The organism is Gammaproteobacteria bacterium CG11_big_fil_rev_8_21_14_0_20_46_22 (genome assembly GCA_002796245.1).
GTDB lineage: Bacteria > Pseudomonadota > Gammaproteobacteria > UBA12402 > UBA12402 > 1-14-0-20-46-22.
The window spans coordinates 524-58,194 of record PCWT01000048.1 but is presented as its reverse complement, the minus strand read 5'-3'; the positions used below and the strand labels follow the sequence as shown (position 1 = coordinate 58,194).

54 protein-coding genes (1 of these 54 cut by a window edge) are annotated in these 57,671 nt (G+C 45.9%); 41 read left to right on the top strand and 13 right to left on the bottom strand.

Annotation, left to right across the window (positions count from 1 at the left end):
- Together COV52_05635 and COV52_05630 are read left to right on the top strand one after the other, a co-directional pair.
- Positions 1-598, top strand: partial view of a DNA polymerase III subunit beta gene (locus COV52_05635; protein PIR10986.1) — the 3' portion only. 512 nt of this gene lie to the left of the window's left edge; the window shows 598 of its 1,110 coding nt (coding positions 513-1,110); its start codon lies beyond the left edge, outside the window; its stop codon occupies positions 596-598.
- 21 nt (positions 599-619) lie between these two features.
- Positions 620-1,696, top strand: a complete 1,077-nt coding sequence (locus COV52_05630) for a DNA replication/repair protein RecF (protein PIR10985.1) — start codon at positions 620-622, stop codon at positions 1,694-1,696.
- Here COV52_05630 and COV52_05625 read toward each other — a convergent pair.
- Positions 1,693-2,406, bottom strand: a complete 714-nt coding sequence (locus COV52_05625; protein ID PIR11145.1) for a hypothetical protein — start codon at positions 2,404-2,406, stop codon at positions 1,693-1,695. The two genes, COV52_05630 and COV52_05625, sit on opposite strands and share 4 nt — an antisense overlap.
- Here COV52_05625 and gyrB point away from each other — a divergent pair.
- Both gyrB and COV52_05615 read left to right on the top strand, forming a co-directional pair.
- Positions 2,324-4,714: a DNA topoisomerase (ATP-hydrolyzing) subunit B gene (gene gyrB / locus COV52_05620; protein PIR10984.1), complete on the top strand. Its 2,391-nt coding sequence runs from the start codon at positions 2,324-2,326 to the stop codon at positions 4,712-4,714. The genes COV52_05625 and gyrB overlap by 83 nt on opposite strands.
- A 135-nt stretch (positions 4,715-4,849) precedes the next feature.
- Positions 4,850-5,173 carry a hypothetical protein gene (locus tag COV52_05615; protein ID PIR10983.1) on the top strand — a complete coding sequence of 108 codons (324 nt, stop codon included), beginning with the start codon at positions 4,850-4,852 and terminating at the stop codon, positions 5,171-5,173.
- A gap of 12 nt (positions 5,174-5,185) precedes the next feature.
- Here COV52_05615 and COV52_05610 read toward each other — a convergent pair whose 3' ends face one another.
- Positions 5,186-6,220 (bottom strand): nitrogen regulation protein, encoded by a 1,035-nt coding sequence (locus COV52_05610; GenBank protein ID PIR10982.1) that lies wholly within the window; start codon positions 6,218-6,220, stop codon positions 5,186-5,188.
- Positions 6,156-7,202 (bottom strand): multifunctional CCA tRNA nucleotidyl transferase/2'3'-cyclic phosphodiesterase/2'nucleotidase/phosphatase, encoded by a 1,047-nt coding sequence (locus tag COV52_05605; protein PIR10981.1) that lies wholly within the window; start codon positions 7,200-7,202, stop codon positions 6,156-6,158. The genes COV52_05610 and COV52_05605 overlap by 65 nt, the downstream gene beginning before the upstream one ends.
- 51 nt (positions 7,203-7,253) lie before the next feature.
- Between COV52_05605 and rsgA the strand changes: the two genes are divergently transcribed.
- From rsgA to COV52_05590, 3 genes are all read left to right on the top strand, one after another.
- Positions 7,254-8,195, top strand: coding sequence for a ribosome small subunit-dependent GTPase A (rsgA, locus tag COV52_05600; GenBank protein PIR10980.1), 942 nt, complete (start codon positions 7,254-7,256; stop codon positions 8,193-8,195).
- Positions 8,192-9,028, top strand: coding sequence for a phosphatidylserine decarboxylase (gene psd, locus COV52_05595; GenBank protein ID PIR10979.1), 837 nt, complete (start codon positions 8,192-8,194; stop codon positions 9,026-9,028). Before rsgA ends, psd begins: the two co-directional genes overlap by 4 nt.
- Positions 9,029-9,140: 112 nt before the next feature.
- Positions 9,141-9,446, top strand: coding sequence for a hypothetical protein (locus COV52_05590; GenBank protein ID PIR10978.1), 306 nt, complete (start codon positions 9,141-9,143; stop codon positions 9,444-9,446).
- A 207-nt stretch (positions 9,447-9,653) separates the two neighbouring features.
- Here COV52_05590 and COV52_05585 read toward each other — a convergent pair whose 3' ends face one another.
- Both COV52_05585 and COV52_05580 read right to left on the bottom strand, forming a co-directional pair.
- Positions 9,654-10,133, bottom strand: coding sequence for a hypothetical protein (locus COV52_05585; GenBank protein ID PIR10977.1), 480 nt, complete (start codon positions 10,131-10,133; stop codon positions 9,654-9,656).
- 67 nt (positions 10,134-10,200) lie between these two features.
- A complete protein-coding gene (locus tag COV52_05580) occupies positions 10,201-10,623 on the bottom strand; it encodes a Holliday junction resolvase RuvX (GenBank protein PIR10976.1) in 423 nt (140 codons plus the stop codon).
- A gap of 63 nt (positions 10,624-10,686) precedes the next feature.
- Between COV52_05580 and COV52_05575 the strand changes: the two genes are divergently transcribed.
- The 6 genes from COV52_05575 to COV52_05550 all read left to right on the top strand — a co-directional run bounded on the left by COV52_05575 (position 10,687) and on the right by COV52_05550 (position 16,305).
- Positions 10,687-11,565 carry a hypothetical protein gene (locus tag COV52_05575; protein PIR10975.1) on the top strand — a complete coding sequence of 293 codons (879 nt, stop codon included), beginning with the start codon at positions 10,687-10,689 and terminating at the stop codon, positions 11,563-11,565.
- Positions 11,566-11,739: 174 nt separating this feature from the next.
- Positions 11,740-13,299, top strand: coding sequence for a phosphoenolpyruvate carboxykinase (ATP) (gene pckA, locus COV52_05570; protein PIR10974.1), 1,560 nt, complete (start codon positions 11,740-11,742; stop codon positions 13,297-13,299).
- Positions 13,300-13,307: 8 nt separating this feature from the next.
- Entirely contained in the window at positions 13,308-14,135 is an 828-nt protein-coding gene (locus tag COV52_05565) for a pyrroline-5-carboxylate reductase (protein PIR10973.1), read from the top strand.
- A 21-nt stretch (positions 14,136-14,156) separates the two neighbouring features.
- Positions 14,157-14,678 (top strand): hypothetical protein, encoded by a 522-nt coding sequence (locus tag COV52_05560; protein PIR10972.1) that lies wholly within the window; start codon positions 14,157-14,159, stop codon positions 14,676-14,678.
- 12 nt (positions 14,679-14,690) lie between these two features.
- Positions 14,691-15,311, top strand: a complete 621-nt coding sequence (gene rdgB / locus COV52_05555; GenBank protein PIR10971.1) for a non-canonical purine NTP pyrophosphatase, RdgB/HAM1 family — start codon at positions 14,691-14,693, stop codon at positions 15,309-15,311.
- A 454-nt stretch (positions 15,312-15,765) separates the two neighbouring features.
- Positions 15,766-16,305 (top strand): hypothetical protein, encoded by a 540-nt coding sequence (locus COV52_05550; protein PIR10970.1) that lies wholly within the window; start codon positions 15,766-15,768, stop codon positions 16,303-16,305.
- Here the strand turns inward: COV52_05550 and COV52_05545 are convergent.
- The 4 genes from COV52_05545 to COV52_05530 are packed head-to-tail and all read right to left on the bottom strand — an operon-like array spanning position 16,302 to position 20,532.
- On the bottom strand, positions 16,302-17,120 hold the full coding sequence (locus COV52_05545; protein PIR10969.1) for a hypothetical protein: 819 nt from the start codon (positions 17,118-17,120) through the stop codon (positions 16,302-16,304). The genes COV52_05550 and COV52_05545 overlap by 4 nt on opposite strands.
- 54 nt (positions 17,121-17,174) lie before the next feature.
- Positions 17,175-18,659 (bottom strand): hypothetical protein, encoded by a 1,485-nt coding sequence (locus COV52_05540; GenBank protein PIR10968.1) that lies wholly within the window; start codon positions 18,657-18,659, stop codon positions 17,175-17,177.
- Entirely contained in the window at positions 18,659-19,384 is a 726-nt protein-coding gene (locus tag COV52_05535; protein PIR10967.1) for a 16S rRNA (uracil(1498)-N(3))-methyltransferase, read from the bottom strand. Before COV52_05535 ends, COV52_05540 begins: the two co-directional genes overlap by 1 nt.
- Entirely contained in the window at positions 19,381-20,532 is a 1,152-nt protein-coding gene (locus COV52_05530) for a methionine adenosyltransferase (protein PIR10966.1), read from the bottom strand. Before COV52_05530 ends, COV52_05535 begins: the two co-directional genes overlap by 4 nt.
- Positions 20,533-20,709: 177 nt before the next feature.
- Here COV52_05530 and tkt point away from each other — a divergent pair, with 177 nt between their 5' ends.
- From tkt to COV52_05440, 18 genes are all read left to right on the top strand, one after another.
- On the top strand, positions 20,710-22,701 hold the full coding sequence (gene tkt, locus COV52_05525) for a transketolase (GenBank protein ID PIR10965.1): 1,992 nt from the start codon (positions 20,710-20,712) through the stop codon (positions 22,699-22,701).
- Positions 22,702-22,715: 14 nt separating this feature from the next.
- Complete coding sequence (gene gap, locus COV52_05520) at positions 22,716-23,723, top strand: type I glyceraldehyde-3-phosphate dehydrogenase (GenBank protein ID PIR10964.1); 1,008 nt, start codon at positions 22,716-22,718, stop codon at positions 23,721-23,723.
- Between the two features lie 78 nt (positions 23,724-23,801).
- Positions 23,802-24,971, top strand: coding sequence for a phosphoglycerate kinase (gene pgk, locus COV52_05515; GenBank protein ID PIR10963.1), 1,170 nt, complete (start codon positions 23,802-23,804; stop codon positions 24,969-24,971).
- A 25-nt stretch (positions 24,972-24,996) separates the two neighbouring features.
- Positions 24,997-26,418 (top strand): pyruvate kinase, encoded by a 1,422-nt coding sequence (gene pyk, locus COV52_05510; protein ID PIR10962.1) that lies wholly within the window; start codon positions 24,997-24,999, stop codon positions 26,416-26,418.
- Between the two features lie 120 nt (positions 26,419-26,538).
- Positions 26,539-27,885 (top strand): hypothetical protein, encoded by a 1,347-nt coding sequence (locus COV52_05505; GenBank protein PIR10961.1) that lies wholly within the window; start codon positions 26,539-26,541, stop codon positions 27,883-27,885.
- Positions 27,886-28,073: 188 nt separating this feature from the next.
- Positions 28,074-29,201 (top strand): hypothetical protein, encoded by a 1,128-nt coding sequence (locus tag COV52_05500; GenBank protein PIR10960.1) that lies wholly within the window; start codon positions 28,074-28,076, stop codon positions 29,199-29,201.
- 2 nt (positions 29,202-29,203) lie between these two features.
- Positions 29,204-30,565, top strand: coding sequence for a hypothetical protein (locus COV52_05495; protein PIR10959.1), 1,362 nt, complete (start codon positions 29,204-29,206; stop codon positions 30,563-30,565).
- A gap of 22 nt (positions 30,566-30,587) precedes the next feature.
- Complete coding sequence (locus tag COV52_05490; GenBank protein PIR10958.1) at positions 30,588-31,304, top strand: hypothetical protein; 717 nt, start codon at positions 30,588-30,590, stop codon at positions 31,302-31,304.
- The gene (locus COV52_05485) at positions 31,304-32,812 is read left to right on the top strand and encodes a hypothetical protein (protein ID PIR10957.1); all 1,509 of its coding nucleotides are present in this window, start codon (positions 31,304-31,306) and stop codon (positions 32,810-32,812) included. The genes COV52_05490 and COV52_05485 overlap by 1 nt, the downstream gene beginning before the upstream one ends.
- Before the next feature lie 89 nt (positions 32,813-32,901).
- Complete coding sequence (locus COV52_05480; GenBank protein PIR10956.1) at positions 32,902-33,186, top strand: co-chaperone GroES; 285 nt, start codon at positions 32,902-32,904, stop codon at positions 33,184-33,186.
- Positions 33,187-33,200: 14 nt separating this feature from the next.
- Entirely contained in the window at positions 33,201-34,847 is a 1,647-nt protein-coding gene (gene groL, locus COV52_05475; protein ID PIR10955.1) for a chaperonin GroEL, read from the top strand.
- A 171-nt stretch (positions 34,848-35,018) separates the two neighbouring features.
- A complete protein-coding gene (locus COV52_05470) occupies positions 35,019-35,678 on the top strand; it encodes a hypothetical protein (protein PIR10954.1) in 660 nt (219 codons plus the stop codon).
- Between the two features lie 39 nt (positions 35,679-35,717).
- Positions 35,718-36,449, top strand: a complete 732-nt coding sequence (gene kdsB / locus COV52_05465; GenBank protein ID PIR10953.1) for a 3-deoxy-manno-octulosonate cytidylyltransferase — start codon at positions 35,718-35,720, stop codon at positions 36,447-36,449.
- On the top strand, positions 36,449-37,240 hold the full coding sequence (locus COV52_05460; protein ID PIR10952.1) for a 16S rRNA (adenine(1518)-N(6)/adenine(1519)-N(6))-dimethyltransferase: 792 nt from the start codon (positions 36,449-36,451) through the stop codon (positions 37,238-37,240). The genes kdsB and COV52_05460 overlap by 1 nt, the downstream gene beginning before the upstream one ends.
- Positions 37,230-37,613: a Co2+/Mg2+ efflux protein ApaG gene (locus tag COV52_05455; protein ID PIR10951.1), complete on the top strand. Its 384-nt coding sequence runs from the start codon at positions 37,230-37,232 to the stop codon at positions 37,611-37,613. Before COV52_05460 ends, COV52_05455 begins: the two co-directional genes overlap by 11 nt.
- 65 nt (positions 37,614-37,678) lie before the next feature.
- Positions 37,679-38,506 (top strand): symmetrical bis(5'-nucleosyl)-tetraphosphatase, encoded by an 828-nt coding sequence (locus tag COV52_05450; protein ID PIR10950.1) that lies wholly within the window; start codon positions 37,679-37,681, stop codon positions 38,504-38,506.
- Positions 38,478-38,990, top strand: a complete 513-nt coding sequence (locus COV52_05445; GenBank protein PIR10949.1) for a hypothetical protein — start codon at positions 38,478-38,480, stop codon at positions 38,988-38,990. The genes COV52_05450 and COV52_05445 overlap by 29 nt, the downstream gene beginning before the upstream one ends.
- 8 nt (positions 38,991-38,998) lie before the next feature.
- Positions 38,999-41,026 carry an oligopeptide transporter, OPT family gene (locus tag COV52_05440; protein ID PIR10948.1) on the top strand — a complete coding sequence of 676 codons (2,028 nt, stop codon included), beginning with the start codon at positions 38,999-39,001 and terminating at the stop codon, positions 41,024-41,026.
- 37 nt (positions 41,027-41,063) lie between these two features.
- Here COV52_05440 and COV52_05435 read toward each other — a convergent pair whose 3' ends face one another.
- Positions 41,064-43,052 carry an oligopeptidase A gene (locus tag COV52_05435; GenBank protein PIR10947.1) on the bottom strand — a complete coding sequence of 663 codons (1,989 nt, stop codon included), beginning with the start codon at positions 43,050-43,052 and terminating at the stop codon, positions 41,064-41,066.
- A gap of 82 nt (positions 43,053-43,134) precedes the next feature.
- Here COV52_05435 and COV52_05430 point away from each other — a divergent pair, with 82 nt between their 5' ends.
- From COV52_05430 to COV52_05395, 8 genes are read left to right on the top strand one after another with little or no spacing between them, the layout of a single operon-like run.
- Positions 43,135-43,803, top strand: coding sequence for an SAM-dependent methyltransferase (locus COV52_05430; GenBank protein PIR10946.1), 669 nt, complete (start codon positions 43,135-43,137; stop codon positions 43,801-43,803).
- The gene (locus tag COV52_05425; protein PIR10945.1) at positions 43,804-44,067 is read left to right on the top strand and encodes a hypothetical protein; all 264 of its coding nucleotides are present in this window, start codon (positions 43,804-43,806) and stop codon (positions 44,065-44,067) included.
- On the top strand, positions 44,067-45,173 hold the full coding sequence (locus COV52_05420) for a molybdenum cofactor biosynthesis protein MoeB (protein PIR10944.1): 1,107 nt from the start codon (positions 44,067-44,069) through the stop codon (positions 45,171-45,173). Before COV52_05425 ends, COV52_05420 begins: the two co-directional genes overlap by 1 nt.
- Positions 45,173-46,273 carry a hypothetical protein gene (locus COV52_05415; GenBank protein PIR10943.1) on the top strand — a complete coding sequence of 367 codons (1,101 nt, stop codon included), beginning with the start codon at positions 45,173-45,175 and terminating at the stop codon, positions 46,271-46,273. The genes COV52_05420 and COV52_05415 overlap by 1 nt, the downstream gene beginning before the upstream one ends.
- The gene (locus COV52_05410) at positions 46,270-47,514 is read left to right on the top strand and encodes a hypothetical protein (protein PIR10942.1); all 1,245 of its coding nucleotides are present in this window, start codon (positions 46,270-46,272) and stop codon (positions 47,512-47,514) included. Before COV52_05415 ends, COV52_05410 begins: the two co-directional genes overlap by 4 nt.
- On the top strand, positions 47,507-48,697 hold the full coding sequence (locus COV52_05405; protein ID PIR10941.1) for a glycine C-acetyltransferase: 1,191 nt from the start codon (positions 47,507-47,509) through the stop codon (positions 48,695-48,697). Before COV52_05410 ends, COV52_05405 begins: the two co-directional genes overlap by 8 nt.
- A 1-nt stretch (position 48,698) precedes the next feature.
- Complete coding sequence (locus COV52_05400; GenBank protein PIR10940.1) at positions 48,699-49,724, top strand: L-threonine 3-dehydrogenase; 1,026 nt, start codon at positions 48,699-48,701, stop codon at positions 49,722-49,724.
- A gap of 1 nt (position 49,725) precedes the next feature.
- The gene (locus COV52_05395) at positions 49,726-50,256 is read left to right on the top strand and encodes a gamma carbonic anhydrase family protein (protein PIR10939.1); all 531 of its coding nucleotides are present in this window, start codon (positions 49,726-49,728) and stop codon (positions 50,254-50,256) included.
- A 73-nt stretch (positions 50,257-50,329) separates the two neighbouring features.
- On the opposite strand, the gene COV52_05390 is transcribed toward COV52_05395, so the two are convergent.
- On the bottom strand, positions 50,330-52,477 hold the full coding sequence (locus COV52_05390) for a primosomal protein N' (GenBank protein ID PIR10938.1): 2,148 nt from the start codon (positions 52,475-52,477) through the stop codon (positions 50,330-50,332).
- 480 nt (positions 52,478-52,957) lie between these two features.
- On the opposite strand from COV52_05390, the gene COV52_05385 reads away from it, so the two are divergent.
- Together COV52_05385 and COV52_05380 are read left to right on the top strand one after the other, a co-directional pair.
- Positions 52,958-53,434 (top strand): hypothetical protein, encoded by a 477-nt coding sequence (locus tag COV52_05385; GenBank protein ID PIR10937.1) that lies wholly within the window; start codon positions 52,958-52,960, stop codon positions 53,432-53,434.
- 198 nt (positions 53,435-53,632) lie between these two features.
- A complete protein-coding gene (locus COV52_05380; protein ID PIR10936.1) occupies positions 53,633-55,879 on the top strand; it encodes an RNA-binding transcriptional accessory protein in 2,247 nt (748 codons plus the stop codon).
- Between the two features lie 22 nt (positions 55,880-55,901).
- Here the strand turns inward: COV52_05380 and COV52_05375 are convergent, their stop codons facing one another.
- A complete protein-coding gene (locus tag COV52_05375; GenBank protein PIR10935.1) occupies positions 55,902-57,416 on the bottom strand; it encodes a hypothetical protein in 1,515 nt (504 codons plus the stop codon).
- A complete protein-coding gene (locus COV52_05370) occupies positions 57,374-57,667 on the bottom strand; it encodes a hypothetical protein (protein ID PIR10934.1) in 294 nt (97 codons plus the stop codon). Before COV52_05370 ends, COV52_05375 begins: the two co-directional genes overlap by 43 nt.
- Positions 57,668-57,671 lie beyond the last annotated feature (4 nt).

Sequence of the window (57,671 nt, the reverse complement as noted above, 5' to 3'; positions counted from 1 at the left end):
AACTGACGGTCATCGTTTGGCTTTGTCTGATTTTGCCGAAAAAACGTCCGTTAAAGAGGCGATGTCTGTGATTGTGCCTCGCAAGGGGGTGATGGAACTCTCTAGACTGCTAAACAGCCAGGAAGATCATAGGCTTCAGGTCCATTTGAATATTAACCATATTCATATTGCCCATGAGCGTTTTCAATTCACTTCGAAGCTTATTGACGGCAAATTTCCGGACTACAAACGTGTTCTACCTAAGGGCGCCGATAAATTTGCTTATCTGGACCGCGATCAGTTTAAACAGGCTTTGGTTCGCGCCTCAATTCTGTGTAATGAGAAATTTCATGGAGTTCGTCTCACGTTCAAGGCAAATTTACTGCAAATCGAAGCAAATAATCCAGAACAAGAACAAGCTCATGATGAAATTCCCGCTCGTTACGACGGCCCTGAGTTGCAGTTTGGTGTGAATGTGAATTATGTTTTAGATGTTTTAAATGCCTTGCCAGCAGGTGAGCTTAAAATTTCGATGAGCAATGCCAATAGCAGTCTGTTGTTTGAATCTGAAGACGACAGCTCGACAAGCTTGTATGTTGTCATGCCGATGCGTTTGTAAAAATTCGGTCATGAGCGCGGAATGACACTAAAAAGGTTAACTATTAATCATTTTAGAAACCTGACTCACGTTTCATTAAATTTTTGCCCAAATTTTAATCTATTTTACGGTGATAATGGCTCCGGTAAAACGAGCTTGTTTGAAGCTATTTACTATTTAAGTACCAGTCGTTCTTTTCGAAATCATATTAATCAACGGGTTATCGCTTTTGATCAGCCTGCGTTTACTTTATTTGCTGAATGTGACGATTCAACCACGCTAGGGATTCAAAAATCGCTGACCGAACCCGCTGTTATTAAGCTTTCGGGTGAAAAACCGGACTCTGTTTCCCAGCTCGCTCGGGTTCTGCCTATGGTGCTGTTGAATTATGATTCTTTCGATGTGTTTATGGGCGGGTCGCAAAAACGACGTCATTTATTGGATTGGCTATTGTTCCACGTGGAACCTCAATTCTTTGCGTATTGGAGTCGTTACCAAAAAGCGTTGAAGCAGCGCAATAAGGCGCTGAAAATGCGTCTTTCTGAAGACCAGGTGACGGCTTGGGACGACGAGCTTGTCGCGATGGCCGAGAATATCGACCATTTCCGCCAAAAATACTGGGACGGCTTTGTTTCTGAGATAACGAGGCTTGCTTCAGCGTTTTTGCCTGGATTATCCATTGTTGTCACGTATAAATCAGGTGCAAAAGCCGGATGTGACTTCAAAAACTCTCTGGCGATGAGTTTAGCTGAGGATTATCAACGCGGCTTTACTTATTATGGTGCTCACCGCGCGGATTTGTTATTTAAAACTGAAAACGGTTTGGTAAAAGATGTGTTTTCCAGGGGGCAGCAAAAAGCCTTATTGCTAGCGGTTTCATTGGCACAGTTTGCCATGTACTCAGCTGAGGCTCGGTCTCAAAACAGACCGCTGGTGTTAGTTGATGATATTGCAGCAGAGCTGGACCAAGCGGTATTGCGCCGAATGCTGTCCTGTTTGCGGGCCATAAATGCTCAGGTATTTATTTCAGTGATCGAGCAAGGCGACGTAGAGCTTGAGTTGCTGGGTAAAATGCCCGCCGTGTTCCACGTGGAACGCGGCGAGGTTAAATCCGTTTAACGATCAGCAGCCGATTGTGCGGGGACATAGTGAGCTTGTAGCCACTTCAAAGTGCGTGTCTCGTGTTCTATCAGCGGCTTTCTATTAATATGAGCTGGGGTTTTAGAGGCAATACCGACGATAGTGTGTTTTGGTAGGTTGGCATGAAAAAGAAAAAGCGCTCTTTCAAGATGAAAATCCGAGGTCAATAAGTTAATTTGATCAAAATTTAAGCAGTCAGGCCGCTTTGCTGAAAGCTCAGCATCTTCGATTGTGTTACTAGATAAAACAAGATCTCTACAAATAGCGTCATTTTCGACACCTTTTTTAAGAAGATAGCCTCTTAATAATTCGGCGTGAGGGCTTGTTGTGCGGTTAAAATGATCACCAAAACCACCGGTAAGTAAAACAGAAGAGCTTCGCCTAAGTTGCGGCTTGGATTTGATGATCTCGATGGCTTTATCAAGGCGTGAAATAGCTAGCGGAGATAACTGTCCTTCATCATCATTGGTTGCACCCAAAATAATTAAGCATTCATTTTTCATCAACGCCAGTGAGCCCAATTTAAAAGGTGATAATAACGCGATTGTATAGCTAAAAAAACCACAAATTGCTATACTGGCGAGCTGATTTTTAAAGGGTTTTTCCATGTCACAACAAGAGTATGGCGCTTCCAGTATTAAAGTCTTAAAGGGTTTGGATGCTGTTCGAAAACGCCCAGGGATGTACATTGGTGACACCGATGATGGTACAGGCTTGCACCACATGGTGTTTGAGGTCGTGGATAACTCAATTGACGAAGCACTCGCCGGTCATTGTGACACAATCAAAGTTAGCATTCACAGCGACAATAGCATTACTGTTGAAGATAATGGTCGCGGTATTCCAGTTGAAATGCACCCTGAAGAAGGTCACTCTGCCGCTGAGGTCATTATGACAGTGCTGCATGCTGGCGGTAAATTTGACGATAACTCGTATAAAGTGTCAGGCGGTTTGCACGGCGTGGGCGTGTCTGTGGTTAACGCATTATCCGATGAGCTGCGCTTAACGATTTTTAAACACGGAAAAATTCATCGTCAAACCTATTGCTTGGGTGAACCACAAGCACCATTGGAGACAGGTGAAGCCACTGAAAAAAACGGGACACAAGTTTATTTTAAACCGTCGCCTAAAATTTTTGCTCAAACAGAATTTCATTACGATATTTTAGCCAAGCGTTTGCGCGAACTTTCGTTTTTGAATTCTGGCGTGCGCATTGAGTTAAGTGACGAGCGCAATGGGAAGGGCGATGTATTCGAATACAAAGGCGGTATTCAGTCATTCGTGGATTACCTTAATGCGAATAAAACACCGTTAAATAAAGCCATATTTGCATTTACCGCTGAAAGAAATAATATACAGGTCGAAATTGCGATGCAGTGGAACGACGGATTTCAGGAAAATGTGTTTTGTTTCACGAACAATATTCCACAGCGTGATGGCGGTGCTCACTTAGCCGGTTTTCGTGGCGCGCTTACACGCACATTAAATAGCTACTTAGAAAATGAAGGCCTTGTTAAAAAATACAAATTAAATTTATCGGGTGACGATTCTAGGGAAGGGCTGACTGCGGTGTTGTCAGTCAAGGTACCGGATCCGAAATTTTCATCGCAAACAAAAGATAAATTAGTGTCATCAGAAGTTCGCCCTGTGGTTGAAAGCTTGATGGCAGAAAAACTGCAAGATTATTTATTAGAAAACCCACAAGAAGCCAAAATCATCGCCGGTAAAATCATCGACGCAGCCCGCGCACGTGAAGCTGCTCGTAAAGCTCGCGAAATGACGCGTCGAAAAGGTGCCTTGGATATCGCAGGTCTGCCAGGCAAATTGGCTGACTGCCAAGAACGCGATCCTGCGTTGTCTGAATTATTTATCGTAGAGGGTGATTCAGCGGGTGGTTCGGCTAAACAAGGTCGAAACAGAAAAAACCAAGCGATTTTGCCTTTGCGCGGTAAAATTCTAAACGTTGAAAAAGCCCGTTTTGATAAAATGCTTTCATCACAAGAAATTGGCACCTTAGTCACGGCGCTAGGTTGTGGTATTGGCCGAGATGAATATAACCCAGACAAATTGCGTTATCACCGTGTTATCATTATGACCGATGCTGATGTTGATGGCGCGCACATTCGTACCTTGCTGCTTACCTTTTTCTACCGACAAATGCCAGAGCTTGTACAGCGTGGCCATATTCATATTGCTCAGCCACCTTTGTATAAAGCTAAAAAAGGCAAGCAAGAACGCTATTTAAAAGATGATGTCGCCTTGGATGCCTATTTGTTGCAAATAGCATTGGATGATGCGAGCTTGCATCCGAGTGCGCAAGCGCCCGGTATCAGCGGTCAAGCGCTCGAAAAATTGGCACAAACCTATTTCACTCTGAAGCGTATGATTGATCGTTTATCGCGTCGTTATCCGCGCGCTTTACTGGATGCTTTATCCAAAATGCCAAATTTAAATAGGGTAAATTTGGCAGAAGATGTTAGCTTTATTTCAATACTGCAAAACCACTTGAACGGCGCGAAAACGCCGAGTTACCAATTGCAGGTTGATGCACACGAAAATGGTCAAACCTTGGTGGTCACAGAAGTTGAACATAGCCAAGAGCGCTTATTCAATTTAGACCCTGCTTTTGTGGCAACCACAGACTACCAATTGATCGCTGAAAGTGGTCACGCGTTGATGAGCGTGGTCGAGGAAGGCGCCTACGTTCAAAAAGACGGTCGAAAGTTTGAAGTGGTCAGCTTTATCAGTGCCTTGGAATGGTTACTGGAGGATGCGAAAAAAGGCCAGGGAATTCAGCGCTATAAAGGTTTGGGTGAAATGAACCCTGGTCAGCTTTGGGAAACGACGATGGACCCTGAAAATCGTCGTCTACTTCAGGTTACAGTGGAAGATGCGGTTGCCGCTGACCAATTGTTCACGACGCTTATGGGCGATCACGTGGAGCCGCGTCGTGAGTTTATCGAACAGTTTGCCTTGGACGCTGTTTTGGATACTTAAGCGCCGCTGTTTTCGAGAAAAATCATTGATTTATAAGGCAAAAAGTAAATTTTTACCTTTTTTTGTGCAAAAAATACATCAGTAGTCTAAACTACCCAGTCCTATCTAGTGGTGTTCAAAAAGGAGGTTGTCACCATGAGTGTTATTGATAATCTCAAATCGATGTTAGCCGAAGGTCAAGATAATGCCTTGATACGTTTTGGTCTGGCTAATGCCTATATTCAAGAACGAAACCCCGAAGAAGCTTTGTTGCATTATGAGACGGCGTTGGACCAGGATTCGCGCTATACGGCAGCCTGGAAAATGTATGGCCAAACCCTAGAGCTTTTGATGCAGTACGAAGCAGCCAAGCGCGCGTACCAAAAGGGTTTGGAGGTGGCGCAAGATAAGGGCGATTACCAGGCTATGAAAACGATGCGTGAAGCGATCCGTGCTTTGCGGGAAGCTCACAACGTTTAAAGTCATCGCGCCTTAATCGCTAAAAAATCTTGAAATGACCGTACGCAAAGCCTCAAGATTTTCGCATTGATAGACCTCGGATAAAAATGCCTTTTGCCAAGGTTGCTCACGAGAATAGTACTTACTGAGTTTTCGCATTTGAAGTACGGCGGGTTTTTCTGCGTTTAATAATGTGGCCAAACCTTCTGCATGTTGAACGAGTCGTTGAGCAATAGAAGCGTTGGGTGGGCGATGAAACTCATGTCCTTGAAGCTCGTTAACAATTTGTTGAAATAGCCAGGGTTGTCCCACACTAGCTCTACCAATCATTACGCCGTCACAGCCCGTTTTTTCCAGGCAATGCTTAACCGACGCTGAATCTTTTACGTCCCCATTGGCAATGACCGGGATTTTACAGTTGGCTTTGAATGTAGCAAGGCGATCTAAGTCAACCGCTTTGTCATAGTCATCTTTCCAGCTGCGCGCATGAACGACAATAAAGTCGAGAGCCTCTTCGTGAATGATGCTAAGCAATTCTGGCAAGTAGTCCAAGCTGTTTTCAGCAGGCAAACGAATTTTTATGGATAAAGGCAGCGCAGTGGCTTGGCGCATTGCACGTATGATCATGCGTAAACTATCTGGGGTCTCCAAGAGTTTCGAGCCACAACCTTTTTTACGAATTTTTAGTTTTGGACAGCCACAGTTTAAATCGATTAGGTCAGCGCCATGGGCTTCTACGATTTTACAGGCATGAGCTAGTTCAGTTGGGTTTGTGCCTGAGAGCTGATAGCACAATAAACCTTCTTGGGGTGATTTATACAAAAAGCGACCTTGTAAATGCAACGGCTGGGTACAGAGCGCTTTGGCTGACATCATCTCTGTACAAGCATAGGCGGGTGGTAAAAAAGCTTGTGGTAATTCACGAAAAGGCGCAGAGCTCACCCCGGCTAAAGGTGCTTGAATCAGATTGTGAGGTAAGTGTAAGTTGCCGAGCGTAATCGGTTTAATGACGGAGGGCATCGTGTATTTTCTGTAGACGTATCGAATGGATAAACGCGCTGATGTCATCAGGCTTTTCTTGTTCGATCAGTGTTTTTAGGCTGTCAGTTTTTGCGGCTAAAAATGCCCTGTTTAGCGTCGTTGCTTCGCGGCTTAAATCACAGCTTTTTAAATATCTGATGTAGAGATCTAGGCGTTCAGGCCGTCGAAAAGCGTCGAGTTTTTCAAGGGCTGTTAAGTAAGCTTCTGGTGAATTTAAGTGATGTTTATCAATGCCGTTGAAAGACTTGGCAAGCTCAGAGTATTGTTTGGGAACACGTAAGCGTTTGCACAAGCTCGTCAACTGTAATGGCAGCATATCCGCACACAAAAGAGTGAAGCGAATGAGTGGCTCGTTAGGTTTGTCGATTAAAGGATTAATTAAGGTAAGCTCTGAAAAAATGACGGCCATGGCTCCGCACTGCTTAAGTACGTTAAAAAATAAAGACGGTTTTTCTGCCACAAGTGCTTTAAGGGTTTCTTGCCAAACACGTTCTGCCACTAGGGCGTTAACTTCGCCATTGCTGACCATGGTTTTCATCAAGGCTAGAGTTTCTTCAGCAATAGAAAATTCTGGAAAGCGCGCGTTAAAACGCGCAATGCGCAGAATACGAACAGGGTCTTCGATAAAAGCGTCAGAAACATGGCGTAGCATTTTTTGTTTAAGGTCGTCAAGGCCATGGTGGGGGTCGATGATTTGACCATCGTTATCTTTGGCCATCGCATTAATGGTTAAATCACGGCGTTTTAAATCTTCTTCAAGAGAAACCTCCAGGCCTGTGTGAAACACAAACCCGTGATAGCCTTTTCCGGTTTTTTTCTCAGAGCGTGCTAGAGCGTATTCTTCTTGCGTGCTGGGATGTAAGAAAACAGGGAAGTCTTTGCCTACAGGTTTGTAGCCTTGTGAAAGCATATCTTCAGGGGTGGCGCCTACCACAACCCAATCGTGCTCTTTAGGAATGAGGCCTAAGCATTCATCGCGGACCGCGCCGCCAACCAGGTAAATTTTCAATACTTTTGACCTTCACTTTTGTATACTGCAAATTTTACCAGAAAAAATACCATGACTAAACGACGATTAACAGGCCAACAACAAGCCAGGATTCGGGCTAACCAGGATGCTGAGCTGTTATCTTATGATGCTAAAGCCATCGTTTTGAAGCGCTACCGTGATGAAGCCCTTGTTTGGCTTGAACAAGGCGAAGAAGTCACAGCGTCTATTCGCCGAACACTTGATCACCTTGTGCCCGGCGATGAAGTGGCTTTAAGCAAAGATAAAGGGTGGGTTGTTACGGCTAGGTTTCCAAGAAAAACCGTGTTATCCCGGGATAGCCGCTTGGGTAAAACTAAATGGATAGCGGCGAACATCACCCAAATGATCATTGTTCTGGCGGTGGTACCTGAAACCAGCGCTAGCTTAATCGATAACTATTTACTGGCAGCCGCTAATTTAGGCGTTAAGCCGATTTTGCTGGTGAATAAAGTTGATCTGGCAGAATCTCTGGAAGCGGGGCTTGAACCGTATAAGCTTTATCAAGATTTGGGCTTTGAGTTATATGTTTGTAGCGTAAACCAACCAGAAACACTGGTAGCATTAAAGCAGGCCTTACTGGATGAAACCTCTATTTTTGTCGGCCAGTCTGGTGTGGGTAAATCAAGCTTATTACAGACCTTATTACCCCATAAGGCGCTAGAGGTCGGTGAAATTTCTGAAAAGCAGCAGTTAGGCCGCCATACAACCAGTCTGAGTGAGTATTTTCTTTTACCCGAAGGCGGTGGCGTGATTGACTCGCCCGGTGTGCGGGAATTTGTGCTTAATGAGTTTAGCGCATCAGATTTATTCACGGCTTTTCCAGAGCTCATGCGGACCGGTTCTTGTCAATTTAGAAACTGCCAACATGAAGCAGAACCAGGTTGCGCCTTGACAGGCCTGGTGAAAGGTGGCCTGATGAGCGCCGAACGTTTTGAACACTTCATGACATTATTTAAACGAGCAAGCCGATGAGAAAACCTTTATTTGTTCTTACTCAATACTTATTTCCGCATCATCTTTTTTCACGCTTTCTCGCAAGCTTGATGTTGTGTCGCTTCAAGCCACTCAAAAATGGCTTGATCCGTTGGTTCATAAAGCGCTTTGGTGTGAATATGAATGAAGCTTTGCGTGAAAAACCAGAAGACTATACCGACTTTAACGATTTTTTTACACGCGCGCTTAAGCCTGGTTTAAGACCGTTTGAAAAAAATGCCAACGCTTTGATTTCTCCTGCTGATGGCTTTATTAGCGAATCGGGAGATGTTTGGCAGGGACAATTGTTTCAAGCCAAAGGGGTGAATTATTCTTTGAAAAGCTTGCTAGCCAACGATAATGAGTTAGAAAAGCAGCTTTCTCAGGGGAGTTATTTTACGATTTATTTGTCACCCAGGGACTATCATTGTGTGCATATGCCCATCGATGGTCGATTGAAGAAAACCATGTATGTGCCTGGCCGCTTATTTTCGGTGAACTTAATGACAGCGAATCATGTACCAGGACTGTTTGCGCGTAATGAGCGTTTGGTTTGTGAGTTTGATACAGAACAAGGTAACATGACGCTGATTTTTGTCGGTGCCATGATTGTTTCTGGTATTGTGACCCAGTGGTCAGGCAAGGTGACGCCGCGCTCGCCTAAGCAAATTGAAGCCAAGGTGTATGATGATGGCCCGCGCTTTTCCTGTGGTGATAAAATAGGGCACTTTAATGTGGGCTCAACGGTGATTGTGTTAACAGAAAAGCGGTTTGAAATGTTGCACCACCAGGGCAATATAAAATTGGGTCAATCGATAGCACAATTCAGCTAACTAGGGACACGCTCTAGGGTCCACCCCTTCTTGGGCTCAGCAAAAAATAGTTTCGATGCGTAATTTTACCTTAAGCTTTGCCTATTACACTGCGCGGCCGAGGATAAACCGTATGTTGATCATGAGTCGTACACAGTATCAATCTTCCGGGCGCCTAGGTGGCGTCATCGGGTTTTTGCTGAGCTTGAGCTTAGTGTATGGCGTCTTGCTATTTCCGATCGACGACGGGGTGTCGATTACTAACTGGATAGATTGGTTTAATTCGACAGACGGAAAACTTCAAGGCCTGATTGTGGCTTTGATTCCCGCCTATATTGCGTTGATTTTATTCGGTGGCTCAGCTTTGGGCTGGTATTTTGGATCGAAAATACAGAGCTATTTTCAGAAAAAATCGAAAAAACGGCCAAAAAAGCTCTGATTTTTGTAGGATATCGGCCATTTTTCCTGTAAGCATGGTTTTATTTAATGTTTTCTTAAGGTTTTGTCCTTGTTTTATGCACTTTCTGTAATAGAATGAACGGGTACAAAGGATTGTATGTAAGCAGGAAAGTTAGTAGACATGGATTGTCTCGCACGGATGCTTGAAGGGTGGCAAAAAAGGAGTGGACGATGTTCACTCCTTTTTTCATTTAGACCGTTTAAACGCCAAAAGTGTCATTATCAACAAGACAACAAACCCCAGCAGCGACCATTCAGATAAGCTTAGAAAAATGATTCTTTCGTGAACAACGCCACAATCTGGCGTGCCTTGAAAAGCCATTTTAACCAGAGAAGGTAATGGCACATGCTTTACCAAATAAGCTGTATCTGGCAAGCAGCTGATCACTTGAGACGGGGGCTGGTGTTGTAGCCAAATCTGGCGAATGGCGAACACGCTACCGAGCAACGCTGTGAAGACATTAATGATTAGAAAAATTCGCCGTAGCAAAAAAGGGGTAAAAAGAGCAAAAATGGCCAGGACGGCAAATAAAATCAACAGCCAGCGTTGAAAAAAGCATAAAAGGCAAGGCCTTAAGTCTTCAACGAACTCCAGGTAATATGAAGCCGCGACAAAAAAAAGGGCCACAAGAAGCGTAAAGAAAAGAAAAGTGGCTTTTTTTTGCATAAAAATTACTCTGTCAATGGTGTTTCGCTAGGCTTGGAAAAGATTATTGAGAAAAAAAGCAGAAAAATCAACGGCGGTATTGCATCCAGCCTTCAAGTATTAGGGCGGCAGCAACCGCATCGATTTGGGTTTGCTCAAGGGCTTTGCAACCGCCCCGTCTAAAAATCTGCTCTCTTGCTTCAATGGTTGTTAACCGCTCATCAAATAAATGAACAGGTAGGCCTGTTTCATTTTGAAGAAAAGTAGAAAATTTCCGCGCCTTTTGGGTGATGGCTTGTTCGGTATCATCCATATTTAGAGGAAGACCGACAATTAAAGCTTGGGGCCGCCACTCACTGACGAGATTAGCGATTGCACGAGCATCGCATAGCCCGCTATCGGCTTTGAGTGTGCAGAGAGGTTTTGCTGAACAGGTGATAGTTTGGCCAAAAGCAACGCCAATGCGTTTTAAACCAAAGTCGAAACCTAAAAGGCGGGTAATATTTTCCATACTCAATTTAGCATTTATTTGATATGCTCAAATCTAGCAAAAGCGGTATAAAAATGATAGCAAATGAGTAAAAGTAAACCATCAGTTGACCTTAGCCAGCGTTTTCTTTTTGAAAAAAAACATATTCGTGGCGAATTAATACGAATACAGCAAACCTTAAAAGATTTGTTGAAACATCATGATTATAACCCTGTCGAGAAACGACTTTTAGCTCAAGTCATTTGTGTGGCGTGCATGATGTCTTCTATGCTTAAAGTGAAGGGCAAATTCAGCATTCAATTACAAAGCGCTTCCAATTTAAAACTCCTGCTGGTTCAGGTTTCAAATCAAGAGCAACTAAGGGCCTTGCTACAGTCAGATTCACCTTTGGAAACAGATGACTTATTGGCAATTGCACGAGGCGGGCACATGTTGGTTTCGCTTTACACAGAAACCATGCGCGACCCTTACCAAACGATTATTCCTATTCATCACCATGATTTGGTGGGCTGTATTGAGCACTACTTTTTACAATCTGAGCAATTAAAAACGCGTCTGTGGTTAAAAGATGACGGTGAAACGTTTGCGGGTTTTTTGCTTCAAGCCCTGCCCGAAATGGATGAGGCATCGTTTTGGGATGAGGCTGTCATGTTCTGTGAGACGGTTGAAGATAAAGAGCTATTGGGCTTACCTTTTGACCAGCTGGTGTTTCGTCTGTTTCATGAGCAAGATGATGTCAGGTTATTTGACGCAACGCCGTTACAGTTTCATTGCGGTTGCTCACGGGAAAAAATGCGCAATGCGGTTATGGTAATGCCAACTGACGAAGTTCAGCAAATACTGGAAGAGGATGGGCAAATGTCACTTCGCTGTGATTTTTGTCATCAGTATTATACCTTCATGGCAGATGACCTGGCCGAGGATGTCGCTGGTGATGGTCTAGGGAGCCAAAAACTCCACTGATGGCGTTTTCAAGTGGGGTAAAGTGTGTAAAATGAAGGCTTACTATTTATGGGGGCTTTCTGGACCATCGGGTTATTTTTAATGATTAGATGAATCACTAAGCGCATACAAACCCATTTGTATGCGAAATTATACAAAAGCTCAATTAGGGACAATAAGGGGTTAAAACAGTCTATGCCAAGTATTCGAACATTATTTCCACACCGTAAAGAACAGCTCTCCGTTGATCAGCTTGTACAAGAGGCTCTGAACAATAAAGAGGGGGTTGTTGCCAGTAATTTCACCCTGGTGACCGAAACGGGATCAAGAACAGGGCGCTCGCCTAAAGATCGTTTTATTGTTAAAGACACGGTGACAGCTGATGTTGTTAATTGGGGCGCTGTGAACCAAGCGATTGATGCTGATACATTCGAAACGCTGTGGCAAAAGGCGGTGGCTTTTTTGAGCGATAAAGCGGTGTATGTTTCAGATTTGTCTGTGGGCCAAGATGAAGAGCATCATTTACCTGTTACTGTGATAACAGAGCTTGCCTGGCACACGCTGTTTGTTAACAATCTTTTTATCCGTGAAAAAAGCGAAGCTAAAGAAAGCTGGACGCTAATCAATGCAGCAAACTTGAAAACACAGCCTGCAGTTGATGGTGTCAATTCTGATGCTGCGGTGATGATTGAGTTTTCAACGCGCCGTATTTTAGTTTGTGGCACACATTATGCGGGCGAAATGAAAAAAGCGATGTTTTCAGTGCTTAACTTTTTACTGACCGAGCATGATGTTTTGCCGATGCACTGTGCGGCAAACATGGGCCCTGACGGTGATGTGGCTTTGTTTTTTGGTTTATCGGGGACGGGTAAAACGACGCTGTCTTCTGACCCCAATCGCTATTTAATTGGCGATGATGAGCATGGTTGGAGTGAAAAGGGTGTGTTTAATTTTGAGGGCGGTTGTTATGCGAAATGCATTAATCTTTCCGCTGAAAAAGAGCCTGTGATTTGGGCGGCCCTTAAACATGGTGCTGTCATGGAAAATGTCGTGCTTAATGAGCAAAATGATCCAGTCTTTGATGATGCTAGCCTCACGCAAAATACGCGAGCCGCCTATCCTCGAACACACATTGAAAAGCGTGTGGGTGAAAATAAGGGGCGAATTCCTAAAGCGGTTGTCTTTTTGTGCTGTGATTTATACGGTGTTTTGCCCGCGGTCTCGCGTTTAACTCACGAACAAGCAGCCTATTATTTTTTAAGCGGCTACACGGCATTGGTTGGAAGTACTGAGGTTGGGCAGTCTGAGCCAATCAAGCCGACGTTTAGCACCTGTTTTGGTGAGCCGTTTTTCCCGCGGCCGGCACAGGTCTATGCTGATCTGTTGATCAAGCGTGTTCAGCACGCAGCTTGCCCTGTGTACTTGGTTAATACCGGCTGGGTCGGCGGCGCCTATGGCCAAGGCGGTGAACGTTTTGATATTCCGGTAACGCGCGCAGTGGTCGATGCCATTTTATCTGGTGACATTGAAAAGGCAGAGTTCGACCATTTGCCTGGATTTAACTTGGCCATTCCAAAAAGCTTGCCAGCGCTTGATTCAAACTTGTTAGATCCGCGAAAAAATTATGGAAACATCAGCGCGTATGAAGAAAACGCGGCTGGCTTGATTGAAAAGTTTCAAGAAAACTTTAAGAAATTTAATGTGTCTGATGCGGTTTTATCTGCCCAACCAGACCTTGTTAACGTCACTGTGTAGTTTTTTGTATTATGACGAAAAAAATAGGCTTCATTGGCGCGGGTAACATGGCAAATAGCATTGTCGGCGGTCTTATTGATGACGGTTATCCTCCAAGCGCGATCTGGGTGAGTAATCGCGGCGAGCAAAAGCGCGATAATTTTGCTTTGCGTTTTTCTATCAATGCAGCCACCTCAAATGAAGCCTTGGTTTCTGAGGTTGATGTTCTGGTTTTATGTGTAAAGCCTCAAGGCATGCGAGCTTTGTGCGAAGAGATTCGCCCGATGGTTGAAAAGCGAAAGCCCCTGGTTATTTCGTTGGCGGTCGGTTTGACCACAGAGACCTTGAACGAATGGCTGGGTGGTAAGGTGGGGGTTGTTCGCGCCATGCCGAATACCCCATCATTATTGCGTGCAGGTGCGACCGGTTTGTTTGCCTCTTCACAGGTTTCTCCGCGTGAAAAAACACTCGCAGAAAGCTTGATGCGCGCCGTTGGTATGACAATATGGGTCGATGATGAGTCGAAAATCGATGTGATTGCCGCCTTATCGGGTAGCGGCCCGGCTTATGTATTTTTCCTAATGCAAGCGATGCAAGAGGCGGCCGAGAAGCTTGGGCTTGATAAAAAGGCCGCGCAGGCCTTAACTGTTCAGACGGTATTTGGCGCCGCCAAATTGGCTTTGGAATCAGGCGACCCGCCCGAGATACTACGCCAGCGAGTCACTTCGCCTAAGGGTACAACTGAGCGCGCTATTCAATCATTTTCTGAAGATGGCTTGCTCGGCATGGTTGAAAAAGCCATGCGAGCGGCTTGTGATAGGGCTTGTGAACTGAGCGCTGAGCTTTCAAAACGATAACCACATGCAGGAGTAAAGCATATGTTCGAAATCCTTAATATTTTTATGGTTGTGTTTAATCTTTATATTGCTGTTGTGTTATTGCGAATAGCACTTCAATGGGTGCGGGCTGATTACCATAATCCGCTTTCTCAGTTTGTTATTAAATTAACACAATTTCCTATCAAATTATTTCATAAAGTGCTGCCTTATAAAAAAGGCTTGGATTGGGCCGCATTGATGTATGTGTTTGTGTTGGTTTTGATTAAGTCGTTTATTTTGGCACAAGGAAGTCCGATACATCTTCTTTTGATCGCGCTCTTTGGTTTTGTCTCGCAGATTATGGATTTTTATTTTTATATATTGTTGATTACTGCGATTGCAAGCTGGGTTTCTCAAGGCGGCGTTCACCCCGTTATTGAAGCGTTAAATGCTATTGTTCGCCCGATTCTTCGTCCGATTCGACGAATACTCCCTTCGATTGCTGGCTTGGATTTTTCTCCCGTGGTCGCGATTATTTTAATTAAGCTCATTGAGGTCGCACTTTTTACGGTGCTATTTTAATCGGGGTATGCGATGGTGTGCAACGCTTGGGTTTTAGCAAGTTTCAATAATGGGAAGTTGAAAGAGTTTTCAGAGCTTCTCTCTACTTTACCCGTAAAGCTTCGTTTGTTATCGGATTATACACAAGAGGCTGTTGAAGAGACGGGTTTGAGCTTTGTGGAAAATGCGATATTAAAAGCCCGGTACGCTGCCAAGTGCAGCGGCTTGCCCGCTTTGGCGGATGATTCAGGCTTGTGTGTCGATGTTTTGGGGGGCGGTCCCGGCATTTATTCGGCACGCTATGCAGGTCCTGGCTCAAGTGATAAAGAAAATCGGGAAAAGCTATTGTCGGCTTTAGAGGGCGAGCCGCAACGAAGCGCCTGTTTTGTTTGCGTGTTGGCTTTTGTGCGCGACGAGAATGATCCTATGCCACTGCTCGCTCAGGGTGTTTGGCGAGGCGAAATTGCAGCACAAGCGCTGGGTCATCATGGCTTTGGTTATGACCCGGTTTTTTATCTGCCAGCCCTTAAAAAAACGTCGGCTGAGCTTTCACCTCAGGAAAAAGCCGGGTTTAGCCACCGAGGTGAGGCGGTGAGGGCTTTTCTCACGCAATATGGCGATGAGATAAAGTTTACCCCAGCAATTTGCATCTAAAATTAAGGCTACAATTTATTTCAAGCTTGGATTAGGATCTGCTTGCTGAAAATAATCATAAAACAAATCAGCTATAAGCAAAATTATAGCCCTTCAAGCGTAATAATAATGCGATCTAAACTTTCAAGCCCCTGATTATTCAGGGGCTCTTTTATCAAGGATCGCCAACAACTAAATTTTGCCCAAAAAATTAACTTACAATATTTACAAGTTAATTTACACCTATCAAAACAGGGGAGCTGGTGTAAACTTAACGCTGTCGCAGGATAATAAAAATAATAAATGCGACATACCGGATACTCGCCACCCTTCGAGCTATCCGAACCCTTCTGCTGATGGCCCCCCCTTGCTGTCAGCAGAGCCTAAACTCTAAAGCGCTGAATAAAAATAAGAAGCAGCGCTTTTTTTTTAACTCAAAAAAGTCTACTCTAAGGAACACATAAGGAGTGATTCCGTGTTTAAGCGTTTTCTGTTATTGATGGCTGCGGCTAGTGTTCTGTCTGCTTGTAGTTCAAATCCCTGTGAACAGGGTCGCACTAATGATTGTGTTATTCATCGGGCGAAGCTGCAAATGAAGCTAGCTAAGCAGCAGGTGAACATGGTCAAAACTGCCAAGGGCACCTTGATTGTCATACCGAGCGATGAGCTTTTTGAGACAGGCAGCGATGAGGTGACATCGATTGGTCGTTATACACAGTACTTTTTGTGGAAATATATACAGTCTTACCCTAAGGCCAACATCAGTGTGCATGCGTACACCGATACCGTTTTACCGCCCAAAAATGCCAAGGCACTCACTCAGGCGCAGGCGCGAGAAGTCGCAGGTTATTTGTGGGCATACGGTGTGCCCAATCAAACGCAAACCTTGAGCTATAAAGGGATGGGTACGAAACGCCCCGTCTCCAGTAACCGCTATTTCACCGGCATGGCGAATAATCGTCGAGTGGAAGTTTTCATTAAGCCTAATTGTTGCCAGCAGCGAGGCAAGTTTTAAAAGCTCGCCTCTTTTGACATGGGAAGTGTCGCGCTGCCGTTAAGGGCTCGGCGATACACTTTTGGTGTGCCGTAATATTCAATCACGCTGGTTGGTTCATTAAAGCTAAACAGCGTTTTCCTCACAGATACGCGAGCGAAACTATGCCCAAACGCTTTGACAAAAGCACGTTGCGTGTAAAAGCGTTTGGCGGCTAGTTTACTGTTGTTTAAAAGCGTAGCTTGCATAACATTAGCATGACCCGAGATAACAGCTTGAGTTTGACCGTGCATGTCAAGGTTGAACTCTTTAGCGCTTAAGGTGTTGATGTTCGCCGTACTTTGATCGTATAAAGAAAGCTGTTTCAGCCAGATTGCGTAAGCGTTAAGGTGGCTTTGATTATATAGGCTCAGTCTATCTAAATACACTGTGCCACGAATGCGCGTCTGTGCGACATCGTTGAGCGCCATGGATTTAATGCGAAGACCTTGGCCAACGCTCAAATGATTCACATCATTGACAGATAAAAGGGTTAAGCCAGAGGCTTGAATAGTGATGTGCGTAGAGGCAGAGTTGCCCTCGATAGTTAGACGGTGGTGGTCAGAGGACAAGCGCATATCTGGTGCTTGTTCAGGCCTGGTGATAAAGCTAATTTGGGGGTGGCTTTTCGTTTTTTGAACGGTAACTTGAGTGACGTCAGTGACAACAATCTCATTCACTTGGTTTAAAGGCACTGTTTTTTTGACCGGCATATTGCTTGCTTTGTGTGCCTGAGCACAAGCACCTAAGAGCCCCGAAAATCCGATCAATGCGGTTAGCTTTATTGCTTTGTGCATGGTTCCCACCTTTAAATCGACAGTGACTCATTTTTGGTGAGGCAGGGTCAAAAGTCAAGCGATGGGTTTTTGTAAAAGAAACAAGTGGCCAACCACTGTCTGCTCATGTTGTTTTCGTGTTTGAGCCAGTTTGTTGGCGACAAGCTCGAAACCAAACTGGTTAGTAAGCTGCTCAATGTAGGTCTTTGAATGATGAAAGCGGCCGCTTTTACTCAAATAAAAAGACTCACCTTGGCACTCTTCAAGTGAAAAAAGAAAATATCCTCCGGGTTTTAGGGTTTTAATGCTGGCGCGAAAAGCGGGGGTGAGGTCGCCTTGGTACACAAAGACATCAGCAGCCACAATTAAATCAAAGTGCTCGGGGTATTTATGCAAAAAGTCGACGTAGTGTGAATGAGAGAGTTCATCGTAACAGCCTTTTTTTTCGGCTTGCTGGAGCATTTTTTCAGACAGGTCGACACCATGCAGATAACGCGCACAGCCGTTTAGGGTTTCACCCATTAAACCGGTGCCACAGCCTAAGTCGGCGATGAGCCAGTCAGAGGGTCTGGATTCTATGTGGCTGTAAAGTAGCTCGGATAATACTTTGGGTGCCGAGTAATCCAGTGAGTGCACAAGGTGTTCTTCAAAGTGCTCTGCGTAATGGTCAAACAGTTGGCTGATGTATTCAGCCGAAGCCTCGCTTGCGGTGTTGTCACCACCTAAGGCGGCCAGTGTGTGTTGTAGCGCCTTATTATCAGGGCGAAGGCTCAGGGCTTTATCCAAATAGAATTTAGCCGTTTCAACTTGTTGTGTTTCAATGTAAAGCACGCCTAAATTATTTAAGGCCTCAAAGTAATCAGGTTTATGGTGTATGGCGGCTAGATAATGCTGGATAGCTTTGGATGGCTGCCCCTTTTTTGAGGCAATTACACCTAAGTTATAATGAAGGTGTGTATTTTCAGGCATGCGTTCAAGAGCAATTTCACAAAAACGTTCAGCTTCCAAAAATCGATCGTAGGATAATAAGAGCGCAATGATGTCGCTTAGCACGCTCTCGTCATGGCGTGTGATATCAGAAATCATCGCAAGCCGTTGGGTGGCAAGCGCCCACGCTTTCTTTTCTAGCAGCAGTTTTGCAAATAAAAAGTGAGCGGGTAAGTGCTCAGGATTAACCTCTAATATGGCGGTCAGTGCGCCTGCGCAAGCATCCAATTTTTGTTGTTTGCGGTAACATAGGGATAAATTATACAAAGCATCGGTGTAGTCGCTTTGTTTTTTAAGGGCCTGCTCAAACTGATTTTCTGCTTGTGTAAATTGACCCTGTCGAAAAAAGCAAAGCCCTAAGTGGTTATAGCTTGCGGCATAATTGGGGTCGGCTTTGATCGCTTGTTCTAGACTTTTTTGGGCCGCTTCATCAAGACCTAGTCGCGTTTCTATAAGGCTTTTTTGGTTGAGTATTTGTGCGTTATGAGGATGTGATTTGAGGGCTTTGTTTAGATGGTTCAGCGCACCCTCAAGATCGTTTTTACTTAGCAAGCCCTGCAAAGTATCATCCATTAAAAATCACCAAGCTGTGATTGAAGGACGCTGATAGCCGCAAGGCCTGCTGTTTCTGTGCGAAGAATACGAGGACCCAAGCACCAAAATTGAACACCGAACGTTTCCGCCATGTGTATTTCGGTTTCGCTAAAGCCGCCCTCTGGCCCGATGAAAATCGCAATATCATTCTGGGTTTCTTTTTCTAGTTCAAAGCGGTTGTTTTGGCGGGGATGGAGCATCACCGCCGTTTTAATGTTTTTAAAGGGCAGCTCAGAAAAACTCACGGGCCCATTCAGTGTGGGTAGCTGGCTGCGCTCGCTTTGTTCGCAGGCGCTGATGATTACCTCTTGCCAGTGCGCGATTCGTTTTTCTTGTCGGTCTTTTGGCAACTTAACTTGGCAAAATTCACTCACAATGGGTGTGATGCTTTTAACGCCAAGCTCTGTGGCCTTTTGGATAATCCAGTCCATTTTTTCATTGCGAACCAATGCTTGGAACAAGTGAATGTTTAGAGGGGATTCATTGCTGCGATCAATGCATTCCAGAATCTCACAGAGTGTTTCGTTTTTTTTGATGTCACTAATTTTGGCAAGTACTTCAAAGCCTTTACCGTTAAATAAGCAAACTTCAGTGTTGGCTGTGAGTCTTAATACTCGGCTTAAGTAGTGGTGTGATTTATCTTGTAATACAAGACGTTGATTTTCTGGTGTCAGATCGTGTGCGTATAATCTGGTTTGTCTCATAGCGCTGCTTTTAGTGCATCGACTTTATCGCAGTACTCCCAGGTGAACGAGGCTTCTGTGCGGCCAAAGTGGCCATAACTTGCCGTGGTCTGAAAGCGTGGCTTTAACAAGTCGAGTGTTTCAATAATGCCCCTGGGTGTGAGCTTGAAGGTGTCTCTGATGGCGCGAATCAATTTGTCGTAATCCACCTTCGACGTGCCAAAGGTTTCCACATGAATCGATACCGGCTCTGCTATGCCAATCGCGTAAGCCAGCTGGATTTCGCAGCGCTCTGCGAGCTTTGCAGCGACAATCTGTTTAGCAATGTATCGCGCCATGTAAGCCGCTGAGCGGTCAACTTTCGAGGCGTCTTTGCCTGAAAAGGCACCGCCACCGTGGCGCGCCATACCGCCATACGTGTCGACAATGATTTTGCGTCCCGTTAAGCCACAATCACCTAAAGGACCACCGATGACAAATCGACCCGTCGGGTTGATGAAATATTTCGTTTTTTCATTGAGCCACTCATTGGGCAACACCGGCTTAATGATGAGCTCTTGTACAGCCTCGATTAAATCTTTCTGTGAAATGGTTTCGTCATGCTGAGTCGATAGCACCACGGTATCAATCGATACCGGCTTGTGGTTTTCGTATTTAAATGTCAGCTGAGCTTTTGCATCGGGGCGAAGCCAGGGCAGCAAGCCTTCTTTTCGGCATTGTGCTTGACGAGCCATCAAGCGGTGAGCATAGGTGATCGGAGCTGGCATGAACACATCGGTTTCGTTGCTGGCATAACCAAACATTAGGCCTTGGTCGCCCGCGCCCAGTGTATCATCATCACGATCCACGCCCATGGCAATATCGTGAGATTGTTTGCCAATGGCGTTCAATACAGCACAGGAGTCGGCATCAAAACCGACATCAGAACTGGTGTAGCCAATATCTCGGATGACTTTTCGTGCGAGAGCTTCCAAGTCTACCCAGGCGTTTGTTGTGATCTCGCCGCCGATTAAGGCCATGCCGGTTTTTACGACCGTTTCGCAAGCCACACGTGCGGCAGGGTCTTGCGACAGGATAGCGTCTAATACGGCGTCAGAAATTTGATCCGCGATTTTGTCTGGATGTCCTTCTGAAACCGATTCTGATGTGAATAAAAACTTGTTTGGCATGACGCGATTCTCAGTGCAATGGGGGCACAATTCTAGCTAAACGGCTCTGTTAGCGCAATACTGGATTCAGTGGGTTCAGTGGGTTCACTCACAAAGGTTGGGGTCCAAACAAAGCCTTGTTCATAAAGCCTAGAGTTTGTTATAGTCGCTGCATCAAAAACACTGTGGATTTTACCCATGATTTCTCGTCGTGAGCTTGCCAATGCGATTCGTTGTTTGGCTAATGATGCGGTTAGGCGGGCCAACTCCGGTCACCCAGGTATGCCGATGGGCATGGCTGATATTGCTGAGGTATTGTGGCGAGACTATTTAAAGCATAACCCTGCCAACCCCGATTGGCCGAATCGTGATCGCTTTATTCTTTCCAACGGCCACGGTTCTATGTTGCACTACGCCTTGTTGCACTTAACAGGCTATGATCTTTCCATTGACGATCTAAAGGCTTTTCGCCAATTGCACTCTAAAACGCCGGGTCACCCTGAATATGCGGATACCCCCGGTGTTGAAACGACAACAGGCCCCCTGGGCCAGGGGCTTGCCAACGCAGTGGGTATGGCCTTGGCGGAAAAAATCATGGCCGCTCGCATGAACCGTGACGGTTTAGCGTTGGTCGATTTTCACACCTATGTGTTTGCGGGTGATGGTTGTTTAATGGAGGGCATCTCACACGAAGCCTGTTCTTTGGCCGGCACCTGGGGCCTGGGTAAGCTGATTGTTTTTTGGGATGATAACGGTATTTCCATTGATGGTAAGGTGGCCCCATGGTTTAGTGATAACACGGCTGAGCGTTTTCGAAGTTATGGGTGGCACGTGGTTGAAGCCGTTGACGGCCATGATGCAGAGTCTGTTCGTGCAGCTATCGAAGCGGCCCGAGCTGAAACCCAAAAACCCAGTCTTTTATGCTGTAAAACCACGATCGGCTATGGCGCACCTAATGCAGCAGGTACCGCAAAAGCACACGGCTCTCCGTTAAGCGAAGAAGAAACAATGTTAACGCGCCAGGCATTAGGTTGGCAGTACGAGCCGTTTGTGATTCCAGAAACGATTTATGAGGCTTGGAATGCTAAAGCAGCAGGCCAGGCTTGTGAATCGCAATGGCAAGGCCTTCGTGAAAAATATGCACAGCAATACCCAGAACAACATCAGGAGCTCACCCGTCGTTTGAGTGGTGAGTTGTCCCAAACCGTTGATGATGCCTTGGCAAAATTATTTGATGATATTGCTTCAAGTGATATCACAGTGGCTACGCGTAAAGCGTCGGGCGATGTGCTTGATGTGTTGGGCCCGATAATGCCAGAGCTACTAGGCGGCTCAGCAGATTTAAGCGGGTCCAACAATACGAACTGGAAAGGCTGCCAACCCTTTAGCTTAGAAAACCTTCACGGTAATTATATACACTATGGTGTGCGTGAGTTTGCTATGGCTGCGATCATGAATGGCTTGGCGCTGACGAAATGGTTTGTGCCGTATGGCGGTACTTTTTTGGTATTTCAAAGCTACTGTGCGAACGCCACGCGCATGTCAGCGTTGATGAAACAACGTGTGATCTACGTCTTCACGCACGACTCCATTGGTTTGGGTGAAGATGGCCCAACCCACCAGCCGGTGATGGAATTAGGCACCTTGCGCGCGACACCTGGGATGCAAGTTTGGCGTCCCTGCGACATGCTGGAAACGGTGGTGGCCTGGCAATCTGCTTTGGCGTATCAGCAAGGGCCTAGCGCTTTAATTTTATCTCGCCAAGCCCTGCCTCAGTTGCCACGAGATCGCGCGGTTGCACAGAGCATTAAACGCGGTGGCTATGTGGTTTGGGGCGCGGGTAAAACCCCCGATGTTTTGTTGATGGCCACAGGCTCGGAAGCGGCTCTGATTATTGAGGCTGCAAAAACGCTCGAAGCCCAAGGTCTTTCAGCGCGCGTGGTCTCGATGCCTTGTGTTGAAGTTTTTCTAGCGCAAGACCCTGCTTATCAAGAAGCGGTACTGCCTGCGTCTATCACTAAGCGTGTTGCGGTTGAGGCGGCAAGCCCAGAGACTTGGTACCGTTTCGTGGGTTTGAATGGCTGCGTGATAGGTATGGAAAGCTTTGGTTTTTCTGCGCCAGCCGAGCAATTATTTGAAACATTTGGTTTTACTGTCGAGAATATTGTCGAAAAAATTAATACTTTATAAGGAAAGAGAAAATAATGTCTATTCGTATTGCGATTAATGGTTATGGTCGAATTGGAACCATGGCTTTGCGGGCTATTTTTGAAAGTGGCCGTATGGGCGATATCGATTCGGTGATTATCAATGATGTCAGTGGCCTAGAATCCATTGCTTTAAGCACAAAATACGATTCAGTACACGGCATTTTTCCTGGCAAAGTTGAAACGATCGACGGCGAATTGTATGTCAACGGTCATGAGGTGGTTATCACGGCAGAGCGTGATCCTTTAAAATTACCCTGGAAAGACCTCGGTATCGACGTGGTTTATGAATGCACAGGCGCCTTTTGCGATCGAGAAGGTGCGATGAAGCATATTCAAGCCGGCGCTAAAAAAGTGTTAATTTCTGCGCCAGGCCAGGATGTGGATGCTACGATTGTGTATGGCGTTAATCATCACACGCTAAAGCCTGGCGATATTATTGTTTCGAATGCATCTTGCACCACGAATTGTTTGGCACCGGTGGCTAAAGTCATGCAAGACACTGTCGGTATTGAGAAGGGCTTGATGAATACGGTGCATGCGTACACAGCAGACCAGCGTTTGGTTGATGCCAAACATAAAGATATGCGTCGCGCCAGAAGTGCCACGCAGTCAATTATCCCAACAAAAACTGGGGCAGCTAAAGCCGTTGGCTTAGTGTTGCCAGAGCTTGCTGGTAAGCTCGATGGCTTTGCGATGCGCGTGCCAACCGCGAATGTTTCTGTTGTTGATTTAACCTTTGAAGCTTCTCGAGAAACCTGTGTTGAAGAGATTAATGAGGCGCTAAAGGCCGCTTCGCAAGGGGCGATGGCAGGCGTGTTGCAATTTAATGAAGAACCTTTGGTTTCGATCGATTTTAAGCACAACCCGGCTTCGTCTATTGTGGACGGCGACTTAACCCGCGTTAAGGGCAACCTTGTGAAAGTGTGTGCCTGGTATGACAATGAGTGGGGATTTGCTAACCGTATGTTGGATACCAGTTTGGCCATGATGGGCATGCGATAAAACCTTTTCCGACGTGTTGCATCGCCCAAAGAAACCCGGCAGAATGCCTTAACATTGCGACACATAAGGGAGAAGTTCGTGCTGACGTTAGCCGATGTCGATATCAAACATAAACGCGTTTTATTGCGCGAAGACTTAAACGTACCCATGAAAGATGGGCAAATTGTTAGTGATGCACGCATTAAGGCAGCATTACCCGCGATCAAAACAGCTATCAAGGCTAATGCTCGTGTCATGGTTATGTCTCACTTGGGTCGTCCTGCAGAAGGCGCCACGCCTGATGAGTTTTCTTTGGCACCCGTTGCTGTTCGTCTAGGCGAGCTTCTAGGGCAAGAGGTCCGCTTAATTCAAGATTATCTCGATAAACCTTTTGATCTTGGCGAAGGCGAAGTTGTGTTGTTTGAAAATGTCCGTTTTAATTATGGTGAACGCGCCAACGATGCCGAGCTTTCACAAAAGCTCGCAAATTTGTGTGATGTGTTTGTGATGGACGCCTTTGCCACGGCGCACCGTGTTGAGGCCTCAACAGTGGGTGTGGCAAAATTTGCTTCCGTGGCTTGCGCAGGGCCTTTGCTCACGAAAGAAATTGAAGCCCTAAAAAAAGTGCTGCATGAACCTAAGCGCCCGCTAATTGCTGTTGTGGGTGGTTCAAAGGTTTCAACAAAATTGAAGCTTCTTGAGTCCTTGGCTGACAAGGTCGATACTTTGATTGTCGGTGGCGGTATCGCGAATACGTTTTTAGCCGCGGAAGGCTATGATATCGGCGATTCTCTGTATGAAGAAGAGCTTCTCGACGCTGCAGAAACGGTGAAAGAAAAGATGATGGCAAGAAATGCCAAGCTGCCCTTGCCGACTGATGTGGTGGTTGCTGAGAAAATGCGAAACGATGCAGAAGCCTTTGAAGAAAGCATCGGTCAAATTGGTGAAGGTGAAAAGATTTTTGATGTCGGTTCTGATACCGCTAAAACGTATGCGGGTTTGATGAAAGAAGCCGGCACTATTTTATGGAATGGCCCTGTGGGCGCGTTTGAAATCGATCAGTTTTCATTCGGCACGGAGTGTTTAGCGAAAGCCATTGCTGGGTCAAAAGCTTACAGCGTGGCCGGCGGCGGCGATACCTTGGTGGCCATTGAGAAATATGATATTGCCGATAAGATTGATTATATTTCAACGGGCGGTGGGGCATTTCTTGCATTTATTGAAGCGGGAACACTCCCTGCCATAGAAGCACTGAACGCAAAAGCTTAAGTTTTCTGGTGCCAGGAGGCCGATCATGAAGCGCACAAAAATCATTGTTACGCTCGGCCCATCTCTTGACTCCCTAGACAGTCTGCTCGGTGTGATGAACGCCGGTGCGGACGTCTTTCGTGTGAATTTTTCCCACGGCAGTAGAGAAGAGCACGCCAAGCGTTTTTCTTTGGTACGGCAAGCTTCTGACAGACTTGGTCGTGAAGTGGCGATCATGGCCGACTTACAAGGGCCTAAGATTCGTGTTTCTCGTTTTAAAAACGGTTCGGTTGAGTTGACTGCAGGTCAACGCTTTGTACTTGACGCCGCCTTAGATGAAAATGCCGGCGATGACAGCTGCGTGAGTGTGGACTATAAAACTTTGGCCAATGATGTCAGCCCGGGTGATGTTTTATTGCTGGATGATGGTCGCCTAACCCTGAATGTTGAGCGCGTTGAGGGAACACGTATAGCGTGTTGTGTCGAGGTGGGCGGCAAGCTTTCCAACAATAAAGGCATTAACCGACAAGGCGGCGGCCTATCAGCAAAAGCACTCACGGATAAAGATAAAGCAGACCTCGTTACGGCGATAGGGCTGGGTGCAGATTATATCGCCGTGTCATTTCCGCGTGATGCCAGTGATATTGAAGAAGCGCGCGAGTTAATTCGAAAAGCCAACGGTGATGCGCACATCGTTGCAAAAATTGAGCGTACCGAAGCGGTTGAAAATCTCGACGAGATTATTAAGGCTTCTGATGCCGTCATGGTCGCGCGCGGGGACTTGGCCGTTGAAATCGGTGATGCGGAAGTGCCCGCGGTGCAAAAGAAAATTATTCGTCGCGCGCGTAAGTTTGACAGGCTTGCCATCACAGCCACGCAAATGATGGAGTCTATGATTGAAAGCACGGTACCTACGCGTGCTGAGGTTTCGGATGTGGCCAATGCGGTTTTAGATAATACAGATGCCATTATGCTTTCAGCAGAGAGCGCTGTAGGCAAACATCCGGTTAAAGTGGTTGCTGCTATGACCCGTATTTGTGATGCGGTTGAGCGTCAACCCGAAACAAAAGTCTCCGGTCATCGTGTTGAATGCCACTTTGAGCGAGTGGATGAAGCTATCGCGATGGCAGCAACCTATGTTGCTAACCATTTGGATGTCGCAGCCATTGTTGCGCTCACCGAGTCCGGTTCAACGCCGCGCTGGATGTCTCGTATCCGCACGGGTACACCGATTTTTGCCCTGACTCGCAATATTGGGTCTCAGCGCAAAATGGCGCTGTATCGCGATGTTTTCCCGATTTTCTTCGACCTGTCTTTGGATGAGCATCGCAATCCATTGAATGAAGCTATCGCACATTTAAAAAACATGGGGCGACTTCAGGTTGGTGATCGTGTCATTGTAACGCGTGGCGCAACACTGGGTGTTGATGGTGGCACCAATAGCCTTGTGATCCATAAGGTTGAGTAGTTTCTCTACGCCAAGAGCCGCCAGGGAAGGTTTTACGGCCTTCTTGAAACCTTCAACTGAGATTGGCAGGGCTTTAAAAAACTGTCAGAATGTCGTGTGAAAAGGAAGCGGCATTATCCTATGACGGATTCAAATAATACACTCGCGGTTGATGTCTTAACATGGAAAGAAGCGCGAACGCTTGTTAAGCAAGCGAACCCTGAACTTGCAAATGCCATTGATGAGTTATCGCCTTCTGACGATTATAAACTCTACAAAGCAAGATACCGTTGGGGCGAGGCTATTCTGGATAAAGGCCAGCTTAATTTGCCTCGCACTAGAGGTGGGGTTGTGTCATTGAATGATCCCAGTCTGGATCCACACTACGCTAAAGCCTTATCGTATACGCACGCGATGCCAATGGGTGTCGTGCTTGATCACTCCTTGGAGCTGTTTATTGAGTTAGAAGGCGGCCAAGCAACCCCTTTTCAATACATGAAAGCAGGGTCCATTTTTGCTTTATGGACCGCCTTAGATGTTAAAAGCTCTGCGCACTTAGGTAAGGTATGGACCATCTCTGCCGGCGCTAGAAGTTTTTTTCTTCTGTCAAAATTTTCTGATAAAACCTACTTTAGAAAATTACAGCGTACGTTTGCACTTAAAGGTGACCCGCCCATTGATCTGGCGGATCAATATCGCATTTTTCATGAAATCATGACTAAGCAAACACTCTCGCCCGCTTGGACTGTTGATGTGTTGTTTTTTAGCGAAGATTGGTTAAAAGAGAAAAAAGAATTTAAATGGCGCTTGTTTCGTGAGTACTTAGCCAGCGTGGTTTTAAATAAAACGTCAGGATTACGAAATCAGGTGGTCTTTGATTATGCTTATTCGTGCATCATCAATCAAAAAAACTTGAAGCAGAACCCGTACTTGTTGGATACGATTAGCCATATCTATCAGCTGGCCTTGGGCAGTGCCACGGGCTTTCGTATCGCAACACAAAACGAGCCAGGCCCGGTTGATATGCTCAGTAAAATTTTTGTTGATGTCTATGGCTTGCGTTATGCGCCAACGTTTGCTTACCAAGATTATCTTAATGTATTTTCTGACGCGCCGGATAATCCAATTTATTACAGCTTGGCCTATCCAACACTGCTTGAGTTTTACCCGCGTTCAAAAAAAACGACCAGCAAGCTCAATGACATGGAAAACTTGATGTATATTTTGCGTAAAACACAGGCTGAGTTTATGGATGATTCGCTGGGTATTAAAACGACTGATATGATTCAAAAAATCGCGAATACGGCATTTAAGGGTTTTCACTTTGAAGCGTCGAGCGACGGTAGTATCTTATCAACGTCACATTTGCCTGATAGCGATGCTAATTTAAAATCGGTGCTTGCTGGTTTTGAGGGTATGCCATTTTGTGAGGCTTCCCCTTTGTTGCGAGGCGCTATTCGTGTTTCAGCTAAAAAGTTAGAGGAATGATTGCGATTTTCATCGGGTTTTTGCTAGAATACGCGCATAAAAATAATACGGTTCTATACTAAAGGAGTTTATCCCATGAAAACACAATCGTTTAATTGCGCATTAACACAAGATCTAGCAGAGGATGTCGTGCATTTTAGTACGCCCGTTATTGGTCCTGTCTTTACCAGTAATGATTTAGTGGATCAATTGAGCTAATCACTATTTTGAGCCAGCCTTGTTTAACAAAGTTGCTTGAGCAAAGGCAAACGTTTGGTGTAACAAGGCTGGCTGACTTGACCCGCCTAGACCCTATCGGTCTGCCCGTTTTTTCAGCCATACGCCCACAAGCGAAGCATTTATCGGTAGCTTTGGGAAAAGGGCAAACAGCTGAACAAGCGAAATTGTCCGCATTGATGGAGGCTGTTGAGAGCGATTGCTTAGAGAACCCTCCCAAAGCCTTGCTTCATGGGGCTTACAATGCGCTAAAAGATGAACATGCCTTGGTCGATCCAGCTTTATTTTGCCAGAGTGCTTTTCTCTGTAATATTCATGATCAACCTCTCGCTTGGGTTTTGGCTGAGCGCCTTCATCGAAAAAACACACAAGCTCTTTTTGTGCCCCAAAATGTGTTTGATATAGACTCTAGTGTTGAGCGGTCTGATTTTAGTTATTTTCACATCAGCAGTAATGGAATGGGTGGTGGTGAAACACGGTACTTTGCCGCCTGCCATGCCATGTTTGAAGCCATTGAGCGCCATGCGCTTACGGCGTGGAATGCTCGCCTACCTAAATTACAAAGACAATATGAGCTTGATATTAGCACCATTGATGATCCCGCTTTATGTCATTGGATAAACCGATGTGCTTCTAAAGGCTTTCAGGTTCGTGTTTGGGATATTCACTGCATAGCCGGGGTGCCAAGCTTTTATTGTACGATAAGTTCTGAAGGCTTAGGGCGACAGGATTGTTTTTCGGGTAGTGGTGCAAGTTTTACTCGAAATCACGCGCTTATGCGATCCCTGACAGAAGCGATTCAAGCAAAGGTTGCGATCACCAGTGGTAGCCGCGATGATATTTTCCCTCACTATTATCAAAAAGGCTTTCAAGCAGTTCAGGGTGGTCAAGCGGTTTCACAGCTTGGCACCTTGTCCTTTCAGTCTATCGAAGAAACACAGGGTTTCTCTCAAGATGAGGCCGGCTTTTCTGAGCTAACGACGTTGCTGTCTAAAGCTGGTTTTGACGAGTTGATCTTTATGAATCGGCAGCTTGATGCTTTGGGCATTTGGGTTGTCAGTGTCTTAATACCGGGTTTTGTTTTTGGGAGCCAGCGTTAAAAATGAGTTTGCTGAGCGATAACATTATTGTTTTTTCAGGGCCCAGTATTGCACACCAAGACGTTGAAGCCATACTAGATTGTGCGTTGTGTTTTCCACCGGTGCGTTGTGGTGATTTGTTATCAGCGGCTCGATTAAAACCGAAAGCGATCGCGATTATCGACGGCTATTTTTATGAGCAAGCCAGTGTGTGGCACAAAGAAATTTTGTGGGTGATGGGCCAAGGCATTCCTGTCTATGGTGCCGCGAGCATGGGTGCTCTGCGTGCCGCCGAGCTTTGCGATTTCGGCATGAAAGGCGTTGGACGAATTTTTGAAGATTTTTACGATGGTAGGCTCACGGGAGATGACGAGGTCGCTTTATTGCACGATGAGCAGTATACGCCCCACACCATCGCCTTGGTTAATTTGCGTTATGACCTTGAAGAACAATGTGCGAAAAAAAACGTATCGCCAGCGCTTTCAAGAGCACTAATTAACGCAACTCAAGCGTTAGCTTTCTTAGATAGAAAACCCGCACAAATACTTCGCTTAATGCGTGATTCTGAGCTCAAAGCTCAAGCCAAAAAATATCTTAAAGCAGGCGTTAAAGACTTTAAACGTGAGGATGCTATTTTATTACTCAAAACTTTAGCAAAAGGGGATATTGAGCAGAGCAGAAAAACTCAAAAGCCTGTAATGACTCAGGCGATGACCACCTTGTCTTTGCTGTCTGCGACACAGGGCCTGTCGATTAAGCACCCTGCAATGCCCGCAGAATTTCATATAAGCTATTGGGCGAAAGAGCACGTTCTTGAGGCTGAAAAGGCTTGGCAGTATTTAGCTAGAGCATGGTTGATTTTAAGCAATGTAAACGATGGGCGTGCAAATGAGGCAGATGAGCTGCTCCAAGCCATTGAGCACTTTAAAGCATCATCCAAGCATTATCTCGTGCATCAATCATTGGTTGATGAGTGTGAAGGGCTGCTTAAAAAAGCGCCCTTATCGAAACTTCAGCCATTATACCTTGTCTACACCCAGCAATTATTTCCTAAGGCCCAGCCCTTTGTTCAAACACACTTAGCCCAGGCATGGTCGTCTTTGGTTCGGCTCGTTGACAGGAAAGGGTTTTTGATTGCGCCTGGAAAACTTGAAGCATTCTCGACACGCTTTCGTTACGAGCGCAGCTTGATTTATCAAGATGATTTAAATCATTTTTTAAACGCTGGCGGCTTAAGCTTGGAGGACTACCCGGGGTTTATTCGAGCGGTTTATATTTTTGATTGGATCATCGTGCGTTTAAACGCGGACATGATTGCCACACGGTCTAAAAATCATCCTTGGTGGTATTTGTTTCTTATGTTAATAAGCGCTGGATCATCCTAAATTTTTAGGCTAGTGTGTATCCATGAAAAATTTAAAGCAACAGCGACTCTCCGTCATTATTCCTTGCTATCAAGAGGCAGAGAATATTTCGCCGTTGTGTGAGCGTTTGGCAAGTATTGCTCCTGAGTTTTCAGTCTTTGAAGTGATCTTGGTTGACGATGACTCGGGGGATGACACACAAGTTATTGTTGCATCATTACAAGCACAATATCCCTGGTTAAAGCTTAAGGTACGAAAAGCGAATCGAAGCTTAAGCCTTTCTGTGATTGAAGGTTTTAATCAAGCCTTGGGTGATATCCTGTTGTGCATGGACGCTGATCTTTCTCACCCGCCAGAGAAAATTCCGGCACTGGTTGAGGTACTTGAAAGGGCGGATATGGTTTTGGGTTCCCGCTATGTGCATTCAGCCAAAATCGACGAACAGTGGAGCGGACTAAGGCATATTAATGCTTGGGTTGCCAAACAGTTGGGCCGTTGTCTTGTGCGCATTAATGATCCTTTGTCGGGTTTCTTTGCTTTGCGTCAGAGTGACTATGCCGCTGTGAAAAATACCCTAAGCCCGATTGGTTACAAAATTGGTCTTGAGCTAATGGTTAAGCTTAAAAAACCAAAGATCGTGGAGGTGCCCATTGAATTTGGTAATCGCTTGCACGGTAAAAGTAAATTATCTTTTCGTGAAATACTTAAGTTTTTTACGCATTTTTTAAAGCTAGTGATGTTTAAGTTTGGGCCTAGGTGATGAGTCTATTGCGGATTTTGCCCTGGATCGTCTTGATTGTCATAGCGAGCACTTTCATACAAACCTACAGCTTAATGAACTGGGACGCTTCTTGGCTTTTGCATTGTGGGCAGAGTATGCTTCATGGCGGGCGTTACTATTACGACTTTGCTGAAACGAACCCACCTTTAATCCTTTGGCTGGGTTTTCTTATTATAGGTCTGAGCAAACTTTTTCAGCTCTCTTTGCACGCGAGTCTTTTGCTTTTTTACTACTTGGTCGGCCTTGCCTCTTTGTGGCTTTCGGCGCGCTTTATTAAGCAATCGCTCAAGTCGATTCAAGAATATCAGGCGATTATCTTGGGTTTGTGTGTGGGGTATTTTTTGCTCAGCGGCACGATTTTTGGTGAGCGAGAATGTTTCGCGATCGTTTTTTCTGTGCCGTATTTTTGTATGCGCTCGGTCGCGTTAACGGGGAAAAGTGTAAGCCCCTTGATGCGAGGACTTGTGATTGGCTTTGCTGCCTTAGGTTTTTTTCTTAAGCCTTACTTTTTGCTGCCTTTATTGTTGGTTGAATTTTATGCGGCTGTTCGCGCCAGAAGATTGCGGGTGCTTTTGAGCGTCGAGCTGGTTAGCTTTTTTGTGTTGGGCTGCCTTTACCTGGTTTTGATCGCTTATTTTACACCAGAGTACTACACGAAAATGTTGCCGCTGGTGACAACGCTCTATTTGCCTTTCTGGCAAGCGAGTTGGACTTTGTTGCTTTCCTACAATGCCTGTCTCGCTTGGATAGCCGCGTTCCTTTTCGCCTGTGTGGCTTTGCGCCACCTAAAAGGTCCGTTTGCTCGTGTTTGCTTAATTGCAGCTGCAGGCTATTTATGGGGCGCATATTTTATTCAGCACAAAGCCTGGTATTACCATATTTATCCTTTTATTGTTCTCATGACGGCAATGTTATTTTTAACCTGTGGACATTACTATGCCGACTTAAAAGCGAAAGGTTTTGCGTTTGGGCGCGAGCTTAAATCAACGGTTATGCTGATTATTAGTCTGTTTTTTATGATAGCTGTCGTGCTTTCAGTCATCCTAAAAGTAAACTACACCGGTGTTTTCTTAGCCAACAGCAATAAAAGCGTATATGTACGCTTATTGAAAATACCCAAAAAAATGCACGTTGAGCAGGGTGCTGTGTTGATGGCGGATGAGAACATTGGTTTAAATGAAGTGCTTTGGAACAATTACCCTGGGCTTTACTCAGCGATCAAAACACCCTCGCTGCTATTTATGCCGGCGATACCAAAGCTTGAAGCTAAAGGTAAGTTGACGCTTAGACAGCACTACTGGGTGAGGCAAGCCGAAAATTTGTTTTTTGATTCCCTGGAAAGTACGCGCCCTAAACTGATCATTTTCTTTAGGAAACGACACTACAATGACATACTGCGCCGTTTTCCAAGGTACCGTGAATTCGCGGCTGGTTATTATTTGTCCGACCAAACAAAAGATTTTTTGGTTTATCGCCGCAGGCCTTGAAATTTCTTGACCTCAACCCCATATCACCTATGATTGGCACTCTCAGACACTGAGTGCTAATACTCACTGTACAATTGGAGGAAAAACCTATGAATTTCAGACCATTACACGATCGTGTTTTGATCGAACGTTTTGAAGAAGAAGTGACGGCCGGTGGCATCGTGATTCCTGATAATGCAAAAGAAAAACCAAGCCGCGGCAAGGTGGTCGCAGCCGGTAAAGGCAAGCATGACAACAATGGCAATTTGGTGGCTGTTGAAGTTAAAGCGGGCGATATGGTTTGGTTTGGTAAATATGCCGGTACGGATGTCAAAATCGATGGCAAAGAATTCGTTGTCATGCGTGAAGAAGACATCATGGGTATTGAAGAATAATTGGGGAGAAAACTATGAGTGCTAAATTAGTAGAACATGGATTAGAAGCGCGCCGTCATTTGATCATTGGTATGAATGTCTTGGCTGATGCGGTTGCGGTGACTATGGGTCCAAAAGGCCGTAATGTCATGATTGATAAATCTTTCGGCGCACCGTTGATGACCAAAGATGGCGTGACTGTGGCTAAAGAAATAGAGCTTGAACACAAGCTTCAAAACATGGGCGCACAGTTTGTCAAAGAAGTGGCGTCTCAAACAGCAGACGAAGCTGGCGATGGCACAACAACGGCCACGGTTTTGGCGCGTGAATTTGTGCTTGAAGGTGAAAAAGCCGTTGTGGCGGGTATGAGCCCAATGGATATCAAACGCGGTATCGAAAAAGCTGTTCAAGCGGCGGTTGGGCATTTAAAAAGCTTGTCTAAACCTTGCACTGATAATAAATCGATTGCCCAAGTGGGTACGATTTCAGCGAACGCTGATGCTTCTGTTGGTGAAATCATTGCAAAAGCGATGGAAAAAGTCGGCAAAGAAGGTGTTATCACGGTTGAAGAGGGTTCGGGTTTTGATAACGAATTATCAGTGGTCGAAGGTATGCAATTTGATCGCGGTTATTTATCGCCGTACTTTGTTAACAACCAAGAAACCATGTCTGTCGAGCTTGAAAAGCCCTACATTCTATTGGTTGATAAGAAAATCTCTAATATCCGTGAAATGTTGCCCGTGTTAGAAGGCGTGGCTAAATCAGGTCATCCTTTATTGATCATTGCTGAAGATGTCGAAGGCGAAGCCTTGGCAACCTTGGTTGTGAATAATATGCGCGGCACGGTAAAAGTGTGTGCGGTGAAAGCACCAGGTTTTGGTGATCGTCGTAAAGCCATGATGGAAGACATCGCGATTTTGACAGGCGGTAAAGTGATTTCTGAAGAAATCGGTTTAAGCCTTGAAAAGTCGACACTTGAAGACTTGGGTACCGCCAAACGTATTGTGGTCACAAAAGATGAAACTACAGTGATCGATGGTGAAGGTGACGGCAAAGCGATTAAAGCGCGTGTTGAAAGCATTCGCAAACACATCGAAGACACAAGCTCTGACTACGACAAAGAAAAATTGCAAGAACGTTTGGCAAAATTAGCCGGCGGTGTTGCAGTGATCAAAGTGGGTGCGTCAACTGAAGCTGAAATGAAAGAAAAGAAAATGCGTGTGGATGATGCCTTGCATGCGACACGCGCTGCAGTTGAAGAGGGCGTGGTTGCCGGTGGCGGTGTTGCACTGATTCGCGTGATGCAAGCCATTGAAAAAGTCAAAGGTGACAATGCCGATCAAGACATGGGTATTGCGATCGCACGTCGTGCGCTTCAAGCACCTTTGCGTCAAATCACTAAAAATGCGGGCGACGAGCCGGCTGTGGTTGTGAACAAAGTTTTGGAAGCCAAAGGTAACTACGGCTACAACGCAGCGACAGGCGAGTTCGGTGACATGATCGAAATGGGTATTTTAGATCCAACGAAAGTGACACGTACAGCACTTGAAAAAGCGGCGTCGATCGCGGGTTTGATGCTGACTACTGAGTGCATGATCACTGACATGCCAAGAGAAGAAGAACCTGCTGGCGGCGGTATGGGCGGCATGGGTGGAATGGGCGGCATGGGCGGCATGATGTAATCATCACCCAGCGCTTTTCGCTGATATAAAAAAAGCCCCTAATAGGGGCTTTTTTTATAAACAACTTGAATGGCTGTGTCAGCAACGACTTTAGGGATGTTACCTAAACATGAGGTTTAAATTTCAAGTAAACCCGGTATACTCAAATCACAAACATTTGAGGTGAAACCCATGCTAAAAGCGCTATCTGCAACTTTAATCGTGTTGGGTATGAGTACCGTTTATGCGGGATCAACGATAGTCAATAATCATGGTGGCTTTTATGTCGGTCTTGAAGGCGCGTATCAAATGACGGGGTTTCATAATCGCGTGACCTTGAAATCCTCACCGTATACGGTAATGAAAGGCACCGACAATGATCGAGGCATTACACCGGGGCTCTTGCTTGGCTATGATTATCTTTATCGTGCGCTTGACCTCGCCGCACAGATCAATGTGACCTACGATAATGCAAAGCATACACATTATGGTACAACGCACAATTCGACGAAAAAGTTTTATTGGAATGCAGGCCTAGAAATATTACCGGGCTGGCGTATCAATGATCACTTCACACCATTTGCTATTTTAGGTTTAGAGCGTGGCTTCTTCAGACACAGTACATATAACAATACAACGAGTGTTGAGGCAGGACATGATTTCAATCGTTGGGGCGGCGAGCTTGGTCTAGGCTTGAAGTATCATTTCAATACGCATTGGTCGAGTAGCCTTGGCTATAGTTATACTTGGTACCAAACAGAAAAAACAGGGAGTGATCCCAATGCTGAAGTTTGGAAAAGTACGATGCCGCGCATTCAGCGCATTTTTTTGAATATTGCGTATCATTTTTAAACGTAAATAAACGAAAGCCAGATTGGGCTAGGAGTTGAAATGAAAGTATTATGTGTGATTCCAGCACGTATTGCGTCAACACGATTGAAACGCAAGCCGCTACAAATGCTCGGTACAAAGCCGATTATTCAGCACACCTATGAAGGGGCAAAAGATTGTCCGCACATCAATGAATTGGTGGTGGCGACCGATAGCGAAGAAGTCATAAAAACGGTTGAAAGCTTTGGCGGGAAGGCTGTGATGACAGACCCAAGCTTACCCACGGGTTCCGATCGCGTGGCTGCTGTGGCGACGATGTATCCTGACATGGATGTGGTCATTAATCTTCAAGGTGATGAGCCCTTTATCGAGCCTGATATGCTCACACGTTTATTGCAGCCGTATTTAGAGGGTGAAATGCCGGATATGGCCACGGTGGCTTATCCATTGGACATGGAAAAAGCCTACTTTACACCGCACCGCGTGAAAGTGATTTATGATCAGCAAGGCTATGCTTTGTATTTTTCACGCTCGCCCATTCCCTACTTTCGCCAAGAGATTGATTATGCACCGGTGTTGAATCACATGGGTGTCTATGCCTTTCGTGCCGACTTTTTAAAAACGTACACGACTTTAAAACAAACACCGCTAGAAACCGCAGAGTCACTAGAGCAGCTTCGTGTGTTAGAGCATGGGTATAAAATTAAAGTCTGCCCCATTCCACATGGTACCTTGGAAATCAATACACCTGAGGAACTCGAGCTTGCGCAGAAAATTATTTTGGGTCGCTAATGTCATTTGAACCGCGCGCCAAAAAACGTTTTGGTCAAAACTTTTTAAAAGATCGACAAGTACTGGACGATATTGTCGCAATCATTTCACCCAAAGCCGATGACGTGATGTTGGAAATCGGTCCAGGTCTGGGTGCGATGACACAAGTTTTATTGCCACACTTGAATCATTTAGATGCCATTGAGCTTGACCGCGATGCGATTGCGTATTTGATAGAGCACATTAAACCCATTGAAAAACTTACGATTCACCAAGGCGATGTTTTGGCGTTTAATTTTGCAGCCTTCAAGCCCGATGAGCCACTGCGCGTGGTGGGTAATCTTCCGTACAATATTTCCACGCCCATTTTATTTACCTTGGCCAGAATGATTGATCGCCTGCAGGATGTGCATGTGATGCTGCAAAAAGAAGTGGCGGCACGCATTTGTGCCAAAGACGGTGAAAATAATTACGGCCGTTTGAGTGTGGTGTTGCAGTATTATTTTAAAGTCACCTATATGCTGGATGTGCCGCCAAGTGCCTTTAAGCCTGAGCCCAAAGTGGACTCGGCGATTTTGCGCGGTGTGCCCCGTGGTAAAAGCGAGCGCAATGCGCGCGATGAAAAACACTTTGAAGCGCTGGTTAAGCAAGCTTTTTCCATGCGGCGAAAAACACTGCGCAATAACTTAAAACATTTTTGTGATATTAAGCTTATTGAAAATGCCGGCATCGACCCCACCTTAAGACCTGAAAGAGTCTCGGTGGATGAATTTGTTCAGCTTAGTAACGGTATTAAAGCGCATGAAAAATAAAACCCCTTATCGAATCGATGTATTGGTTGAAAAACATTACGTGCCTGAGGCGTCTGACCCTGAACAAGATCAGTATGTTTTTGAATATGACATTGCGATCGTCAATTGCGGTGATGTGGCAGTGAAATTATTAGGCCGGCGTTGGTGGATCACCAATGCTGAGGGCGACGTGTACGAAGTTAAAGGCGTGGGCGTGGTCGGCGAGCAGCCGACCATCCAACCGGGCGAACAATACCGTTACCAAAGTTCAGCCATGATTGACACACCTATTGGCACCATGCAGGGCACCTATGAAATGCAAGCGGCTGATGGCAGCGAGCTGGAAATTGATATTCCGATGTTTGCCTTGTTCGATCCGGATAAGTTGCATTAAATAAAACAACTTTAGGGACACGCCCTAGATTGTAAGCCCAGAAAAAGGGTGCGAGGATACGAATCATGAAAACCTTTGTGATTGGCGATGTACAAGGCTGCTACCAAAGTTTAATGGCTTTGCTGGAGGCTGTTCATTACTCAGATGCCGATCGTTTGATTTTTTTAGGTGATTTGGTTAATCGCGGGCCGGGCTCGCTCGAAGTCTTACGTTTTGCAAGTCAGGCGAAAAACTGCCAGGCCGTACTGGGCAATCATGATCTTCATCTGCTCGGTCGCGCTTGGGGTTTGTACGCCAAAAAATCAAGCGATACCTTAGACGCGGTGTTAGTCGCAAAAGATCGAGAACATTTATGGACTTGGCTTTGCCAGCAGACGTTTTCTTTAAATTTGCAAGACGATACCCTTGTGTGTGTACACGGGGGCATTCCGCCGGGTATGCCGTTTGAGGTCTTTTGTCAGCGTAGCCAAACCTTAACTCAGGCCTTTCATCAAGCTCCAAAAACCCTGGTGGCAGCCATCGAGCCTTTAAGGCGTTTGGGTAAAATAAGTGCTATTAAAAATGATGCCGACTTGGCTGAAGTGATCACCAATATTCGTTTTTGCGAGCCTGATGGTACAGTTGTATTAAATAATGCCTTGGGTCAGCGAGAAGCCCCTGGACAGAATTTGCTCGCCTGGTACAATTTGCTTCACTCTTCTTGGCACGATAAGCGTGTGTTATTCGGCCACTGGGCTGCGCTGCAAGGACAAGCAAAGCAAACAAACGTTCTCGCACTCGACACGGGTTGCGTTTGGGGCGGTGTATTAACAGCGTATTGTGTGGAAGAAGACAAACGCTACAAGGTAAAGGCTAACTCACAGGATGTATTCAGAGACTTATCAAACGTATAGCAATGCACTGGAAGAATCAGGCTTGGGCTTAACTGCCGCTGAGGCTCATGGCTTATTGGTTGCGCATGCTTGCTTAAGTAAAGACAAAGCCGGTTGGCAAGCGGCTTTGCTTGCAGCGCAAAAACCATTGCCATTATTAGATGATTTGTATGAGGTTACGTGGCAAGCGCTAGACGGTGAGGACTTAGGTTTTGAATTATTGGTCTTAGATAGCGAGCACGGTGTTTTAGATTATGCGCGCAGCCTCGCGCTCTGGTGCCACGGTTTTGTCAGCGGTTTTTCGCTCATGAATATTCCAAACGCAAGCCTTGGCGATGATATTAAAGAAGCTTTGTTGGATCTGGGTGAAATTAGCCAGCTTGACCTGGATGCGGTGAGTCAAGATAACGAGTCAGAAACGATGTTAGTTGAGCTAGAAGAATATATTCGCACGATTGCGATGTTGGTGTTTGCGAGCTGTCAGCACCGTAAAATGCTTCATTAGTTCGCAAAATAATAAGGAGTATTTTTTTGGATAATAAATTTGAACCTTTTATAGGTCCTGAGAAGAAGCTGCCCGAGCTAACCTTAAAAGCGATTTTATTAGGTATTTTACTCACGGTACTGCTGTGTGCTTCTAACGCTTACTTAGGTTTGAAAGTCGGAGCGACCGTATCTGCTTCCATCCCTGCAGCCATTATCGCAATGGCTGTTTTGCGTTGGTTTAAACATTCAAACGTGTTAGAGAACAATATCGTCCAAACGATGGCTTCTGTGGGTGAAGCGGTGGTTGCCGGTGTCGCGTTCATTACACCGGCGATGTTAATTTTAAATCTTTGGCATGGTTTTGATTTTGGTAAGGTCTTTGTTCTGACTGTGCTGGGCGGCTTTCTCGGCGTTGTCACAACAGTATTGATTCGCCGTGTGATGATGGACCACAAAGATCTTCGTTTTCCTGAAGGTACGGCCATTGCTGAAGTGCTCAAGGCCAGTGCCGAAACCTCATCTAACGCGAAACCTTTAGTTTTGGGTGGCCTTGTGGGTGCTCTGATCAGTTTTTTGCAGGACGGTTTTCAGGTGTTGTCAGACGCCACATCGGTTTGGTTTCATAAAGCCGGTTCTTTGTTTGGTTTTGGTTTTGGTTTTTCTCCTGCACTATTAGGCGCAGGCTACATTATTGGACCAGCCGTGGGCATTTCAATGTTTGTGGGTATGTTAATTGGTTGGCTAATGGGTGTGCCGGTCGTTGGGTATATGTTTGGTGTGCCACATGGTGTGGATGCCGTCACAGCAGCAGGCATGTTATGGTCAGACCATATTCGCTATATCGGTGTCGGCGAAATGTTAGTCGGCGGTCTGTGGACGTTAATTAGTTTGGTCGGGCCCATTTTCAAGGGTATCTTTTTGTCGATTAAAGCGAGCAGAGGCCTTGATGAGACGACAACATTGCGTACCGAGCAGGATATGCGACTAAAGACGCTGGCCTTATTTTCTTTGGGCGTCTTAGTCTTTGGCTATCTTTTCTTTTTGTATGTTTTTCACTTGTATGTTCCTGGCAGCTCAACGTTTTTTACCTTGTCATTTTGCTTGCTAGCCATTATTTTTGCGATGGTTTTTGGGTTTTTGTTCGCCTCGCTCGCGGCTTATTTTGCTGGCCTTGTGGGTGCGACGAATTGTCCGGGTTCAGGCTTTATCTTAGCCGGCGTGATCTTATTTTCCTTGATTACGCTGCTGTTCTTTTCATTCTTTGAACCGGCTGTGCTTCAAAGTCGCGGCCTACATTTGGCGGGTTTTGTGTTGTTAGTGAATACCTTGCTGGGCTGCGCTATCCCCATTGCCAATGATTCCAGTCAAGACATGAAGTCAGGTCAGTTGGTTGGTGCAACGCCGTGGAAGCAAGAAGTTGTGCTTTTTATTGGTGTTGTTATTGCAGCCCTGGTTGTCGGCCCAACCTTAGAGTTGCTGTTTCAAGCTTACGGCATCGGTGGTGTTTTCCCCCATGCCGGCATGCCGCACTCACAAATGCTGGCTGCCCCACAAGCGGCCATGATGGCCGCGGTCGTTAAAGGCGTGTTTAATCACAATTTACCGTGGTCAATGATTCTCATTGGCGTGGGTGTTGGTATCTTAGCCATTATTGTGAATATTCGCACAAGACAACGGGGTTTAAGTTTTCCGGTTTTGGCGATGGGCTTGGGTATTTACTTACCGATGGCGTCGTCTTGGCCCATGGTGGTTGGCGGTATTCTGGCGTATCTATCGAGCAAATCGCTGAAAAAACGCGTTGGTCGTCAAGCTTTTTACGAAGACCACAGTATTCGCTTGCGACTGCATAATGCTTTGTTGATTGCTTGCGGTATGGTGGCAGGCTCATCATTGATCGGCGTGGTTTTGGCTGTTCCATTCGCGATTGAGAAAACGTCTGATGCGCTAAAAATTGTGCCAGATGGCTTTACACCGATTGCCAGTATTTTGTCTGTTGTGATGTTAGTGTTAGTTTGCCGTTGGTTTTACCGAACACTTAACCCGAAACGGGCATAACCCTTGTTTTTTAAAAGCCGCTAAGTCCGCGGCTTTTTTATAGCCCATAAGCTTTAAGTAGTGCTTCAGGTTTAGTTTCTCGTTGTAAGTAGGCTTTCAATAATTCGCTCATGGGCTTGACCGCACCTTGAGCCAAAATGGTTTTTCGGTAGCGCTGGCTGAGTGTTTTATTGAATAAATCGCTTTCTTCAAAGAGTGAGAAAGCATCAGCTGATAAAGCTTCTGCCCAAAGATAGCTGTAGTAAGCTGCCGCATAACCCCCGGCAAAAATATGGCTAAAGCTGTTTTGAAAGCGGTTGGTTTCAGGCGGTTTAACCACGGCAATGCTTGCTCTTGCATCATCGAGTACGGCTTGAATATCTGCTTCGGTTTTGATGCTTTGCTGAAGATGCAGATTAAAGTCAAAACACGCGAACTCTAGCTGGCGCGCGAGAAATAAACCGTTGTTAAAATGTTTGGCGGCCTGCATTTTCTCAAATAATGTTTGAGGCAAGCTTTCACCCGTTTCAATGTGTTCGGCAAGTTCAGTGAGTACTGTGAAATCCCAGGCCCAGTTTTCGAGAAACTGACTGGGCAGCTCAACCGCATCCCAAGCCACATTGTTAATGCCTGAGACACTCGCGAGGTTTACCTCGGTCAATAGATGATGTAAGCAATGACCCAGTTCGTGAAATAAGGTTGTTATGTCGTCATGGGTTAACAAGGCCGGGGTCTTGTTGCTTGCGGGGTTGAAGTTACAGTTTAAAAACGCCACGGGTTTTTGCAGGCTTCCATCGGAAAAAACGTGGCGGTTATGGCACTCGGCCATCCAGGCGCCCTGCCGCTTGCCCTGTCGCGTGTAAAGATCCACATACAGAAAAGCAAGCGTTTCGCTAGAGAGGCTTTTGACTTCATATAGGGTTACACTTTCATCCATACAGTCAGCGTGTTCGACAGCTTGAAAGTCGAGCGCAAACAATCGGCCGACGGTTTTAAATACCCCTTTAACCACTTTTTGAGCGGGAAAATATTGACGTACCTCTTCGCTTGAAAAACTAAAGCGCGATTGTTTGAGCTTTTCAGCATAATAGGGGATGTCGTGTGCTTCCAATGTTTCAAGGCCGTGTTTTTTTGCGAAGACTTTAAGCGTTTCTAGCTCTTCTTGCGCTTTGGGCTTAACCGCTTTACACAAGCGTGTTAAAAAGCTTAAGACTTCATCTGCGTCTTTCGCCATCTTGGTCTTAAGGCTATATTCTGGGTAGTCTTTAAAGCCTAATAATCTGGCCATTTCTTGGCGAAGGTTTAAAATTTCTATCATTAATGAACCGTTGTCATGATCTTTGTGAGCACTTAAGTTTGAGGCTCGTGTTGAGTAAGCATCATACAGCGTTTTTCTTAATTCACGGTTATCAGCGAACTGCATAATGGCGTAATAAATGGGGAAATCTAGGCTGACACAGTAACCCGGCTTGCCTTGTTGTTTTGCGAATTCTGCACACAGTGCAAGACTGGATGCGGGCAGGCCGCTAAGCTTTTCTTTGCTTTCGATGTGTAAACAAAAAGCCTCTGTGCTGAGTCGAACGTTTTCTTCAAATTGATGGCACAGTGTCGCCAAGCGCTCATTAATCACTTTTAGGCGAGCTTGAGTGCCTTGATCGAGATTAACGCCTTCTAATTTAAAGTCGCGCAGGTGATAAGCAAGGCAGGCTTTTTCTGTTTCGTTAAGCGTGTTTTCATCGATTGAGGCCAGTGCTTCAAATAGATCACGATGGTGTAAAAGCTCTGTCCCGAAATGGCTTAAGGTGGTTAAACAGTGTTGGTAGACTGCGGATAACTCAGGGCTGCTTTTGCCGGCATTTAAGGCAGAGATGGGGGCGAAGTAACGATTAATCATTTCTTGCTTGTCTTCAATCGTCTGTAGCAAGCCAAGATCTTTTTGGGGTATGGCTTTTTCAATCTCGGTTTTAGCGGATTTGATGAGCGTGTTGAGCGTTTCTTCTAGGGTTTGAGTTTTTAACTCACTGAATTTAGGTAAAATTTCTAACATCGTGCATCCTCATTTTGAGTGATGCTAACATATTCACACACGCCTCTAAAGCCGCTTTTATCAGGGATTCCAGCATGATATTATGAGCGCTATGAGCACGCAAAACCACCTTTTACCCGACGGCCTTCAAGGCTACTTAGAAGCACACATGACGCCGCTGGATCCGATTTTACTCGAACTTCATGCGGAAACAGCTTCTTTGCCGAAAGGGCAGATGCAATCCAGCATGGACTTAGCCGCTTTTTTACAAATGCTGATTAAGCTTTCTGGGGCACAGCGCGTCTTAGAGCTTGGCACCTTCACAGGTTTTTCGACCCTGGCCATGGCTATGGCCTTGCCTGTGAACGGTGAAATTATCACTTGTGACATTGACACTGAAATGCCTGATTTTGGTCGGCCGTTTTGGGAAAAGGCTGGCATGGCGAATAAAATTACCTGCCTAGAAGGTGAAGCTGGAGCTTCTTTGCTGCAGTTAAAGCAAGATCAGCAGCGGTTTGACCTGTGCTTTATCGACGCGAATAAGTCAAAATACTTGTATTACGCAGAAGCGTGCTTTGACTTGTTACCCAGGGGTGGAGTTTTACTTTTGGATAATACTTTGTGGAAAGGTGAGGTGATCAGTCAAGCCAAACCCAATACCTTGCTAAAAAATATACTGGCGTGTAACACAGCCTTGGCTCAGCACCCCGGCTTAAAGACTGTCATTTTGCCAATTGGCGATGGCTTAACGTTCGCCATAAAGGAGGTTTGAATGATCAAGTTATTATTACCCGAAGCACTAGAGCGTTTTAGCCACTGGCGTGAGAAGACATTAGATGTGAACTCAATGTCAAGCTTGAAGGCTTACCTTCATGAGCATGAGCCGGCTTTGTTCCGTGTCATGTATCAAGGCGATGAGCTTCACGGGTTTTTAAATGTGTACCACAATGGCAAGCCGTTAGTCGACGATTTAGATGATGTCACGTTTAGCTCGGGTGATGAGCTTGAGCTTATCACATCGGTTTCGGGTGGATAATGTTCACTCAAGCTGAAAACCTTCGTTATGCGCGGCACTTCTCTGTAGAGAAAATAGGTCGAGCCGGTCAGGAAACATTAAAACAATCCTCGATACTTTGTATTGGCGCCGGCGGGATTGGCTCACCGGCGTTATTATATTTAGCGGCTTGTGGCGTAGGTAAGCTTGCGTTTATTGATGACGATAGTGTCGAGCTATCAAACTTACAGCGGCAGGTGTTGTTCTCAGAGAGGGATGAAGGGCGTGCAAAAGTTGAGTGCGCACGCGATAAGCTGTTTGCGCTTAATACGGCTTGTGAGCTTGTTCCAATTAATGATCGCTTAAGTTTAGCGAATATTGATGTTCTGTTAGACGGTTATGACCTGGTGATTGATGGTAGCGATAATTATGAAACACGCTACTTGGTTGCTGATGCCTGCGCACAAAAAAAGATACCCTTAATTTCAGCCAGCATTTATCAGTTTTCGGGTCAGTTGATCGCTCTAAGTCATCAAAGCTCGCCCTGTTACCGTTGTTTATACCCCAACCCGCCACCAGAAGGTGTCATACCTAATTGTGCACAAGCCGGTGTATTGGGTACGGTGCCGGGCGTTTTGGGTACATTGGCTGCCACCGAGGCGATCAAACACTTGCTTAATTTGCCAGAAAAACTCAACAATAGTTTTGTTCAGTTGGATCTTTTGAATATGCAGATGAAGCGTCATCCTATCATCACACGAAAAGATTGCCCAACTTGTCAGTTACATAAACCATTGAAAGATTTATCTGAAGCCCCCAAGAAAGCCAATGCCATTCCTGTGTTGACGTGTGAAGCTTTGAAAAGCTGGTTTGACTCAGGGAAAGCTTTTACTTTAATCGATGTGCGTGAAGCTTGGGAGCGAGACATTTGTCAAATCGATGGCGATAAAGCCGTGCCTTTAGCGGACATTAGAGAAATGGATGTCAGCGAATTCAAGTCACCACTCGTCATATATTGCCGCTCAGGGGGGCGCTCTGCACAGGCAGTGTACTGGCTGAAAAATCGCGGACTTAAAGATGTGTATAATTTACAAGGTGGCATTATCGCTTGGATAAAAGACTTTGAGCCTCATAAGTCGAGTTATTAGTGATTATTGATGTTGGCGGGACATTGCGTGCCAGAACCCCAGAAGAAACCTTGGCCTGTTTAAAGCCGTATGCAAAACAGGCGGGCATCTCACGTATTGCGGATTTAACCGGTTTGGATGATGTGGGTTTGCCGGTTCATACTTGTATTCGCCCGCGCTCTAAAAATTTAAGCACCTCGCAGGGTAAAGGTTTAACGCCTGAGTTGTCGATGTGTAGCGCGTACATGGAAGCGATTGAACACTACTACGCTGAGCAAACACCGTCTGACCTTGTTGGAAGCTACCATGCGCTTAGCCATGAATATGCTTGCATTAGTCCTGATGTTTTTCAGCAAGGCACATTTAAACACGATGATCTTTTGAACTTGCCAATTGCCTGGACAGCGCTAAGACATTGTTTGAGCGGTGAGGTGTATTATATTCCTCGCGCAGCCATTTCATTTGATTTAACCGAATGCACGCTGGAAAACACGCTCTTTAAGCGAACAACGACGGGTTTGGCCTCGGGTAATAATCTAGAAGAGGCAAGTTGTCATGCTTTACTTGAAATCATTGAACGTATGAATGCCTATCGTTATCACCGTCTCTCTGATGCAGAAAAAGCGCATCGTGCGATTAAATTGAATACTATTGATTGCCCACCTCTTCGCGATCGAATAAAGGCTTTGCAGGAAAAGGGTCTGTCGCTTGTCATAGTGGATGTAAGCTCTACTGCAAACACGATGCCAAGCTATATGGCCACGCTGTTTGACGAGCGCTTTTTTCGACGTGTTGGTGTTTTTTCGGGCTATGGTGCACACGTCAATAAAGATATCGCCCTGAGTCGTGCGCTCACAGAGGCTGTTCAGTCGCGATTAACTTTGATTTCAGGTTCGCGAGATGATGTGGTCGACACCCTGTATGAGCAGAAAAATCAATCGATTAATTTTAAAGCAACAATCGATTACACAACACAATCATCAATGCTGTTTCAATCGTTTAAAGCGATGCAGACACATTTGCTTGCCTCAATTTCACACGATATTTACCGTTTAGTTTACACAAAACCCGATGATGCGATTGCTGTTGTGCAGCTTATTGCACCAGGAGTTAGTGTATGAGTACAGATACGATCGTTTTTTTGGGCCCAACACTTTCCCGGCAGGAGGCAAAAGAATGCTTACCAGAAGCCTGTTTTTCAGACCCTGTACGTTGCGGTGATGTGTTTAAACTGATGAGCTTATCGCCGAAGCGTTTAATTATTATTGATGGCTTGTTCGAGCAAACTGCTTCAGTATGGCATAAAGAAATTTTATTCGCCCTGGACTCGGGTGTTGAAGTTTGGGGGGCAGCGAGCATGGGTGCTTTGCGTGCTGCTGAGCTCTGTGATGAGGGTATGCGTGGTGTGGGCGAGATTTTTCAATGGTATCACTCAGGCTTTATTGATGGTGACGACGAGGTTTCGTTGCCGCATTCAAGCCAGGAAGCTGGGTTTCAATCAAGGGTTGTCCCCTTGGTAAATGTGCGGGCTACGCTAAAAAACGCCATAAAAAAACAAGCTATTGAGATGATTGATGCTCAGAAGGTTATTGATGCGCTTAAGCAACAACCGTATTACCAGCGTGATGTGTATCAAACGTTAACATCGCTTGGGCTCTCGGTCGAGATTTTTAAAAAGTACACTGTCGATCAAAAGGCCTGTGATGCGCGAGCGGCACTTTCGCTTGCTCATCAAACCCCCATCCGCTCAAAAATAAAAAAGCCGCAGGCGCTGCCGAGCTACTTTACTAAGCGTATTTACCGTGAAGCCATAAGTCGGCCGTTTGACAATAACTATGATTGGCTCCCTGAGACTGAGCGCGCTTTGTGCGGGTGTTCAGATGCACAAAAACAGCGATTGATTGATTTGGCAAAAGTGCTGCAGATCGAACATGAGATTCGGTCTCAGGGTTTTTCAACTTTATCGACAGAATACGCTGAAACACAATTTGAAAAATTTTATGCTTTATATCGTGATGTTGAGAAGGGTGTTGAGGCTAGGTTGATCGCAAAAGCGTTTGCGCTTATTTATAGCTATTATCGTGATATCAAGGTAAGTCTTTCGCCAGGTATGGCTCAAGCTTTTTTTAATCGCTTTAGAAAACGCCACGGCCTTAAACAGCGTGAGGCCACGCTGCAGTGGCTTAAGAATAATGATTTGGATGAAACGCAGGCTTTGCCCCTGTTTGTTGAGTACTTGTCACTATTTGAATATGCAGTGCTTACAAATGGCTTTGATTTGTTGGATATTCCTATTATTATGGACAGCCGTCGTTGGGTCCTTCAGGCCTATCAATATCTCATAGGAGAGCAGCATGAGTAACACCGAGTTTTTAAAACACCTACATACCGAAATTGAAGGCTTGAAAGAAGTTGGCTTGTATAAGGGCGAACGAGTGATTACTTCACCACAGAGCGCCTCTATTAAGGTCGACTCGGGCGAGAAGGTACTAAACCTTTGTGCGAATAATTATCTTGGGCTTGCTGATGATCCTGCTCTCATTGAAGCCGCAAAACAGGCTTTAGACCACTATGGCTATGGCATGGCTTCTGTGCGTTTTATTTGTGGCACGCAAAGTGTTCACAAAACATTAGAAAAGATGATCAGTGAGTTTTTGGGGACTGAAGATACCATTTTATATTCATCGTGCTTTGATGCGAACACAGGATTGTTTGAAACATTGTTGGGTCCTGAAGATGCAATCATCAGCGATGAATTGAATCACGCGAGTATTATTGATGGCGTGCGCTTATGTAAAGCGCAGCGTTTTCGCTACAAAAATAACAATATGGCTGATCTTGAAGAGCAGTTAAAAGCGGCGGCTGACGCGCGTTTTAAGTTGATTGTGACAGACGGTGTTTTTTCTATGGATGGTATCTTGGCTGACCTTAAATCAATTTGTGATTTGGCCGATAAGTACAACGCATTAGTCATGGTTGATGATTCACATGCTGTGGGTTTTGTGGGCGAACATGGGCGCGGTACGCCTGAGTATTGTGGTGTTGAAGGTCGGGTCGATATTATTACTGGCACACTGGGCAAAGCTTTAGGTGGCGCATCCGGCGGTTACACCAGCGGCCGAAAAGACATTATTACCTGGCTTCGCGAGCGTTCACGCCCGTATTTGTTTTCAAATTCACTCGCCCCGATGATTGCGAAAGCTTCGGTGCGCGCGATTGAGTTGCTTAAAGAAAAACCAGAGTATCGTCAAAGATTGCGTGAAAACAGCCAATATTTCAGAGAAAAAATGCAAGCATTGGGGTTTGAGCTGGTGCCGGGCCATCATGCCATTATTCCCGTCATGCTGGGTGATGCTAAGCTTGCTAAAACCTTTGCCGATGCAATGTTAAAAGAAGGCGTGTATGTTATCGCCTTTTCATTCCCGGTGGTGCCTCGTGAAAAAGCCCGTATTCGTACACAAATGTCGGCTGGTTTAACGCGTGCGGATTTAGATAAAGCGATTGCTGCTTTCGAAAAAGTCGGCAAACAATTGAGTGTTATTTAATATGAAAGCCTTACGAAAAATTAAAAAAGAAGTCGGTATCTGGTTGGAAGATATTCCAAAGCCTACACCTGGCCCGAATGATGTGTTAATTCAAATTGAAACAACAGCCATCTGTGGAACCGATATTCATATTTATAATTGGGATGACTGGGCGCAAAAAACCCTGCCGATTCCTATTACCGCAGGCCATGAGTTTGCAGGCCGCATTGTGGGCATGGGTTCAGAAGTTAAAGGGTTTAAAGAAGGTGACCGTGTTTCAGGCGAGGGCCATATCACCTGCGGGCACTGCCGAAACTGTCGCGCGGGTCGCGTGCATTTATGCCGAAACACAGCGGGTGTTGGTGTCAATCGCGATGGCGCCTTTGCTGAATACTTGGTGATTCCTGCTTACAATGCGTTTAAACTGCCGGACAGTATTCCAAATCAAGTTGCGTCGATCATGGACCCTTTAGGTAATGCGGTCCATACGGCCCTGTCCTTCGATTTGGTGGGTGAAGATGTTTTAATCACGGGTGCTGGCCCCATTGGTTGCATGGCTGCAGCGATTGCAAAATTTGCAGGCGCCCGATATGTCGTAGTCACGGATATCAATCCTTACCGCTTAGCTTTAGCCAAAACCTTAGGCGCAACGCTGGCTGTCGACACGCGTGAAACATCTTTGACTGAAGTGATGAAAACCTTAGGCATGACGGAAGGTTTTGATGTGGGTTTGGAAATGTCAGGTAATGCACACGCTTTTAATGATATGGTGGCACACATGAATCACGGCGGCCGCATTGCCAACCTTGGTTTTTTGCCCGAAGACACGCGGTTTAACTGGAATGCCTTTATTATGAAGGGATTAGTGCTGAAAGGTATTTACGGTCGAGAAATGTTTGAGACTTGGTACAAAATGTCCAGCATGCTGCAAAGCGGGTTGGATGTTTCGCCGATCATTACGCACCATTTTTCGATTGACGATTTCCAAACAGCCTTTGAAACTATGCGTTCAGGCAAGTCGGGTAAGATTATTTTAGACTGGACTTGATATGACAATTCGCTCTTTTGATGGTAAAACACCACGCATCGCTATCACGGCGTATATTGATGAGGCCAGCTTGGTTTTGGGTAATGTCGTGATCGGTGAGGACTCTTCTATTTGGCCTATGACGGTGATCCGTGGTGACGTGCACAGTATTCATATCGGTGCGCGAAGCAATATTCAAGATGGCAGTGTGCTGCATGTGACACATGACAGCGAGTATGTACCTGGCGGGCAAGCTTTACAGATTGGCGATGATGTCACTGTTGGGCATCGTGTGATTTTGCATGCCTGCACTATTGGTCATCGCTGCCTAATTGGCATGGGCTCCACCGTTCTTGATGGCGCAGTACTTGAAGACGAGGTCATGTTGGGTGCGGCAAGCTTGGTGCCGCCGGGCAAAGTCTTAGAGACCGGTTTTTTGTACGTGGGCGCTCCCGCCAAAAAGATCCGCCCGCTGACAGATCAGGAAAAAACATTCTTGCGCTACAGCGCCGAAAGTTATGTGCAACTGTCGAAGCAACATGCCTCAAAGTAAAACCCGCGGGTTTTTTCGATAAAATTCAGGCGGCTCTTTCATTTAATTCAAAAGCACATTTTTGAGCGAATAACTATGAAAAATCCTGCGGGTCCACATCAATCGTCCACTTAATCGATGCGCTGATTTTTTGAGGCAGTGTATTGATTAGCTGTTTGATGGCGTGATGCAAGGCCTGCCGAGAGGGCGACTGCAAGAGAAGCTGGCCACGAAATAGGCCGGCTTTTTTTTCAATGGGCGCAGGTGTTGGGCCAAAAGACTCGACTGTATTCGAAAGCCGCTGCTTGCATTCACCCAGAAAATCCAAACATTGGGCTTGAGATTTGTGCTGAGCTTTGATGAGGCATAGCGATTGATACGGTGGTAATTGCGCCAGTTTCCGCTCTTTCAAAAGTCGTTTGGCAAAGCTGTGGTAGCCTTCTTTTAACAAAAAACGTAAATAATCGTTATCTGGGTTGAGTGTTTGCAAGTAGACTTGGCTTTCATCCGACTCACGTCCGGCGCGCCCTGCCACTTGGGTGATTAGCTGCCCCAAACGCTCTAAGGCTCGAAAATCCATGCTGTATAAACTGCTGTCGATATTGAGCAGGGCGACTAAGTTCACTTTCGGAAAATGATGCCCTTTGGCGAGCATTTGCGTACCGAGTAAAATTTGTGAGCGCCCGGCATAGGCAGGCAGCAGCTTTTGTTCTAAAGCGTGTTTGTTGCGCGTGGTGTCTCGATCGATCCGCACGATTTCTGTATCGGGAAACAAGTCTGACAATGCTGATTCTACGCGCTCTGTACCAAAACCGGTTGGAGTGAGCGCGGCGTGGCAGCTTGGGCACTGTGTTTCGGGGCGATAGATCGCATCACAATGATGGCAGCGCAATTTGTTTTCACGCTGATGGTAAATGAGTCGTGTTGAACAGTGTTGGCAAGTCGCCGAATACCCACAAGATAAACATAATAGTACGGGCGAGAAGCCTCGGCGGTTGAGAAAAATCAGCACTTGTTCTTCTTTAGATAAGGCCGTTTTTATCGCGTCGATCAGTGGTTTGGATAATCCACTTTCGGGCCGTTCTCTGCGCATATCAATCAATTGCCAGCGCGGCATCGTCACGGCGGTGGCCCGCCGCGTTAGGCGGTGGTGAGCGTAGCGCCCTTGTAGAGCGTTATGCAAGGTTTCAAAGGATGGCGTGGCCGAGCCTAGTAGCAGGGGCAGACTTTCTTGTTTGGCGCGAACGCAAGCAAGGTCTCGCGCGGAGTATTTTAGGTGGTCTTGTTGCTTTAATGAAGCATCGTGTTCTTCGTCGATAATGATCAAGCCGAGTGATTTAAGCTCACAAAAAATCGCCGAGCGTGTGCCTATAATGATTCGTGCTATACCGTGTTTGGCCTTTTCCCAGGCAGTTAAGCGCTCCTGATCATTGAGTTGAGAGTGAAAGCTGGTGCATAAGTTGGCGCCAAAGCGTGCTTCAAATCGTTCAAGTAATTGCGGAGTTAGGCTAATTTCGGGGACAATAATCAACACTTGCTGATTTTTTAAAAGTACCTCATGACACAGCTGAATATAAATTTCGGTTTTACCACTGCCTGTCACACCTTCAACTAAATGAATCGCAAATTTGTCCAGCGAGCTTTTCGCCGCTTCAAATGCGGCAAGTTGTTCTTGATTGAATGAAAGACGCTGTATCTGGGCCGGTATTTTTGGCAGGTCTTCATATATTCTGCGTTCAATTAATCCACTGATTTCTAGGGCTTTTAGCGTGCGAGAGCCTATGCCTTTTGCCAGTAAAGTGCTCGAGTCACAGATTGTGTTTTCTATCAGGCTTAGGCTTTCTTGCTGTTTTACGCTGAGTTTTTTAGGTAAAGCTTGCGCTGTGCGCTGCCAGTAATACGGCTGATCGGGGTGTTGTTCACCGCGCAGTGCATTAGGCAGAGCAGCAGCAAAGGTTTCACCCAAGGGGTGTTGATAATAATCGCTCGCAAAACGGCAGAGCTCGAGCAAAGCTGAGCTTAGAATAGGCCTCTCATCAATCAAGGCAATAATGGGCTTTATTTTTTTAGGGTCAAAGGAGGGCTGAGTATTCGCTTCGATGATAAGGCCTATGCACTTTCGTCGCCCCAGATTGACCAGCACACGGCAGCCTGGCTCAGCGTTGGTATTATCGCAGGCATAGTCTAGCGTTTGTCGTAAGGGCGCAAAAACGGCGACAGAAATATACATTGGATTTAGCATTAAATAAGGGCATTACAGCAGAAAAAGGGGGGCTTGGAAAGGGTTTAGAAACTGTGCCCATGCTTTGTTCTGATGGGTGTTAGGGGCTAGGTTTTTTGAGTACCGTAGCACGGTTTACATCGAGGTAAATGAGTAGAGAGGCGCAAAAAATCTAGGCGATAACGCTACCAGAGTAAAGCATGGGCGCAGCTTCTTAGTCGATGTCGTAATAATCATCGAGCATTTTTTTATAGCGGCGAACCTCGAGCAAGTCTTCTACTGCGCGGCGCGTTTCAGAGCGAGTCTGACCTTGGCGTGCCTCAGCAGAAGGGTCGAGTTGTAACTCATCGGAAATTAAATCTTCGATGCCTTTCATTGTAATTGCTCCTCCTTGATGCCCGAACAATCAAAAGCCAGAGACGATTCTATATCAGCTTTTTAGAATAGACAATAGGGAAATGTTTTATGCTATGATTCTTGCTGAGATAAAAAAGGAGCTTCATGATGAGCCTCACAAAAAAAGCCTTGCTCGATAAGTTAGATCAGTTATTTACAAAAGATATGCCGTTTATGAAGCAGTTTTCGGCGCGCACAGAATTTTTTGATGAGCATCGTGTTTTGCTGCGCTTCGCCATGGATAAAGGTTTAGTGGGTAATACCATGAGCTATATTTTACACGGCGGCGCAATAGCCACTATGCTTGATACCGTCGGCGGTATGCTCACCATGGCCGCAGTTTTTGCGAAAAACCCGGACGAGAGTGAAGAAGCTCAGCGTGCACGCTTGGCTAAAACCTCCACGGTCAATTTGCTGATCAATTATCTTCGCCCCGGTATCGATAAATCCGGCGGTGATTTCATTGCCGAAGCACGTGTTGTGCGTTGCGGCAGCCGGATCACAGTCTGTGAGATGAAGCTTAAAGATTCGGAGAGTGTGTTGCTGGCCAGTGCTACAGGCACTTACATGAACGGCACCTAGACAATTTTGAAAAGATGAGATTCAAGGCGAAAATGTGTGAGAAACCGGAGTGTATACAAACATACATGAGGATTTCGAACACATTTTCAACGAAGAAGATCTCTTTTCAAAATTGCCTAGCTTTGTTAAAAACACGCTCGAAATTGAGCGGCATTTGCATTAAGATACCCCCGCTTTGTTTTAGGGGTATCCTTATTTATGTCGAATATTCACGCGATTTTATCTCAAGAGCTGTCGGTTAAATCTTGGCAAGTTGATAAAGCCGTCGAGCTTTTGGATGAAGGCGCGACCGTGCCGTTTATCTCTCGTTACCGCAAGGAAGCCACGGGTGGTTTAAGCGATGAGCAATTGCGTAATCTTCAAGAGCGTTTGCAGTATTTGCGGGAGATGACCCGCCGCCGAGAGGCGATTATTGGCTCGATTAAAGAGCAAGAAAAGCTCACGCCTGAGTTGCATAAAAAACTTTTGGCCGCCATCACGAAGCAACAGCTGGAAGATTTGTATTTACCGTATAAGCCTAAGCGGCAAACCAAAGCGCAGCTGGCCCATGAAATGGGTCTGACCCCGCTGGCCGATGCGCTGTTTTCCAAGCCCTTTGATAACCCTGACGAGTTAGCCGCAGCCTATGTGAACCCTCAAAAAAATATCCCAGATATCAAAGCGGCCATCGAAGGGGCGCGCTATATTTTGATGGAGCGTTTTTCGGAAGAAGCTGAGCTTCGTGAAAAACTCCGAAACCACCTCTGGGCTCGTGCAAAGCTTAAGTCCACGGTGCTTAAAGGCAAGGAGCAAGAGGGTGAAAAGTTTCAAGATTATTTCGATTTCTCAGAGTCGATCAATACGATTCCTTCGCATCGTGCGCTCGCGATTTTTCGCGGAAGAAAAGCGTCTATTTTAAGTATTCAGCTGGTGTTGGATGAAGAATCAACGCCAGGCCAGTTCAACTCAGCCGAGCAAATGATCGCTGATTATTTTGAGATTCACCCCGATGCCACCTGGTTACGCGAGTTGGTGCGCTGGTCTTGGAAAATCAAGTTTTTAACCTTTTTGGAAATCGAGCTCTTTTTGCGATTGCGCGAGCAAGCCGAAGAAGAAGCCTTTAAAGTCTTTGCGCAAAATTTAAAAAGCGTCTTGCTAGCAGCTCCTGCGGGTCAGCGTTGTACGCTGGGCCTAGACCCGGGTTTTCGAACCGGTGTGAAAGCTGTGGTCGTGAACTCGGTTGGTAAGCTTCTGGAGTACGTCACTATTTTCCCACACAAGCCGCAACAGCGCTGGGACGATGCCTTAGCCACGCTTGCAAGATTATGCGAAAAACATGCGGTTGAGCTCATCAGCATCGGTAATGGTACGGCTTCACGAGAAACGGATGCGCTGGTGATAGAACTCTGTAAACGCTACCCGAAATTAAATGTGACCAAGGTGATGACTTCAGAAGCGGGCGCTTCTGTGTACTCGGCATCGGTTTTAGCACAACAAGAATTTCCAGACTTGGATGTTACCTATCGCGGTGCGGTGTCTATCGCCAGAAGGCTGCAAGACCCACTGGCAGAGCTCGTTAAAATTGACCCTAAGTCGATAGGCGTGGGTCAGTATCAGCACGATGTGAGCCAAATTAAATTGGCTAAAACTTTGGATGCGGTCGTCGAAGACTGCGTGAATGCGGTCGGGGTTGATGTGAACACCGCGTCAGCGCCTTTACTCACGCACATTTCCGGCTTGAATCAAGCGCTGGCTGAAAACTTAGTGCGTTACCGCGAAGAGCACGGGGCTTTTGCTTCGCGTGAGGCGATCAAACAAGTGCCTCGTATGGGTGAGAAAACCTTCGAGCAAGCGGCGGGCTTTTTGCGCATCTTGAGTGGTGATAATCCCTTGGATGCTTCGGCTGTGCACCCTGAAAGTTATTTTATCGTCGAAGAGATTTTGGCTTCACTCAAACAGCCTTTGGCGAATATCATGGCAAAACCGGATGAGATTAAAAAAATTAAACTTAACGAATTTGTGAGTGACAAGGCCGGCTTGCCGACTATTCAAGATGTGTTGAAAGAGTTAGAAAAACCCGGGCGAGACCCTAGGCCCGAGTTTAAAGTGGCGGTATTTAACGACACTGTGCACCAGATGTCAGATTTAAAAGCCGGTATGGAGCTTGAAGGTGTCGTGACCAATGTGGCGAACTTTGGTGCCTTTGTGGATATCGGTGTACATCAAGATGGCTTGATTCACATTTCAAAGCTGTCTAAAACCTTTGTGGCGAATCCGCACGACGTGGTGAAAACCGGCGACGTGGTTCGCGTGAAAGTTGAAGACGTGGATATCAAACGAAAACGTATCAGCCTTGCGATGGCCGGCAGCGAAAAACCCGCAGCGCCCGCGGCTAAATCACGAGCGAAAGCCCAGCCCAAGGCACCGCAGTCTGCCATGGCCGCAGCCTTTGAAAAGCTGCGTTAGGGGATAACTTTAGGGACACGTCTTAGTTAAACATCTTCTCATCGGCTAAGCGATTGAAGAATGGCAGCAGCAAGAAAGAGACGATAGCAATGGCTGCTGCGCTTAAGGTGTAAACCCAAAAAGCATGATCGTAAATTGGCAGGGTTTGAATCGGGCTGCGTACATGCTGGGGTACATCAGCGATGTCGGCCATGCGCCCACCCACGGCCAGCGCGCCGCCAATGGCTAAAAACCACAAACCCATCATAGCCCCCGTTAACTTTGGCGGGGCCAATCGCGTGACCGCTGATAAGCCAATCGGCGAAATCAATAGCTCGCCAATCTCACGAACAAACCCTGCAAGCAGTAGCCAAAAAAACGGTACGATACCTGTGGAGAAATTTAGCTCATCGCCAAGGTTGATCACTAAAAAACTCAGCGCGGTAAATACCATGGACAAAGCAAACTTCATGCCTATGGAGGGATTTTTTCGCTTTCGATCAAGTGCGCCCCAAAGCTTAACAAAAAAAGGTGCGAGGATGAGTAAGAAAAAATTAGGCGCTGTAGCAAATATGGCAGTAGGCGCAGTCCAGCCCAAAATATGTCGGCCTACGTTTCGCTCGGTGAATAAAGTCAGCGAGAAAAAGGCTTGCATGTAATACGCCCAGAAAATGACGGAATAAGCGATCAAAATAATCAGCGCGATCATTTTCTTTTTATCGTCGAAATTCGCCAGTCCAAAGGTTTCGTACAGTGCATACACAATGGCAGCGACCGATAGAATGCCTAAGCTCCAGTCGGTGATGATGGGGTAAGGCAGAATAAAGCTGACAATGCCGGCTAAAATGAGCGTGGCCAAATAGGTAACTAGGCGGCTTTTCTCCAGTGTTTTGGGGTTGTGGCTAATCGGGCCATAAGGTTCAAGACCGTGTTGTTTTAGCAAGCGTTTGCGCAAGCTGATGTAAGCGATAAAGCCAATGAGCAAGCCAATGCCGCACGTGGCAAAGGCCGGATGATAACCGTAGTGCACTTGAATAATTGAGGCGGAAATCGGGCCTAATAAACTGCCGATGTTGATGCCCATGTAGAAAATCGTAAAGCCACGGTCACGTCGAGGATCGTCGTCTTCATAGATTGTGCCGAGCAAACTTGAGACATTGGCTTTAAAATAGCCATTACCGGCAATCACCAAAGCCATAGCGAAATAAAACGCCATTTGGGCGTGCGAATCCATGAGGAAGTAACCGGCCATGTAGAGAATAAAGCCGACAGTGATCGCGCGTTGAAAGCCGACGATTCTATCGGCGAGCCAGCCGCCGATTAAAGGCGCTGCATACAGTAGCGCACTAAAGGCGCCGGAAATGCCATAGGCTTTTTCATCGGAAAAGTGCATCGAGTTGGTTAAATACAAAACCATCAAGGCTTGTAGCGTGTAGAAACCAAAGCGTTCCCAAAGCTCAGAGAAAAACAACAAAGACAGCGCAGGCGGCTGTTTTTTATTCAGCAAAGAGGGCTTCAATCCGATGACTCCTTGGCATTGACTTTGGGTTTGAGCCAAAGGACTTTGCGTTTTTTGCCGTTTTTATTGATGGTATCCGATTTTTTTTGGTCGATGGTTTGCTGTTGGTAGCCGCAGCGAACACATTCGGCAATAGGGCGCTCGTTCATGGTGTAGACGACGATTTTATCCATAAGATGGCATTGAGGGCAGATAGCACCGGCAATGAATCGTTTTTGTAAGGCGTCTACCATGAACGTTGTCTGTTTGATTAGGTGGGGTAATGATAGCACAGCCAGCCTTTCTGTCATTAGT

Coding starts and splice junctions, on each gene's coding strand:
- gap (PIR10964.1), top strand. CDS start 22,716: ATGTCTATTCGTATTGCGATTAATGGTTATGGTCGAATTGGAACCATG.
- rdgB (PIR10971.1), top strand. CDS start 14,691: ATGGTGTGCAACGCTTGGGTTTTAGCAAGTTTCAATAATGGGAAGTTG.
- COV52_05590 (PIR10978.1), top strand. CDS start 9,141: ATGTTGATCATGAGTCGTACACAGTATCAATCTTCCGGGCGCCTAGGT.
- COV52_05585 (PIR10977.1), bottom strand. CDS start 10,133: ATGCAAAAAAAAGCCACTTTTCTTTTCTTTACGCTTCTTGTGGCCCTT.
- COV52_05370 (PIR10934.1), bottom strand. CDS start 57,667: ATGACAGAAAGGCTGGCTGTGCTATCATTACCCCACCTAATCAAACAG.
- COV52_05425 (PIR10945.1), top strand. CDS start 43,804: ATGATCAAGTTATTATTACCCGAAGCACTAGAGCGTTTTAGCCACTGG.
- COV52_05455 (PIR10951.1), top strand. CDS start 37,230: ATGAAAAATAAAACCCCTTATCGAATCGATGTATTGGTTGAAAAACAT.
- COV52_05405 (PIR10941.1), top strand. CDS start 47,507: ATGAGTAACACCGAGTTTTTAAAACACCTACATACCGAAATTGAAGGC.
- COV52_05490 (PIR10958.1), top strand. CDS start 30,588: ATGAAAAATTTAAAGCAACAGCGACTCTCCGTCATTATTCCTTGCTAT.
- tkt (PIR10965.1), top strand. CDS start 20,710: ATGATTTCTCGTCGTGAGCTTGCCAATGCGATTCGTTGTTTGGCTAAT.
- COV52_05580 (PIR10976.1), bottom strand. CDS start 10,623: ATGGAAAATATTACCCGCCTTTTAGGTTTCGACTTTGGTTTAAAACGC.
- COV52_05530 (PIR10966.1), bottom strand. CDS start 20,532: ATGCCAAACAAGTTTTTATTCACATCAGAATCGGTTTCAGAAGGACAT.
- COV52_05380 (PIR10936.1), top strand. CDS start 53,633: ATGTCGAATATTCACGCGATTTTATCTCAAGAGCTGTCGGTTAAATCT.
- COV52_05385 (PIR10937.1), top strand. CDS start 52,958: ATGATGAGCCTCACAAAAAAAGCCTTGCTCGATAAGTTAGATCAGTTA.
- COV52_05430 (PIR10946.1), top strand. CDS start 43,135: ATGAGCGCTATGAGCACGCAAAACCACCTTTTACCCGACGGCCTTCAA.
- COV52_05615 (PIR10983.1), top strand. CDS start 4,850: ATGAGTGTTATTGATAATCTCAAATCGATGTTAGCCGAAGGTCAAGAT.
- COV52_05460 (PIR10952.1), top strand. CDS start 36,449: ATGTCATTTGAACCGCGCGCCAAAAAACGTTTTGGTCAAAACTTTTTA.
- rsgA (PIR10980.1), top strand. CDS start 7,254: ATGACTAAACGACGATTAACAGGCCAACAACAAGCCAGGATTCGGGCT.
- COV52_05450 (PIR10950.1), top strand. CDS start 37,679: ATGAAAACCTTTGTGATTGGCGATGTACAAGGCTGCTACCAAAGTTTA.
- groL (PIR10955.1), top strand. CDS start 33,201: ATGAGTGCTAAATTAGTAGAACATGGATTAGAAGCGCGCCGTCATTTG.
- COV52_05630 (PIR10985.1), top strand. CDS start 620: ATGACACTAAAAAGGTTAACTATTAATCATTTTAGAAACCTGACTCAC.
- COV52_05480 (PIR10956.1), top strand. CDS start 32,902: ATGAATTTCAGACCATTACACGATCGTGTTTTGATCGAACGTTTTGAA.
- COV52_05390 (PIR10938.1), bottom strand. CDS start 52,477: ATGCTAAATCCAATGTATATTTCTGTCGCCGTTTTTGCGCCCTTACGA.
- COV52_05495 (PIR10959.1), top strand. CDS start 29,204: ATGAGTTTGCTGAGCGATAACATTATTGTTTTTTCAGGGCCCAGTATT.
- COV52_05505 (PIR10961.1), top strand. CDS start 26,539: ATGACGGATTCAAATAATACACTCGCGGTTGATGTCTTAACATGGAAA.
- COV52_05445 (PIR10949.1), top strand. CDS start 38,478: ATGTATTCAGAGACTTATCAAACGTATAGCAATGCACTGGAAGAATCA.
- gyrB (PIR10984.1), top strand. CDS start 2,324: ATGTCACAACAAGAGTATGGCGCTTCCAGTATTAAAGTCTTAAAGGGT.
- kdsB (PIR10953.1), top strand. CDS start 35,718: ATGAAAGTATTATGTGTGATTCCAGCACGTATTGCGTCAACACGATTG.
- COV52_05435 (PIR10947.1), bottom strand. CDS start 43,052: ATGTTAGAAATTTTACCTAAATTCAGTGAGTTAAAAACTCAAACCCTA.
- COV52_05540 (PIR10968.1), bottom strand. CDS start 18,659: ATGGATGATACTTTGCAGGGCTTGCTAAGTAAAAACGATCTTGAGGGT.
- COV52_05410 (PIR10942.1), top strand. CDS start 46,270: ATGAGTACAGATACGATCGTTTTTTTGGGCCCAACACTTTCCCGGCAG.
- pckA (PIR10974.1), top strand. CDS start 11,740: ATGCCAAGTATTCGAACATTATTTCCACACCGTAAAGAACAGCTCTCC.
- COV52_05420 (PIR10944.1), top strand. CDS start 44,067: ATGTTCACTCAAGCTGAAAACCTTCGTTATGCGCGGCACTTCTCTGTA.
- COV52_05535 (PIR10967.1), bottom strand. CDS start 19,384: ATGAGACAAACCAGATTATACGCACACGATCTGACACCAGAAAATCAA.
- COV52_05400 (PIR10940.1), top strand. CDS start 48,699: ATGAAAGCCTTACGAAAAATTAAAAAAGAAGTCGGTATCTGGTTGGAA.
- COV52_05610 (PIR10982.1), bottom strand. CDS start 6,220: ATGACATCAGCGCGTTTATCCATTCGATACGTCTACAGAAAATACACG.
- COV52_05560 (PIR10972.1), top strand. CDS start 14,157: ATGTTCGAAATCCTTAATATTTTTATGGTTGTGTTTAATCTTTATATT.
- COV52_05485 (PIR10957.1), top strand. CDS start 31,304: ATGAGTCTATTGCGGATTTTGCCCTGGATCGTCTTGATTGTCATAGCG.
- COV52_05575 (PIR10975.1), top strand. CDS start 10,687: ATGAGTAAAAGTAAACCATCAGTTGACCTTAGCCAGCGTTTTCTTTTT.
- COV52_05545 (PIR10969.1), bottom strand. CDS start 17,120: ATGCACAAAGCAATAAAGCTAACCGCATTGATCGGATTTTCGGGGCTC.
- COV52_05395 (PIR10939.1), top strand. CDS start 49,726: ATGACAATTCGCTCTTTTGATGGTAAAACACCACGCATCGCTATCACG.
- pyk (PIR10962.1), top strand. CDS start 24,997: ATGAAGCGCACAAAAATCATTGTTACGCTCGGCCCATCTCTTGACTCC.
- COV52_05625 (PIR11145.1), bottom strand. CDS start 2,406: ATGTACATCCCTGGGCGTTTTCGAACAGCATCCAAACCCTTTAAGACT.
- COV52_05470 (PIR10954.1), top strand. CDS start 35,019: ATGCTAAAAGCGCTATCTGCAACTTTAATCGTGTTGGGTATGAGTACC.
- psd (PIR10979.1), top strand. CDS start 8,192: ATGAGAAAACCTTTATTTGTTCTTACTCAATACTTATTTCCGCATCAT.